This window comes from Brevundimonas diminuta (assembly GCF_050310045.1).
GTDB lineage: Bacteria > Pseudomonadota > Alphaproteobacteria > Caulobacterales > Caulobacteraceae > Brevundimonas > Brevundimonas diminuta_F.
Genome location: NZ_CP190005.1, coordinates 1 through 57,368, shown reverse-complemented (window position 1 = coordinate 57,368; position 57,368 = coordinate 1). Strand labels below are relative to the sequence as shown.

50 protein-coding genes (1 of these 50 running past the window's edge) are annotated in these 57,368 nt (G+C 67.9%); 34 read left to right on the top strand and 16 right to left on the bottom strand.

The annotated features are described in order from the left end of the window. The 3 genes in view from polA to ACORJG_RS00240 are tightly spaced (at most 39 nt apart) and all read left to right on the top strand, a layout consistent with a single transcriptional unit that may run on beyond the window. A protein-coding gene (gene polA, locus ACORJG_RS00250) for a DNA polymerase I (protein ID WP_427790591.1) crosses the window boundary here: on the top strand, window positions 1–2,100 show its 3' portion. Its footprint begins 801 nt before the window's first position; the window shows 2,100 of its 2,901 coding nt (coding positions 802–2,901); its start codon lies beyond the left edge, outside the window; the stop codon is at window positions 2,098–2,100. A 20-nt stretch (window positions 2,101–2,120) separates the two neighbouring features. After that, window positions 2,121–2,429, top strand: coding sequence for a GNAT family N-acetyltransferase (locus ACORJG_RS00245; protein WP_427790589.1), 309 nt, complete (start codon window positions 2,121–2,123; stop codon window positions 2,427–2,429). 39 nt (window positions 2,430–2,468) lie between these two features. Further along, a complete protein-coding gene (locus tag ACORJG_RS00240; protein ID WP_427790587.1) occupies window positions 2,469–3,692 on the top strand; it encodes an NAD(P)/FAD-dependent oxidoreductase in 1,224 nt (407 codons plus the stop codon). A 13-nt stretch (window positions 3,693–3,705) separates the two neighbouring features. On the opposite strand, the gene ACORJG_RS00235 is transcribed toward ACORJG_RS00240, so the two are convergent. After that, window positions 3,706–5,451 carry a hypothetical protein gene (locus tag ACORJG_RS00235; protein WP_427790585.1) on the bottom strand — a complete coding sequence of 582 codons (1,746 nt, stop codon included), beginning with the start codon at window positions 5,449–5,451 and terminating at the stop codon, window positions 3,706–3,708. A 198-nt stretch (window positions 5,452–5,649) separates the two neighbouring features. Between ACORJG_RS00235 and ACORJG_RS00230 the strand changes: the two genes are divergently transcribed. The 5 genes from ACORJG_RS00230 (at window position 5,650) to ACORJG_RS00210 (ending at window position 9,169) form a co-directional block, all read left to right on the top strand. Further along, window positions 5,650–6,357 carry a response regulator transcription factor gene (locus tag ACORJG_RS00230; RefSeq protein WP_087139151.1) on the top strand — a complete coding sequence of 236 codons (708 nt, stop codon included), beginning with the start codon at window positions 5,650–5,652 and terminating at the stop codon, window positions 6,355–6,357. Continuing rightward, complete coding sequence (locus ACORJG_RS00225; protein ID WP_427790582.1) at window positions 6,326–7,936, top strand: ATP-binding protein; 1,611 nt, start codon at window positions 6,326–6,328, stop codon at window positions 7,934–7,936. The genes ACORJG_RS00230 and ACORJG_RS00225 overlap by 32 nt, the downstream gene beginning before the upstream one ends. Further along, complete coding sequence (locus tag ACORJG_RS00220; RefSeq protein WP_427790580.1) at window positions 7,933–8,403, top strand: HPr kinase/phosphorylase; 471 nt, start codon at window positions 7,933–7,935, stop codon at window positions 8,401–8,403. The genes ACORJG_RS00225 and ACORJG_RS00220 overlap by 4 nt, the downstream gene beginning before the upstream one ends. A 77-nt stretch (window positions 8,404–8,480) precedes the next feature. Beyond that, window positions 8,481–8,885 (top strand): PTS sugar transporter subunit IIA, encoded by a 405-nt coding sequence (locus tag ACORJG_RS00215; RefSeq protein ID WP_346530326.1) that lies wholly within the window; start codon window positions 8,481–8,483, stop codon window positions 8,883–8,885. Next, complete coding sequence (locus ACORJG_RS00210; protein ID WP_427790578.1) at window positions 8,882–9,169, top strand: HPr family phosphocarrier protein; 288 nt, start codon at window positions 8,882–8,884, stop codon at window positions 9,167–9,169. Before ACORJG_RS00215 ends, ACORJG_RS00210 begins: the two co-directional genes overlap by 4 nt. A 5-nt stretch (window positions 9,170–9,174) precedes the next feature. Here ACORJG_RS00210 and mnhG read toward each other — a convergent pair whose 3' ends face one another. Genes mnhG through ACORJG_RS00180 form a run of 6 tightly spaced genes read right to left on the bottom strand, consistent with a single transcriptional unit; the run spans window position 9,175 to window position 15,211 of the window. Then, on the bottom strand, window positions 9,175–9,552 hold the full coding sequence (gene mnhG / locus ACORJG_RS00205; RefSeq protein WP_427790576.1) for a monovalent cation/H(+) antiporter subunit G: 378 nt from the start codon (window positions 9,550–9,552) through the stop codon (window positions 9,175–9,177). Continuing rightward, the gene (locus ACORJG_RS00200) at window positions 9,549–9,830 is read right to left on the bottom strand and encodes a K+/H+ antiporter subunit F (protein ID WP_427790574.1); all 282 of its coding nucleotides are present in this window, start codon (window positions 9,828–9,830) and stop codon (window positions 9,549–9,551) included. Before ACORJG_RS00200 ends, mnhG begins: the two co-directional genes overlap by 4 nt. After that, window positions 9,827–10,327 (bottom strand): Na+/H+ antiporter subunit E, encoded by a 501-nt coding sequence (locus ACORJG_RS00195; protein ID WP_427790572.1) that lies wholly within the window; start codon window positions 10,325–10,327, stop codon window positions 9,827–9,829. The genes ACORJG_RS00200 and ACORJG_RS00195 overlap by 4 nt, the downstream gene beginning before the upstream one ends. Next, a complete protein-coding gene (locus tag ACORJG_RS00190) occupies window positions 10,324–11,916 on the bottom strand; it encodes a monovalent cation/H+ antiporter subunit D (protein WP_427790570.1) in 1,593 nt (530 codons plus the stop codon). Before ACORJG_RS00190 ends, ACORJG_RS00195 begins: the two co-directional genes overlap by 4 nt. Continuing rightward, a complete protein-coding gene (locus tag ACORJG_RS00185) occupies window positions 11,913–12,257 on the bottom strand; it encodes a Na+/H+ antiporter subunit C (RefSeq protein ID WP_427790569.1) in 345 nt (114 codons plus the stop codon). The genes ACORJG_RS00190 and ACORJG_RS00185 overlap by 4 nt, the downstream gene beginning before the upstream one ends. Continuing rightward, window positions 12,254–15,211 (bottom strand): monovalent cation/H+ antiporter subunit A, encoded by a 2,958-nt coding sequence (locus tag ACORJG_RS00180; protein ID WP_427790567.1) that lies wholly within the window; start codon window positions 15,209–15,211, stop codon window positions 12,254–12,256. Before ACORJG_RS00180 ends, ACORJG_RS00185 begins: the two co-directional genes overlap by 4 nt. A 230-nt stretch (window positions 15,212–15,441) precedes the next feature. Between ACORJG_RS00180 and ACORJG_RS00175 the strand changes: the two genes are divergently transcribed. Then, entirely contained in the window at window positions 15,442–17,733 is a 2,292-nt protein-coding gene (locus ACORJG_RS00175; protein WP_427790565.1) for a TonB-dependent hemoglobin/transferrin/lactoferrin family receptor, read from the top strand. Next, complete coding sequence (locus ACORJG_RS00170) at window positions 17,730–18,746, top strand: DUF6607 family protein (protein ID WP_427790563.1); 1,017 nt, start codon at window positions 17,730–17,732, stop codon at window positions 18,744–18,746. Before ACORJG_RS00175 ends, ACORJG_RS00170 begins: the two co-directional genes overlap by 4 nt. A 60-nt stretch (window positions 18,747–18,806) precedes the next feature. Here ACORJG_RS00170 and ACORJG_RS00165 read toward each other — a convergent pair whose 3' ends face one another. From ACORJG_RS00165 to ACORJG_RS00155, 3 genes are all read right to left on the bottom strand, one after another. Beyond that, window positions 18,807–19,151 carry a catalase gene (locus ACORJG_RS00165; RefSeq protein WP_427790561.1) on the bottom strand — a complete coding sequence of 115 codons (345 nt, stop codon included), beginning with the start codon at window positions 19,149–19,151 and terminating at the stop codon, window positions 18,807–18,809. A gap of 229 nt (window positions 19,152–19,380) precedes the next feature. Further along, a complete protein-coding gene (locus tag ACORJG_RS00160; protein WP_427790559.1) occupies window positions 19,381–20,691 on the bottom strand; it encodes a sensor histidine kinase in 1,311 nt (436 codons plus the stop codon). Next, window positions 20,688–21,341 (bottom strand): response regulator transcription factor, encoded by a 654-nt coding sequence (locus tag ACORJG_RS00155; protein WP_427790557.1) that lies wholly within the window; start codon window positions 21,339–21,341, stop codon window positions 20,688–20,690. Before ACORJG_RS00155 ends, ACORJG_RS00160 begins: the two co-directional genes overlap by 4 nt. Window positions 21,342–21,451: 110 nt before the next feature. On the opposite strand from ACORJG_RS00155, the gene ACORJG_RS00150 reads away from it, so the two are divergent. The 17 genes from ACORJG_RS00150 (at window position 21,452) to pcaD (ending at window position 43,667) form a co-directional block, all read left to right on the top strand. Then, a complete protein-coding gene (locus tag ACORJG_RS00150) occupies window positions 21,452–22,513 on the top strand; it encodes an efflux RND transporter periplasmic adaptor subunit (RefSeq protein ID WP_427790556.1) in 1,062 nt (353 codons plus the stop codon). A gap of 1 nt (window position 22,514) precedes the next feature. Further along, entirely contained in the window at window positions 22,515–25,586 is a 3,072-nt protein-coding gene (locus tag ACORJG_RS00145; protein ID WP_427790554.1) for an efflux RND transporter permease subunit, read from the top strand. Beyond that, complete coding sequence (locus ACORJG_RS00140) at window positions 25,583–25,882, top strand: DUF3240 family protein (RefSeq protein ID WP_427790552.1); 300 nt, start codon at window positions 25,583–25,585, stop codon at window positions 25,880–25,882. Before ACORJG_RS00145 ends, ACORJG_RS00140 begins: the two co-directional genes overlap by 4 nt. Then, window positions 25,879–27,159 (top strand): TolC family protein, encoded by a 1,281-nt coding sequence (locus ACORJG_RS00135; protein WP_427790550.1) that lies wholly within the window; start codon window positions 25,879–25,881, stop codon window positions 27,157–27,159. Before ACORJG_RS00140 ends, ACORJG_RS00135 begins: the two co-directional genes overlap by 4 nt. A gap of 155 nt (window positions 27,160–27,314) precedes the next feature. Continuing rightward, entirely contained in the window at window positions 27,315–29,951 is a 2,637-nt protein-coding gene (locus ACORJG_RS00130; protein ID WP_427790548.1) for a TonB-dependent receptor, read from the top strand. A gap of 26 nt (window positions 29,952–29,977) precedes the next feature. Continuing rightward, window positions 29,978–32,587: a M14 family zinc carboxypeptidase gene (locus ACORJG_RS00125; protein ID WP_427790546.1), complete on the top strand. Its 2,610-nt coding sequence runs from the start codon at window positions 29,978–29,980 to the stop codon at window positions 32,585–32,587. A gap of 147 nt (window positions 32,588–32,734) precedes the next feature. Next, the gene (ubiM, locus tag ACORJG_RS00120; RefSeq protein WP_427790545.1) at window positions 32,735–33,964 is read left to right on the top strand and encodes a 5-demethoxyubiquinol-8 5-hydroxylase UbiM; all 1,230 of its coding nucleotides are present in this window, start codon (window positions 32,735–32,737) and stop codon (window positions 33,962–33,964) included. 139 nt (window positions 33,965–34,103) lie between these two features. Continuing rightward, window positions 34,104–35,147, top strand: a complete 1,044-nt coding sequence (locus ACORJG_RS00115) for a YncE family protein (protein ID WP_427790543.1) — start codon at window positions 34,104–34,106, stop codon at window positions 35,145–35,147. A gap of 98 nt (window positions 35,148–35,245) precedes the next feature. Beyond that, the gene (locus ACORJG_RS00110) at window positions 35,246–35,986 is read left to right on the top strand and encodes a LemA family protein (RefSeq protein WP_427790541.1); all 741 of its coding nucleotides are present in this window, start codon (window positions 35,246–35,248) and stop codon (window positions 35,984–35,986) included. Further along, on the top strand, window positions 35,881–37,737 hold the full coding sequence (locus tag ACORJG_RS00105) for an MAG1210 family protein (RefSeq protein WP_427793084.1): 1,857 nt from the start codon (window positions 35,881–35,883) through the stop codon (window positions 37,735–37,737). Before ACORJG_RS00110 ends, ACORJG_RS00105 begins: the two co-directional genes overlap by 106 nt. 114 nt (window positions 37,738–37,851) lie before the next feature. Then, on the top strand, window positions 37,852–39,018 hold the full coding sequence (locus ACORJG_RS00100) for a muconate/chloromuconate family cycloisomerase (RefSeq protein ID WP_427790539.1): 1,167 nt from the start codon (window positions 37,852–37,854) through the stop codon (window positions 39,016–39,018). 4 nt (window positions 39,019–39,022) lie between these two features. Next, window positions 39,023–39,313 (top strand): muconolactone Delta-isomerase, encoded by a 291-nt coding sequence (gene catC / locus ACORJG_RS00095; RefSeq protein WP_427790537.1) that lies wholly within the window; start codon window positions 39,023–39,025, stop codon window positions 39,311–39,313. A 38-nt stretch (window positions 39,314–39,351) separates the two neighbouring features. Continuing rightward, the gene (locus tag ACORJG_RS00090; RefSeq protein WP_427790535.1) at window positions 39,352–40,245 is read left to right on the top strand and encodes a dioxygenase; all 894 of its coding nucleotides are present in this window, start codon (window positions 39,352–39,354) and stop codon (window positions 40,243–40,245) included. A 9-nt stretch (window positions 40,246–40,254) separates the two neighbouring features. Continuing rightward, the gene (locus ACORJG_RS00085) at window positions 40,255–40,977 is read left to right on the top strand and encodes a CoA transferase subunit A (RefSeq protein WP_427793083.1); all 723 of its coding nucleotides are present in this window, start codon (window positions 40,255–40,257) and stop codon (window positions 40,975–40,977) included. Next, window positions 40,974–41,624, top strand: coding sequence for a 3-oxoacid CoA-transferase subunit B (locus tag ACORJG_RS00080; protein ID WP_427790533.1), 651 nt, complete (start codon window positions 40,974–40,976; stop codon window positions 41,622–41,624). Before ACORJG_RS00085 ends, ACORJG_RS00080 begins: the two co-directional genes overlap by 4 nt. Window positions 41,625–41,673: 49 nt before the next feature. Then, on the top strand, window positions 41,674–42,876 hold the full coding sequence (gene pcaF, locus ACORJG_RS00075; protein WP_427790531.1) for a 3-oxoadipyl-CoA thiolase: 1,203 nt from the start codon (window positions 41,674–41,676) through the stop codon (window positions 42,874–42,876). Continuing rightward, window positions 42,873–43,667 (top strand): 3-oxoadipate enol-lactonase, encoded by a 795-nt coding sequence (pcaD, locus tag ACORJG_RS00070; protein WP_427790529.1) that lies wholly within the window; start codon window positions 42,873–42,875, stop codon window positions 43,665–43,667. Before pcaF ends, pcaD begins: the two co-directional genes overlap by 4 nt. Here the strand turns inward: pcaD and ACORJG_RS00065 are convergent. Next, a complete protein-coding gene (locus ACORJG_RS00065) occupies window positions 43,648–44,604 on the bottom strand; it encodes a LysR family transcriptional regulator (RefSeq protein WP_427790528.1) in 957 nt (318 codons plus the stop codon). The genes pcaD and ACORJG_RS00065 overlap by 20 nt on opposite strands. 157 nt (window positions 44,605–44,761) lie before the next feature. On the opposite strand from ACORJG_RS00065, the gene ACORJG_RS00060 reads away from it, so the two are divergent. The 7 genes from ACORJG_RS00060 to ACORJG_RS00030 all read left to right on the top strand — a co-directional run bounded on the left by ACORJG_RS00060 (window position 44,762) and on the right by ACORJG_RS00030 (window position 50,316). Then, window positions 44,762–45,049 (top strand): phenol hydroxylase subunit, encoded by a 288-nt coding sequence (locus ACORJG_RS00060; RefSeq protein ID WP_427790526.1) that lies wholly within the window; start codon window positions 44,762–44,764, stop codon window positions 45,047–45,049. Further along, complete coding sequence (locus ACORJG_RS00055; protein ID WP_427790524.1) at window positions 45,046–46,062, top strand: phenol hydroxylase; 1,017 nt, start codon at window positions 45,046–45,048, stop codon at window positions 46,060–46,062. Before ACORJG_RS00060 ends, ACORJG_RS00055 begins: the two co-directional genes overlap by 4 nt. After that, on the top strand, window positions 46,059–46,328 hold the full coding sequence (locus ACORJG_RS00050; RefSeq protein WP_427790522.1) for an MmoB/DmpM family protein: 270 nt from the start codon (window positions 46,059–46,061) through the stop codon (window positions 46,326–46,328). The genes ACORJG_RS00055 and ACORJG_RS00050 overlap by 4 nt, the downstream gene beginning before the upstream one ends. Before the next feature lie 2 nt (window positions 46,329–46,330). After that, window positions 46,331–47,860 carry an aromatic/alkene/methane monooxygenase hydroxylase/oxygenase subunit alpha gene (locus ACORJG_RS00045; RefSeq protein WP_427790521.1) on the top strand — a complete coding sequence of 510 codons (1,530 nt, stop codon included), beginning with the start codon at window positions 46,331–46,333 and terminating at the stop codon, window positions 47,858–47,860. A 12-nt stretch (window positions 47,861–47,872) separates the two neighbouring features. Then, entirely contained in the window at window positions 47,873–48,220 is a 348-nt protein-coding gene (locus ACORJG_RS00040; RefSeq protein WP_427790519.1) for a phenol hydroxylase subunit P4, read from the top strand. A gap of 10 nt (window positions 48,221–48,230) precedes the next feature. Beyond that, entirely contained in the window at window positions 48,231–49,289 is a 1,059-nt protein-coding gene (locus ACORJG_RS00035; protein ID WP_427790517.1) for an NADH:ubiquinone reductase (Na(+)-transporting) subunit F, read from the top strand. A gap of 115 nt (window positions 49,290–49,404) precedes the next feature. Then, window positions 49,405–50,316, top strand: coding sequence for a SphA family protein (locus ACORJG_RS00030; protein ID WP_427790515.1), 912 nt, complete (start codon window positions 49,405–49,407; stop codon window positions 50,314–50,316). Window positions 50,317–50,398: 82 nt separating this feature from the next. On the opposite strand, the gene gyrB is transcribed toward ACORJG_RS00030, so the two are convergent. The 5 genes from gyrB to dnaA all read right to left on the bottom strand — a co-directional run bounded on the left by gyrB (window position 50,399) and on the right by dnaA (window position 57,332). Further along, window positions 50,399–52,828: a DNA topoisomerase (ATP-hydrolyzing) subunit B gene (gene gyrB / locus ACORJG_RS00025; RefSeq protein WP_427790514.1), complete on the bottom strand. Its 2,430-nt coding sequence runs from the start codon at window positions 52,826–52,828 to the stop codon at window positions 50,399–50,401. Window positions 52,829–52,963: 135 nt separating this feature from the next. Then, complete coding sequence (recF, locus tag ACORJG_RS00020) at window positions 52,964–54,094, bottom strand: DNA replication/repair protein RecF (RefSeq protein ID WP_427790512.1); 1,131 nt, start codon at window positions 54,092–54,094, stop codon at window positions 52,964–52,966. Between the two features lie 134 nt (window positions 54,095–54,228). Continuing rightward, window positions 54,229–54,369, bottom strand: a complete 141-nt coding sequence (locus ACORJG_RS00015; RefSeq protein WP_427793081.1) for a hypothetical protein — start codon at window positions 54,367–54,369, stop codon at window positions 54,229–54,231. A 143-nt stretch (window positions 54,370–54,512) separates the two neighbouring features. After that, on the bottom strand, window positions 54,513–55,631 hold the full coding sequence (gene dnaN / locus ACORJG_RS00010; protein ID WP_427790510.1) for a DNA polymerase III subunit beta: 1,119 nt from the start codon (window positions 55,629–55,631) through the stop codon (window positions 54,513–54,515). A 285-nt stretch (window positions 55,632–55,916) separates the two neighbouring features. Then, on the bottom strand, window positions 55,917–57,332 hold the full coding sequence (dnaA, locus tag ACORJG_RS00005) for a chromosomal replication initiator protein DnaA (protein ID WP_427790508.1): 1,416 nt from the start codon (window positions 57,330–57,332) through the stop codon (window positions 55,917–55,919). Window positions 57,333–57,368 lie beyond the last annotated feature (36 nt).

Sequence of the window (57,368 nt, the reverse complement as noted above, 5' to 3'; positions counted from 1 at the left end):
TGCCACGCGCCGATTCCCGAGCCGATCGCCGACTTCATCATCCGCGACCCGGACCCGGCGACCCTGTCGGACTTCCTTGAGACGATGGAGTTCCGCTCGCTGGCCCGCCGGGTCGGCGACGGCAAGGCGCCGCAGAAGGAAGGCTCGGCCTTCGCCCGCCCGCTCAGCGCGCCGGTGGCTGCGCCGCGCTATGGCCAGACCGAGGCCGCCGCCCCGGCCGAGACCCACGCCGTCGACCACGATCGCTATGCGTGCGTGCAGACGTTGGAAGACCTCGACCGCTGGATCGCGCGGGCCAAGGCGGCGGGCGTGATCGGTTTCGACACCGAGACGGACGCCCTGTCCTCGACCCACGCCGGGCTGTGCGGCCTGTCGCTGGCGGTCGGGCCGAACGAGGCCTGCTACATCCCCCTGACGCATGAGCACGAACCGACCAGCGACGGCGGTCTGGACTTCGGCGACGGCGGCGACGCCCGCCCGCCGCTGGTGCAGATCGACAAGGCCACGGCTCTGGCCCGGCTGAAGCCGCTGCTGGAAGATCCGTCGGTTCTGAAGGTCGGCCAGAACATCAAATACGACCTGACCGTCATGGCGCGACGCGGCGTGCGCGTCGCCCCGATCGACGACACCATGCTGATTTCCTATGTGCTGGAAGGCGGGATGCACGGCCACGGCATGGACGAGCTGTCGCGCCTGCACCTCGGCCACGAGCCGATGACCTTCAAGAGCGTGGCGGGGACCGGCAAGAGCCAGAAGAGTTTCAAGCACGTCGATCTGCCGGTCGCGACCCGCTACGCCGCCGAGGATGCGGACGTGACTCTTCGCCTGCATCGCCTGCTGAAACCGCGTCTGGCGGCCGAGGGACTGTCCACCGTCTATGAAACGCTGGAGCGCGGCATGCCCGCCGTTCTGGCCGACATGGAGCAGGCAGGCATTCGCGTCGATCCGGACCGGCTGCGTTCGCTGTCCTCGACCTTCGGCCAGCGCATGGCCGAGCTGGAGGAAGAGGCGCACAAGCTGGCCGGCCGCCCCTTCAACGTCGGCAGCCCGCGCCAGATCGGCGAGATCCTGTTCGGCGAGATGAACCTGCCCGGCGGCAAGAAGACCGCCAGCGGCCAGTGGGGCACCGACGCCAGCGTGCTGGAAGACCTGGCCCAGACCCACGCCCTGCCGCGCACCATTCTGGACTGGCGCCAGCTGTCCAAGCTGAAGGGCACCTATACCGACGCCCTGGTGGCGGCGATGGACCCGCAGACGAACCGGATCCACACCTCCTATCAGCTGGCGGCGGCGACGACGGGGCGTCTGGCCTCAAGCGATCCCAACCTGCAGAACATCCCGATTCGCACCGAGACCGGCCGCCAGATCCGTCAGGCCTTCATCGCCTCGCCGGGTCATGTGCTGATCAGCGCCGACTATAGCCAGATCGAGCTGCGCCTGCTGGCCCACATCGGCGACATCCCCGAGCTGAAGCGCGCCTTCAAGGCCGGGCTCGACATCCACGCCGCCACCGCCAGCGAGATGTTCGGCGTGCCGGTCGAGGGGATGCCCGCCGAGACCCGCCGCCGGGCCAAGGCCATCAACTTCGGCATCATCTACGGCATCAGCGCCTTCGGCCTGGCCGCCCAGCTGGGCATCGATCAGGGCGAGGCCGGGGCCTATATCAAGACCTATTTCGAGCGCTTCCCCGGCATCCGCGCCTATATGGACAGGACCAAGGCGCTGGTGAAGGAGCAGGGCTTCGTCACCACCGTCTTCGGGCGGCGCATCCACATTCCGGCCATCCACTCCAAGTCGGGCGCCGAGCGTCAGTTCGGCGAGCGCGCGGCCATCAACGCCCCGATCCAGGGCGCCGCCGCCGACATCATCCGCCGCGCCATGATCCGTATGCCCGGCGCCCTGCTTGAGGCCGGTCTTCAGACCCGGATGCTGCTGCAGGTCCACGACGAACTGGTGTTCGAGGCGCCCGAGGCCGAGGCCGAACGCGCCGTCGCCGTCATCCGCCGCGTGATGGAGACCGCCGCCGAACCGGCCGTGGCCCTGAGCGTTCCGCTGGATGTCGAAGCCAAGGCCGCCGGCAACTGGGATGACGCGCACTAACGCCAACCAAGGATGACGACATGAGTCTGGATCCCGAAATCCGCGACAACGAAGACGCCAAACGCTACGAGCTGGACGTCGACGGCGAGACCGCCGTGGTCATCTACAACCCCGTCGCGGGCGGGCGGCTGATCACCGAGACCATCGTGCCGGTCCCGTTGGAAGGGCGCGGCATCGCCAGCCGCATGGCCAAGCACGTCCTCGCCGATCTGAAGTCGAAGGACCTGCTGATCCTGCCGACCTGCCCCTTCTTCTCCAGCTATCTGAAGAAGCACCCAGAATACGCCGATCAGGTGCATCCGACCTATCGGGCAATGCTGGGCCTTTAGGCCATCGCTTCAAGCCCCGCCTCCTGCTAGGGCGGGGCGATGAAGTCTTCAGACATCGACGTCCTGATCGTCGGCGCCGGCGCGGCCGGCATGATGTGCGCCATCGAGGCGGGCAAGCGCGGTCGCCGCGTGCGCGTGATCGATCACGCCCGCGCGCCCGGCGAAAAGATCCGCATCTCGGGCGGCGGCCGCTGCAATTTCACCAATCTGGGGACGAGCGGCGCCAACTTCCTGGGCGAAAACCCGCGCTTCGCCCTGTCGGCCCTGCGACGCTTCACCCAGCACGACTTCATCAAGATGGTCGATCGCCATGGCGTCGCCTGGCACGAGAAAACCCTCGGCCAGCTGTTCTGCGACGACAGCGCCAAGCAGATCATCCGTATGCTGACAGATGAGATGAAGGCGGCGGGCGTCACCCTGTCGCTGGGCCTCGGCGTCAAGGCGGTGGAGCGCGCGGGCGATCGTTTTCAGGTCGATCTGGATGATGGAGCACGCGTGACGGCGGCCTCGCTGGTTGTGGCGAGCGGCGGCAAGTCCATTCCCAAGATGGGCGCCACCGGCTGGGGCTATGAGGTCGCGCGGCGCTTCGGCCTGCGCGTCACCGACACCCGACCCGCGCTGGTTCCCCTGACGTTCGAGCCGGGGCTGCTGGAGCAGTTGAAGCCGCTGGCGGGCGTATCGGTCGACGCCGTGGTGCGGCACAAGGCGCCCAAGGACGCGGGCGCAGGCCGTCCGACCAGGGAAACCGTCTTCCGCGAAGGCCTGTTGTTCACCCATCGCGGTCTGTCGGGGCCGTCGATCCTTCAGATCAGCTCCTACTGGCGCGAGGGCGAAGCGATCACCGTCGATCTGGCCCCTGACCGCAATGCCGCCGCTGAAATTCTGGCCGCCAAGACCGATAACGGCAAGCAGGCCGTTCACACGGCCGTCGGCCACGTCGTGCCGCGCCGTCTGGCCGAGGCCCTGTGCGCGCGCGAAAACCTGTCGGGCAAGCTGGCCGAGGTCGGCGACAGGAAGCTGCGCGCCCTGGCCGAGGCGGTCAACGCCTGGACGGTCAAGCCGGTCGGCTCGGAAGGCTATCGCACCGCCGAGGTCACGCTGGGCGGGGTCGACACCGCCGCCCTGGATCAACAGACGATGGAGGCCAGGACCGTCCCCGGCCTGTTCTTCATCGGCGAGGTCGCGGACGTGACCGGCTGGCTGGGCGGCTACAACTTCCAGTGGGCCTGGTCGTCGGGCTGGGCGGCGGGCCAGCACTGCTGACAATAGGCGCCCTTCAGGCCGCCAGCCCGGCCGCCTGCATCAGGGGTTTCAACGTCTGCACCGCCTGCGGCTCGGCGCTGAGGGCGGCGCGGGCGTCCGGGCCGCGGATCAGCCGCACAGCCTCGTCGCGGGCGCGCGTCGCCGCCGGGCCGGTCGGTCCGGTTTCACCCGCCGCCAGACGCAACAGGACCGCCAGCTTCTGCGGGATCGGGGCGGCGGAGCGGGTGATCTGTGCAACCAGCCGCGCGTCCGCCTCGATCGCCCCGCCGACCTGACCGAGGGCGTCGATGACGGCCTGCGCCTCCTTCTGCGGCAGGTCCGCGTAGCCGACGGCGCGTTGCAGATCGGCCAGCGACATAAGCCTCTGTCCAGGCAGAGGCGCGCTCGTCGCCGTTCGGCCCCGCATTTCATTCTCGAACCGAAGAGAGCCGACACAGGCGTTCAGCCAGCGCGCCGCCGCCCGCTTGTTGGCTGCGCCGGTGACGTTTTCGCACAGCCACGTCAGCCGCTCCGCTTCAGCCAGCACCGTGGTGCAATCGGCGACGCAGGCGGCGACGAAATCGGCGGCGACCAGACTGCGCGAACGTTCGGTGAAGGCGGTCTGCACCTCTTCCAGGGTCAGCAGCCGGCCCGCCGTGGCCGTCAGCGCCGTCGCCAGAACGCGCAGCGTGTCGATCTCGCCGGCCGCATCGCCGGGCCGCAGGCGCCGCCGCCCCATCAACTCACGCTGCACCACACGCGCCAGGGCGGACGCCAGCAGGGGAAACTCTCCCGCCGCCAGCCGCGCGCCCAGACGGGCGGGCGGGCCGTCGACCGACGGCGCCAGCAGGGACAGGCGCGGATCATCGGCGATGAGGGCGCCGACCTCCACCGGGGCGGCCATGCGCACCGCCGCCGCCAGGATCACGCCCGGATCCAGCCCCGGCCCCAGCACCTGCGCCAGCCCCGCCCCCGAGCCGAGAAGTTCACACAGGATCTGCTCCACCGGCACGAAGACCAGCGCCCGCGGCGGCCCCGCAGGCGGCGCCTGATCGCACAGGTCCATCAGCCGCTCCAGCCGCGACCGCGCGCCATCCAGACCGCGCAATGAAGCCGCCACAGCCCCGCCCATCCGAAAAGCCCGCTCGGATGAGCCGGTCAGGCGCACCGCCACCTCGGCGACGGGCAGCGTCCGCAGGTCCGCAAAGGCCCCGTTGCGGCCCGCCTTCAACAGCCGCTCCACCGCCTGTTCGGTCAGGCGCTGATAATGGCGAATCCGTTCATGCACCGACTGTCCCGGCATTGAGCGGGCCTCGGGAGCAGCCACCTTCTGTATGGCGTGCTGCAACTCCACGCCCGAAGCTTCCAGCCGTTCTGCCAGATCGGGCCGGTGCAGCAGTTCAAAGGCCGTGGCCTCGTGCCGGGTCAGCCAGGCCTCCAGCACCCGCCCGATCGTCTCTCGCGCATGGGGGGCATAGAGGTCGCGCGCGCTGCGACAGGCCGGGCCGGGCGGCGCGGACGGCTCGACACGGCGTCGTTTCAGCATCGGCGCGCCGCGGGTCAGGATGACGGCGCTGGCGAACGCCATCGTTTCCGGGTCCAGCGTCTCACGCGTGATGCGCACCGCCACGGCCTGACGCTCGCGCATCAGCTCATCGGCGGCGTCCAGGGCGCGGCGCCGGTCCTCCGTCGCATGGGACAGGGACCAGTCGTCCGGCGCAGCCCGCCGGATATGAATCTCATAGTGAACCGGACCGGCCATGGCGCCTTGCGTCGACAAAGGAGCGGCATCCTGGCGTTGCAGGCTTTAAGGCAAGGTTTCGTCTTTTCTGTGCGCGGGTTGAAAGCATCGCCGGGTCAGACCATTTTGCATTGGCCGTAATGTCACCGCGAAAGCATAGAACGGTTACGCTTGCCGTGCGTTATCGGACAAGGCGGCCGATCAGGCGATCGCCCCGCCCGCACTAAGGAGAAGCCCTTGGCTAACATCACCCTGGTCGACGACGACGAGAACATCGTGGCCTCCGTCTCATTGGCGCTGGAAAGCCACGGCCACACGGTGACCGCCTATCACGACGGCGCCTCGGGCCTGGAAGCGCTGGAGGCCACGCCGCCCGACCTGGCGATCCTGGACGTCAAGATGCCCCGCATGGACGGCATGGAAGTGCTGCGCCGCCTGCGCCAGACCTCCAGCATCCCGGTTATCATGCTGACGTCCAAGGACGAGGAAATCGACGAAATCCTCGGCTTCAACCTCGGCGCCGACGACTACATCCACAAGCCCTTCAGCCAGCGCCTGCTGATTGAACGGGTCAAGGCCCTGCTGCGCCGCGCAGGCGTGGAAGGTCTGGACCCCATCGACCCCGCCGCCGTCGAAGCCGGCAAGGCGATCAAGCGCGGCAAGCTGTCGATGGACCCGGCCCGCCACGAATCGACCTGGGACGGGCGTCCGGTGAAGCTGACCGTCACCGAGTTCCTGCTGCTGCAGGCTCTGGCCCAGCGCCCCGGTTTCGTGAAGAGCCGCGACAACCTGATGGACGCTGCCTATGACGATCAGGTCTATGTCGATGATCGCACCATCGACAGCCATGTGAAACGGATGCGAAAGAAGTTCCGCATGGTCGATCCTGAATTCGACGCTATCGAGACTCTGTATGGCGTCGGATACCGCTACCGCGAGAGCTGAAACCGAAGACGTCCGGGCGCGGCGCCGATTCCGCTTCGGCGGATCGCGCCTTGGCGGCTTCATTCTCGCCCTCAATCTCCTCAGCCTGCTGATCCTGTTCGGCGGCGCGCTGCTGCTGAACGAGTGGAAGCGCGGCCTGATCGAGGCGCGTCAGGAATCCCTCAGCGTCCAGGCTGAACTTCTGGCCAACGTCCTGGGCGAACTGGGCATCACCCAGGGCGACCCCTATCCCATGTTGGATGACCGCGCGGCCGCCCTGTGGCTGCGCGACAACTTCATTCCGGCAGGCCAGCGCGCCCGCCTGTTCGACATGGACGGGATCGAAGTGTCCGACTCCTATCGGGTCAGCGACACCATTCCGGGCGCCCCCCTGCCCCCCGCCCATCCGGCCGGGACGGCCCTGGCCCCCATCGAGCCGTCACAGCGCGAGACGGCGCGTCTGGAACGCGCCGACGCCGAACTGTCCGCCGAGGTCGAGCGCGCCCTGCAGGGCGTCCCCCAGGCCGGTCTGCGCCGCAGCGAGGAAGGCGAGCGCGTCGTCTCCGTCTCCCTGCCCGTGCGCCATGTGCAACAGGTTCTGGGCGTGCTGACGCTGGAGGCCGGGGACGTCAACGCCACCCTGGCGGCCCAACGGCGGGCGCTGACGCCCTTCGCTCTGGTGGCGCTGGCGGTCAATCTTCTGGCCTCGCTGGTGCTGCACCTGTTCGTGGCGCGGCCCGTGATGCGGCTGTCGGCGGCGGCGGATCAGGTCCGCCTGCAGCGCGCCCGCGCCATCTCCCTGCCCGACCTTCAGGATCGTCGCGACGAGATCGGCGACCTGGCCCGGGCGCTGGAATCCATGACCGACACCCTGTCGACGCGGATGGACGCCATCGAGCGTTTCGCCGCCGATGTCAGCCATGAAATCAAGAATCCCCTGACCTCGATCCGTTCGGCGCTGGAGACCCTGCCCCTGGTCAAGACCGAGGAACAGCGCGAGCGCCTGACCAATCTGCTGCAACAGGATGTGCGGCGTCTGGACCGCCTGATCACCGACATCTCCAACGCCTCGCGGCTGGACGCCGAACTGTCGCGCGACCGGCCCCGCGCCATCGACCTGAAGGAGCTGCTGGGCGACATCATCGGCGTCTATGAGGCCGGCCAGAAGCCGGGCGAGGTTCCGGTGCATTTCGTCGCCGCCGCCGACAACGCCAAGGTCGTGGGCCGCGACATTCCGCTGGGTCAGGTGTTCCGCAACCTGATCGACAACGCCCGTTCCTTCAGCCCGCCCGACGGCGAAGTGCGCGTCAGTCTTGAGCGCGACGAAAGCCAGCCCGACCTGCCGCTGGTGATCCGCGTCGACGACGACGGCCCCGGAATCCCCTCGGAAAACCTGGAGACGGTGTTCCAGCGCTTCTACACCTCACGGCCCAAGGGGGCGGCCTTCGGCGCCAATTCGGGGCTGGGCCTGTCGATCGTGCGCCAGATCATCGACGCCCACGGCGGTCGCGTCCACGCCGAGAACCGCACCGACGCGGACGGCAGGACGACCGGCGCCCGGTTCGAGGTGCGCCTGGCCGCATCCGGCCGTCGCGCGTGATCGCTCCGGCGCGCCAGCCCCTTCACGCCACCGCCGTCGCCCTGCGTCTGAACGAGGGGTGGCGCGGCGTGCTGATTCAGGGACCGTCCGGCGTCGGCAAGAGCGATCTGGCCCTGCGGCTGATGCATCACGGCTGGCGACTGGTCGGCGACGACAGGGTCGAGGTCTTCGCCTGCGACAGCGCCCTTTACGCCGCCCCGCCTGCCGCCATCGCCGGGCGGATGGAGGTGCGCGGCCTGGGGATCATCGCCCCCGCCTTCCTGCCTATGTCACGGGTCGTCCTGTCGCTGCATCTGGTTCATGAGACGCTGGAGCGAATGCCCGAACCGGCACAAGACGAGCTCGAGGGAATTACGCTTCCGCGCCTGTTTCTGGACCCCCGCCCAGCGTCTGCGCCGCAGGTCCTGACAGCGGCGATGCGCCGCCTGACGACGCCATCGCAAGGGCGCGACGACGGCGCCCTTTGATCCACGTCGCGATTGGCCTATGAAACAAGGCTTGGCGCTCGCTCAGGCGGGCTGGGGATGTCTTTGGTGAAGCCTATATGATCGGGCTGGTGATCGTCACCCACGGGGGCCTGGCCTCCGAATTCCTGTCGGCGATGGAGCATGTGGTGGGGCCGCAGCGCGGCGTCGCCGCCATCTGCATAGGCCCTGACGACGACATGGAGCGGCGCCGCCGCGACATCGTCGACGCCGCCGCCGCTGTCGATGAAGGCGAAGGCGTCATCCTGCTGACCGACATGTTCGGCGGCACGCCGTCCAACCTGGCCATCTCGGTGATGGAGCAGACCGGCGCCGAGGTCATCGCCGGCCTGAACCTGCCCATGCTGATCAAGCTGGCCAGCGTGCGCGGCCGCGAGAGTCTTGAGGCCTGCGTGGCCCATGCCCAGGACGCAGGTCGTAAATACATCTCGGTCGCATCGTGGGTGCTGGCGGGCGAAAAATGAGCGACCTCGCTCCTTCCGCCCAGGCGGTGCTGAACATCTGCAACCAGCGCGGCCTGCATGCGCGGGCCTCGGCCAAGTTCGTCAAACTGGCCTCGGAGTTCGAATCAGAAATCCAGGTGACGCGCGACGGGGTGACGGTGGACGCCCGCTCGATCATGGGCCTGCTGATGCTGGGCGCCGGGATCGGCTGCGACGTGCAGGTTGCCGCCGAAGGGCCGGACGCCGCCGAGGCCGTCGCCGCTCTCAGCGATCTGGTCGCCCGACGCTTCGACGAAGACCAGTAGCCGCTTCAGGCCGTTTCTTCGGGATTATCGCAGGCGTCTTCGGGCGGAACCTGATTGCCGTCCCCCGCCCGATCCGTGCGGTCGCGGAACAGGGCGGCGCGGGCCAGAATGATCAACGTCACCGGCGTGGTGATGGTGAAGAAGACCCCGATCAGCAACTCGCGCGGCATGAACCGCTGCTCCAGCGCAGTGAAAAAGACGAACGACCCGGCCAGCAGCAGGGCCATGCCCAGCGTCGCGCCCAGCGTCGGCGCATGGACCCGCTCATAGAAGGTGCGCAGCCGGATCAGGCCCAGCGCCCCGATCAGCGTCACCGCCGCCCCCGCCAGCGACAGCAGGGTGGTCAACGCCAGCACCCAGCCGGGAAGCTCTGTCGCCGTCATTCGATCACCTCGCCGCGCATCAGGAATTTGGCCATGGCGACGGTCGAGGCGAAGCCCAGCATGCCGATGATCAGGGCCGCGTAGAAATAGAGGTCGCTGCCGGTCCTCACCCCGAAGGCGATGATCTGCAGCATTCCCGCCTGATACAGGGTGTCCATGCCCAGAATGCGGTCCTGCGCCCGCGGTCCGGTGATGACACGCCAGACTGCGATGCCCATGGCCCCGGCCAGCATCAGCTGGGTCAGCACCATCCCCCAATAGAAGACGGCGGCCATCATTCGAAGATCTCCATCAGGCGACGCTCATACCGACCCTTGATCACACCCGCCCAGTCGTCCTCGGACTTCAGATCGAGGATGTGCAGCAGAAGACTGCCGCTGGCCTCTTCATACTCGACCCAGATAGTGCCGGGCGTGCTGGTGATGATGATGGCCAGTATGCCAAGCGCGTAGCGGTTGCGCAGGGCCAACGGGATGTGAACAAAGCCCGCAACACGCACCGGTCGGCCCCGCCGGTCGCCGCGCATGACCAGACGCGCCACCTCCCAGTTCGAGCGCACCACATCGCCCGCCACGACCGCCATCAGGCCCAGGATGACCAGCGGACGACGCACCCGCACCGGCTCGACGTCCAGCGCCCGCATCACATGAGGCGCGGCCACAGCAGCCAGCAGGGCCAGCGCCAGAGACGGCGGCGCCACCGAGGCGCTCATCAACAGAGAAGCCCCGAACAGGGCCAGCGACAGTATGGGGTGCGGAAGAACGGCCCGGATCATGCGCCGCCTCCCAGCACCGCGCGGACATAGGCGTCCGGCCGTCCCAACCAGTCGGCCGTATGGGCGGCATAGGCGAAGGCCGACTCGCCGAATACCGCCAGTAGGACGCAGGCGCTCAACAGGCCGGTGATGGCGACCATCTCGGTCGCGCCGATGACCACCGGCGCCTCTTCTTCGTCACGCGACCACAGGGCCGCCATGCCCAGACGCGTCAGCCCGATCAGCGCCCCGAGGCTGGACAGGGACAGGGCGATGATGACCAGGATCGCCGCCACGCCGCCCGCCTTGGCCAGGGCGTCGATCATCGCCAGCTTGCCGATGAAGGCCGACAGCGGCGGCAGCCCGGCCAGCATCAGGGTGCACAGCAGGAACAGTCCGCCCAGCGCCGCGACGGCCGCCGGAATGACCAGACCCGGCTCATTGCGCTCTTCATCGTCGAAGGGATCGCTGAACTCATCCTCGAACACGGCCCGGCCCGAGCGGGCGCCGGGGTCCTGCCCCCGGTTCAGCACCTCGCCCAGCATGAACAGGGCGCCGCAGGCCAGGGTCGAGCCGACCAGATAGAAGACCGCGCCGCCAAGCGCATCCAGATCCCCGGTCCCCGCCACGGCCAGCACCGTGCCCGACGACACCATGACCGCATAGGCCGCCGCACGCACCAGATCGCGAGCCGCGATCATGCCCGCCACGCCGAACGCCATGGTGGCCAGACCACCGGCCAGCAGCCAGACCTCGCCGAATCCGGCCGATCCGGCAGCGCCCGCGCCGAACAGCAGCAGGCTGAGGCGGATGACGACATAGGCGCCGACCTTGGACAGGATGGCGAACACCGCCGCCGCCGGGGCGCTGGCCGCCGAATAGGTGGTGGTCAGCCAGAAGCCCAGCGGCCACATGGCGCATTTGGTCAGGAAGGCCACACCCAGCACGGCGGCGCCGACGTGGAACAGGCCGCGATCCTGCGCCGCGATGCCGGGAATCTTCTGGGCCAGATCGGCCATGTTCAGCGTACCCGTCACCCCATAGATCAAGCTGACCCCGATCAGGAACAGCATGGAGGCCGTCAGGTTGACGGCGATATAGGCCAGTCCCGCGCGGATACGCGCCTCACCCGAGCCGTGCAGCGCCAGCCCATAGGAGGCGGCCAGCATGATCTCGAAGAAGACGAACAGATTGAACAGATCGCCCGTCAGGAAGGCGCCGTTGACCCCCATGACCAGCAACAGGAACAGGGCGTGGAAACGCGGCCCCGCCCGGTCCCACCGCGCCAGGGCGAAGATCAGCGAACAGGCGCCCAGCACGCTGGTCAGGGCCACCATCAGGGTCGACAGACGGTCGGCCACCAGCACGATGCCGAACGGCGCGGGCCACTCGCCCAGCCTATAGACGCGCGCCGTATCCCCCCCGCCCACGGCGCCGGTGGCGCTTTCATGCAGCAGGGCCAGCGCCATGACCAGAATGGCCGCCATGGCGAACAGGCTGAGCCCGCCCTTCAACAGGCGGCGCCGCTCGTCGAACAGCAGCATGGCGGCGGCGATGACCATCGGCAGGACGATGGGGCCGATGATCAGGTGTTCCTGCCAGTGGGTCATTCCGCCGGCTCCTGTCCGTCGACGTGGTCGCTGCCGGTCTCCCCGCGCGAGGCCAGCAGCACCACCAGGAAGAGGGCCGTCAGCGCAAAGCTGATGACGATGGCCGTCAGCACCAGGGCCTGCGGCGTCGGGTCGGCGTAGAGGGCGGGGTCTTCGGCGCCCTTGACCGTCACCGGCGCGGCGGCCGTGCGCAGCCGCCCCATCGAGAAGATGAACAGGTTCACCGCATAGGATGCCAGAGACAGGCCGATGATGACCTGAAAGGTGCGCGGCCGCAGCAGCAGCCACACGCCCGATGCGGTCAGCACCCCGATGGCGAGGGCCAGGACGAGCTGCATCATGACGGCTCTCCTGCGGCTGTTTCAGGCAGGCCTTCGACCGCTGCGGCTTCGGCGGCGGCTTCTTCGACCCGCGCCCGGCGCAGCGACTGGTGCGCCAGGGCGACCAGGATCAGCACCGTGGCGCCGACCACCAGAACGACCACGCCCAGATCGAACAGAACCGCGCTGGCCAACGGCACGCGTCCCAACAGCGGCAGATCCGCATACTGGAAGCCCATGGTCAGGAAGGGTCGCCCCATCACCCAGGCGGCGGCTCCGCTGGCGGCGGCCAGCAACAGGCCCGCGCCGATCCACAGAATGGGCCGGATCGTCAGCCGCTCTTCCACCCAGGCGGCGCCCGAGGCCATGTATTGCAGGATGAAGGCGATCGACAGCGCCACCCCGGCAGCAAAGCCCCCGCCCGGTTGGTCGTGCCCGCGCAGGAACAGATGCACCGCCAACAGGATGATGAAGGGGAACATCAGCCGCATGACCACGGCCGGGATCATCATGGTGTCCTTAAGGGTATCGCCCTCGGACCGTCCTTCGCGCAGGCGGTCGGACTCGTCCTGAACCTGTTTCTGCATCGGGCGTGACAGGCTGTCCGTGGCCGGCCGGAACCGGCGCAGCAGGGCCAGCACCGTCAGCCCCACCACGCCCAGCACGGTGATCTCGCCAAAGGTGTCGAAGGCGCGGAAGTCGACCAGGATGACGTTGACGATGTTGCGTCCGCCCGCCTCTTCATAGGCGCGTTCGACGAAGAAGCGCGAAATGCCCTCGACCGGCGGGCGGACCATGACAGTCCAGGCCACGATCGCCACCCCGGCGCCCGCCGCCACGGCGATCAGCCAGTCCAGACGACGGCGCCAGCGGGCACGGCGCTGCTCGCCCGGCGGGACGTTGATCTCCTCCAGCCGCTTGGGCAGCCAGCGCAGGCCCAGCAGCAGCAGCACCGTCGTCACCACCTCGACCACCAGCTGCGTCAGCGCCAGATCCGGCGCCGACAGCCACACGAAGGTCAGACAGCTGGCCAGCCCCGCCCCGCCCATCAGGGCGACGGCGGCCAGGCGGTGATATTTGGCCTGCCAGGCGGCCGCCACGGCGCAGGCGCCGCCGACCAGCCACAGCCCGGCGAAGGCCAGATTGTGCGGCTGCGGCGTGCGGAACTCGGGCCAGACGATGACGAAGCCCGCCGTCGCCGCCGCCCCTCCGGCCAGCAGGGCCGTCAGCACGATCAGGCGCAGCTGCGGTTGAAGCCGCCGCGTGCCCAGACGCGCCTCGACCGTTTCCGACAACCGCGTCAGCAGGGTCATCGACCGCTCGAACAGATAGCCGCCATTCAGTCGCTTCATCCCCCACGGGCCGCCGCGCGGATTGGCGTTCAGCGCCTTGCCGAAGACGACATAGAGGGCGATGCCGCTCGCCATGGCCACGACGCTCAACAGCAGCGGCAGGTTGAAGCCGTGCCACAGCGACAGGCTGTAATAGGGCAGATCGAAGCCCAGAATGGACACCGCCGCGCTGCGCAGGAACGGCCCCACCGTCAGCGCAGGAACGACGCCGACCAGCAGGCACAGCGCCGCCAGCACCTCGACCGGGCGACGCATCCAGCCCGGCGGCTCATGCGGGACGCGGTCCAGCTTGGTCGGAGGCGGGCCGAAGAAGGTGTTGTGTATGAAGCGCAGCGAATAAAGAACGCTGAAGGCGCTGGCCAAGGTCGCCAGCACGGGCAGGGCCTGATTCAGGCTCTTGTTCTGGGCGCTCGCCAGCGCCTCGGCCAGGAACATCTCCTTGGACAGGAAGCCGTTCAGCAGCGGCACGCCCGCCATCGCCATGGCCGCCACCATCGCCAGCGTGGCGGTGATGGGCATGTAGCGGATCAGACCGCTCAGCTTGCGCATGTCGCGCGACCCGGCCTCGTGGTCGATGATGCCCGCCGCCATGAAGAGCGAAGCCTTGAAGGTGGCGTGGTTGATGGTGTGGAAGATGGCGGCGATCGCCCCCAGGTCCGACCCCAGCCCCAGCAGCAGGCAGATCAGGCCCAGATGGCTGATGGTCGAATAGGCCAACAGACCCTTCAGGTCGTGCTGGAAGATGGCGCACCAGGCGCCCAGCAACAGGGTCGTCAGCCCGGCCCCGCCGACGATGAAATACCACATCTCCGTCTCGCCGAAGACGGGCCAGAACCGCATCAGCAGGAAGACGCCCGCCTTCACCATGGTGGCCGAGTGCAGATAGGCGCTGACCGGCGTCGGCGCCGCCATGGCGCGCGGCAGCCAGATATGGAACGGGAACTGTGCGCTCTTGGTCAGCGCCGCCAGCAGGATCAGACCCAGCGCGACCGGATAGAGGGGGTCGGCCAGAATGACGTCGCGCGCCGCCACCACGGCATCCAGATCATAGCTGCCGACGATCCGTCCGATCAGGATCATCCCGACCAGCAGGCCCACCCCGCCGGTGGCCGTGATCGTCAGGGCCATGCGGGCGCCGTCGCGCGCCGCCGCATTCTGGTGCCAGTAGCCGATCAGCAGGAAGGAGAAGAGGCTGGTCAGTTCCCAGAAGACCACCATCTGGATCAGATTGCCCGACAGCACCACCCCCTGCATCGCGCCCATGAAGGCCAGCAGGAAGGAGAAGAAACGCGGCACCGGATCCTTCGGCGACATGTAATAACGCGCATACAGCACCACCAGCGCGCCGATGCCCAGGATCAGGGCGCTGAACAGCCAGGACAGGCCGTCCAGCCGGATGATCAGATTGACGCCCAGAGACGGCAGCCAGTCGATCTGCTGCTTCAGAACCTCTCCGTCCTGGAACCGGGGCCACAGGATCGCCAGACAGATCACGCTGATCAGGGCGATGATCCACGACAGAATGGCCGCCGCCGTGCGCGCGTGGCGCGGCAGGCCCGCAGCGATCATGGCCCCGATGAAGGGCAGAACAAGGATGACGATCAGGAGAAGGCTGGCTGGCACGGGCGTTTCGATCTTCTCCGGGGTTGTGTTGGACTGGCTTCAGCGGGAGCGCCTCTGCGCCTCACCGTTCTGCCAGAGTTTTTCTTAAGGGAAATGACGCACTTCCGTCAAAGCGACCTGTTGGCGCATTTGTGACCGGCACAGTCGCCATTGGGAAGACTACGAGTTAAGATTGATTCTGCGACTTACTCGCACTACACACCCGGGCAGTTTCAACCGGGGCTCGTAAAATGCGTTCGCTTCTCATGCTTTCCGTCGGTTTTTCCGCTCTGCTCGTCGCACTTCCTGCGCCGGGCGTCGCGCATGCGGACGAAGGCTCCCCGGACCTGAACGAGCCCGTCCGCGTGGCGCCGGTCACCGTCGTCGGCACCCGCACCGAGCGCCGCGTCGATGAGGTGCCCGCCAGCATCAGCGTCATCACCGCCAAGGGCATCGAGACCAACCTCGTCACCGACATCAAGGACCTGATCCGGTTCGAGCCGGGCGTCAGCGTTCCGACCAGCCCCGCCCGCTTCTCGGCCGCCCTGTCCGGCGCCGGACGCGACGGCAATTCGGGCTTCACCATCCGCGGCATGGGCGGCAACCGCGTGCTGATCGTTCAGGACGGCGTGCGCGTGCCCGACGGCTTCACCTTCGGCGCTCAGGCGGTGGGGCGCGGCGGCTATAATGATCTGGATCTGGTCAAGTCGGTCGAGATCCTGCGCGGCCCGGCCTCGGCTCTCTATGGTTCGGACGGGGTGGCGGGCGCGGTCAGCTTCACCTCCAAGGACCCAGCGGACTTCATCGAGGCGGGTCGCAACTTCGGCGCCCGCGCCCGCGTCGGCTACAACTCGGCCGACGACGGCTGGACCGAGGGTCTGGCGCTGGCCGGTCGCAGCGGCGCCTTGTCGGGTCTGCTGGCCTACACCCGCCGCGACGCCAATGAGACCGAGAACATGGCCGAAAAGGGCGGCATGGGCGCCGCCCGCACCAAGCCGAACCCGCAGGATTTCGCCTCCAACGCCGTGCTGGCCAAACTGGTGTGGGAGGCCGCGCCCAACCACACCGTGCGCCTGACCTACGACCACTTCGATCAGGACATGAGCGGCGACGCCCTGAGCACACGCGGGACCAGTTCCCTGACGATGGGCGACCGCACCACCATCACCACCGTCAATCAGGTTCTGGCCGAGGACGAGACGCAGCGCGACCGCATCAGCCTCGACTGGCGCTTCAACGACTTCCTGAAGCTGGACAACGGCTCGGTCACCGGCTTCTGGCAGGAGGCGACCACCCGCCAGTACACCTTTGAAGACCGCGACATCACGACCAAGGTCGGCGCCGCCCCCGCGACCACCGTCTCGGGCGACCGCAGCCGCGACGTCACCTTCGACAACGCCGTCTGGGGCCTGGCCGCGCAGGGCTCGAAGTCCTTCGGCGGCGACGGCCTTCGTCACCGCGTCACCTTCGGCGCCGACTGGTCGCGCACGACACAGGAAGGCGTCCGCGACGGTGCCGTCCCCCCGGCGGGCGAAACCTTCCCGACACGGCCCTTCCCCAAGACCACCTTCGATCTGGCTGGCCTGTTCATTCAGGACGAGATCGACCTGATGGGCGGTCGCCTCAGCATCATCCCGGCCCTGCGCTACGACTGGTATGAGCTGACGCCCAAGAAGGACGCCCTGTTCCCGGCCGCTGCTGAAAAGCAGAGCGACGGCCATCTGTCGCCCAAGATCGGCGCCATCTACTGGGCCGACGACCACTTCGGCGTCTTCGCCAACTACGCCCAGGGCTTCAAGGCGCCCTCGCCGATGCAGGTGAACAACTTCTTCGCCAACCCGCTGTACGGCTATGAGTCCATTCCGAACCCGGACCTGAAACCCGAAACCAGCGAAAGCATCGAAGGCGGCTTCCGCTTCCGCAACCTTGACCTGTTCGGCGGGAATCTGTCGCTGCAGACCACCGCCTTCCGCACCGAATACGACGACTTCATCGATCAGGTGGTGGTGCGCGGAACCGGCGTGCCGGGCGTCGATCCGCTGATCTATCAATACGTCAACCGGACCACGGTGAAGATCTGGGGTCTGGAAGCGCGCGGCGACATCCACTGGGACAACGGCTTCTCGACCATCGTCGCCGCCTCCTTCGCCGATGGCGAGCAGGAGACGGACGGCAAGCGCGGCGCCCTGACCAGCGTCGATCCGATCAAACTGGTCGGCGGGCTGAACTACGCCGCGCCGTCGGGCGTCTGGGGCGGCAGCGCCACCGTCACCTGGTCGGACCGCAAGTCGAACCATGAGTGCGGCGGCGGCCTGTGCTGGCCGGGCGAGCGCTTCACCCTGCTGGACGTCACCGCCTTCTGGAACGTGACCCAGCGGGCCACGGTGCGCGCGGGCGTCTTCAACGTCTTCGACGAGAAATACGCCTGGTGGAGCGATGTGCGCGGCCTGAACCGTCCCGCCGTCGGCGCCAGCCCCGGAACGCTGGACGCCTTCACCCAGCCGGGCCGCAACATCGGCGTCTCCCTGAGCGTGCGCCTGTGACCCTCAAGACCCTGCCTATCGCCAAGGAGCCTTCCATGCGCGCCATCCTGATCGCCGCCGCCCTGTTGACCGGGGCGGCGCCCGCCGCCCTCGCCACGGCGGCTTCCGCCCAGAGCGCGCAGGCCGCGGCGCCTGCCCGCAGCCCCCAGTTCGAGCGTGACCGCCAGTCCATCCTGGCCCAGGCGGGCGCGTTCCGCGTCCACTTCGACATGCGTGAAAACGTCAGCTTCGTCGCGAACTACGACCCGCTGGAGGAACAGCTGTCCAGCGGCACGGAGATCGTCCGCGTCGTCTATGACCACGGCGACCGCATCAGCCTGCAGCACATCCTGGTCATGGAGCACGGCGGCAAGAGCATCGTCGTCAAACACTGGCGCCAGGACTGGGCCTATGAGCCGCAAAGCGTCCTGACCTATGTCGGCGACAACACCTGGCGCACCTCGCCTGTATCCGCCGCCGACCGCGAGAGCGCCTGGTCCCAGACCGTGTGGCAGACGGACGATTCCCCGCGCTATGGCGGTGTCGGCCGCTGGTCCTATGAGAATGGACTGCGCGCCTGGACCTCCAACCCGACGTGGCGGCCGCTGGCCCGTCGTGATGCGACGCGCAACCCGATCTACGACCGCTACCTGGGCACCAACCGCCACATCCTGAAGCATGACGGCTGGGTCCACATTCAGGACAATCTGAAGCTGTCGGGCCAGGGCGGCGGCGAGCCGGTCGCCGTGGTGCAGGAAGACGTCATCAACAGCTATGACGCCTCTACCGCCTTCTCGCCCAAGGCAGGCGACGACTACTGGGCGGCGACCAAGACCTATTGGGCCGCCGTGCGAGACGCCTGGGACGCGGTCATCGCCCGCGATGGCGGCGTCCATGTCGCCGAGGAAGCCGAAACCGGCGCCATCACCGCCCCGCCCCTGATGACCCTGGCGGACAAGATCAACGCCGGAGAACTGACCACCGAGGCCGCTGTCGTCCAGGCCCGCGCCCTGATCGAAGCGAACGCCCGCTGATGCAGGAACGCCCCCGCTCCGAGCACGGAACGGGGGCGTTTTCAATTCAGGTCCTGAGCGTCAGACCTCAGCGCTCGCCCATGCCTTCAGCCAGTTTGGGCGCAGCGTCTGACGCGCCGTCTCGGGGTTGTTGGTCAGAAGTCCCACTGCATGTGATTGTCGCGCAGGCCTGAGTCCGACAGGCCGCTTCCGGCTATGGATGAAGTGCGGGAACGTCATCGGCTCACGCACGAACAAGACCGGGGTATTGTCGCCCGCCAGATCGTAGTTGGCCCCGTCCGTATAGAACTTCAGCGAGAAGACGGCGCGGGGCCTGCGGCCCTCAGGCCCGCGCGGCGCGGTTGAAAGAAGGTATCGCCGGAGCCGTCTGCGGAACAGGCGTCGAGCCTTGATCCCGAGCCTCAACCGGTTCCGGAAAAATGCTGATCAGGGCCGCCGCCGCCAGGGCTGTGGCCCCTATGATCAGCGGCGCAATGGCGCGTGGCGCAATAACGAGCCTCATTCCGTTTCATCCCTGCCTGCGATCAAACCGTGTCTAGGACGTGTTGGCAAAGGTCAGCGCACGTTTTGATGACGATACCGCCAGGATCAGGCGACGCGGGTTCAGCACATCATCGTCACGCGGAGAATATTTTCACGGCGCCTGAAACACGACCCTCGCTCTCAGGCCGCCTTCTGGCGCGTCGCCCAGTTCCAGTCGTGCATCATATAGATGCAACAGGTCCCGCACCGCCGTCAGGCCCAGCCCCGCGCCCGGCCGGGACGGGTCCAGCCTCATGCCGACGTTGAAGACGGCGCTGCGCTGATGCTCAGGAATGCCCGGCCCGTCGTCGCGGACCTCCAGCCCGTCCTCCACGCCCGCGACCACCACGGTCGTCGTCGCCCATTTGCAGGCGTTGTCGACCAGATTGGAGACGATCTCGGCCAGATCGCCGCTGTCGCAGGGCAGGACGCAGTCGGGCGGCGTCTCGGACCGGATCGTCAGCGCCTTTTCCGCGTGCAGGCGGCGCAGGGCCACCAGTATTTCCTCGACCAGAGGCGCAGCGTGGGTGACGGCGCTGCTGTCGCGCGTCCCGGCGGCGGCGGCGCGCGCCAGATGATAGTCCATGTGCCGCCGCATGGCCTCGCACTGTTCCAGCAGGAAGTCGGCCGACCCCGCATCCCCTGACCGTCTCAGCTGCTCGGCCTCGTCCGCGATCAGGGCCAGCGGCGTGCGCAGGTGGTGGGCCAGGGCGCCGGACTCGGCGCGGGCGCGCGCCACGACCTGGGCCTGACCGTCCAGCACGGCGTTCAGCCGCTGGACCACCGGCACGAACTCGGTCGGCGCCTCGAGCGGCAGCCGGGCAATCCGCCCACGCCGCAGCCGCTCGACATCATCGCCAAGCCGCAGAACCGGCGCCAGGCCGAACCGCACCAACACCACCGCGCCCATCAGCAGCAGCACCCCGATCACGACGATGGAGACGGTCAGGTCCTGATGAAAGGCGGCGATCTGTTCTTCCAGCAGCGCATGGCTGGAAGCGATGGTCACCAGCGTCGGCGCGCCCGGTCCCAGCGGCGTCCAGACGCTGCGTTGCAGCAGAACGTCGTCCCCGCGCCGCGCATCGCCCCAGACGGCGCTGGACGGATCGGCCTGCAGAGGCGTCCCCTCCAGAGACGGCGACATCAGCGGCGCCCCGACCGGCGGCTCGATCTGCCAGTAGAGGCCCGAGCCCGGCACATTGAACAGCGGATCCGACAGAGGCTGCTGGTTCTGCGCCGCCGTCAGTCCGTCGCGCCGGATCAGGATGACCAGCTCGTCGTGGTGGTGATCCAGTTCGCTACGGAACCGCTCGGTCGTGTGAACGCGATAGAGGTTGGCCATGAACAGCCCGGCCAGCACCATGGCCAATACGACAGCCACGGCCGACGCCAGGATCAGACGCAGGCGCAGACTGCGAATCATGCCGTCAGCCTGTAGCCGAAACCCCGGACCGTCTCGATATGATCGCGGCCGATCTTGCGCCGCAGACGGCCCACCAGAACCTCGACCGTATTGGCGTCCCGGTCGGCGTCCAGACGATACAGGCCGTCCATGATGGCCTGCCGCGACAGGGTCCGCCCCGGATTGTAGAGCAGCAGTTGCAGCAGGCGGAACTCATTGCCCGTCAGGGTCAGCGGCTCGCCGTCGCGCCAGGCCTGACCATCGGCGGGGTCGAGCGCCAGCGGACCCACGCTCAGCCGCGTCGCGCTGTGTCCGGCCGCGCGCCGCGCCAGCGCATGAAGCCGGGCGATCAGCTCTTCGATGCGGACCGGCTTGACGATGAAGTCGTCGGCGCCCGCGTTCAGACCGTCGACCTTTTCACGCCAGCTGCCGCGCGCCGTCAGGATCAGCACCGGCGTCGCCACGCCCGAGCGGCGGATGCTGCGCACGAACTCCAGCCCCGACATTCCCGGCAGGCCGATGTCCACCACCAGAACCTGAAAGCCGTCGGCGACGAAGCCCAGGGCGTCCTCGGCCTGAGGCACCCATTCGCAGATGACGCCATGCCGGGCGAGGTTGGCGACCGTCCGTTCGGCCAGCCGCACCTCGTCCTCGATAAGAAGAATTCGCATACGGCGCCCATTGGCAGCATTTTGACAGCTTAGGCCAATAGTTATCGCTCCGGTTCATTACCGGGGGCGTGAAAATGATACATCGGGCGACCTGCGCGTCGGCGTTTGCCTTGGTCTGGCTGCTGGGCGCCTGCAGCGGCGACAAGGCTCAGGTCCCCGAAGACCCGGCTCCCGCCGCCGCTGCGGCCAAGGGCGTCATTCCCCTCAACGTCGAACAGATCACCGGTCTGGGCATCGGGTTTGAAACGGCGCAGGCCGCGACCGAGGCCCCCCTCGGCTCCATCCCGGCCACGGTGGCGCCGCCGCCGAACGCCCGCGTCGCCGTCGCCGCCATCATGCCCGGCGTCGTCACCCGCACCCTGGTGGTCGAGGGCGATCAGGTGCGCGCCGGACAGGCGCTGGCCGTCATCGCCGCGCGTGAGCTGTTCACCCTGGGCGCCGCGCGCGAACAGGCCTCCGCCCGCGTCGAGATGGCCCGCGCCAACAACCGCCGCCTGCAACAGCTGGCCGCCGAGGGCGTCATCGCCGGCGCCCGCGCCGATGAGGCCCGCGCCGCCCTGCGCGAGGCCGAGGCCGAACTGGCCGAACAGCGCCGCGTGCTGCAGCTGGTCAACGGCTCGCCCTCACAGGGGACCTATACGCTGAAGGCGCCGATCGCAGGTCGCGTCGCCACGGCTTCGATCGAGACGGGCAGCCCCGTCGACGGCGCCACGGCCGCCTATGTCATCGACGCCGCCAACCTGTATGAGCTGACCGCCCAACTGCCCGAGCGCATGGTCGCTCAGGTGCGGCCGGGCATGGCTGTGGTCCTGCCCGACGGCGTGCGCGGCCGGATCACCAGCGTCGGCGCGTCGCTGGACCCCGAAACCCGCTCGACCCTGTTGCGGGCCAAGATTCCGGCGGCCGAGGGCGTGCTGTCCGGCCGCGCGACCTCTGTCGTGGTGATGGGCCCGACCGAGGGGAACGCTGTGACCGTGCCGACCCCGGCCGTGGCCCTGCTGGACGGGCAGTCGTCCGTCTTCGTTCGCACCGCCGGGGGCGTCGTCGTGCGCCAGGTGGAGACGGCGACCGGCGCCGACGGTCTGACCGTCATCCGATCCGGCGTCGCGGCGGGCGAAGCCGTCGCCGTGCGCGGCGTCAGCGAACTGAAGTCCATCGCGGGGCAGAACTGAGATGCTGCGCGCCCTGGTCGCCTGGTCGCTGTCCTATCGGCTGCTGATCCTGGCCCTGACGGCGATGCTGGCCGCCGCGGGGGCCTGGGCCTATTCGCGCCTGCCGGTGGACGCCTATCCCGACATCTCCCAGACCCAGGTCAAGATCATCCTGAAGGCGCCCGGCATGACGCCGGAAGAGGTCGAGACCCGCGTCATCGCCCCCATCGAGATGGAAATGCTGGGCCTGCCGAACCAGTCGGTCCTGCGCTCCATGGCCAAATACGCCATCGCCGATATCACCATCGACTTCAAAGACGGCACGGACATCTATTGGGCGCGGCAACAGGTGGGCGAACGTCTGGCCGGCGTGATGGGCGAACTGCCATCGGGGGTCGAGGGCGGCATGGCGCCGATCGCCACCCCCCTGTCCGACATGCTGATGTTCACCATCGAGGGGCCGCTGTCCCTGTCCGAAAAGCGCGAGCTGCTGGACTGGACCATCCGCCCGGCCCTGCGCACCGTGCCGGGCGTGGCCGATGTGAACGCTCTGGGCGGCCATGTGCGGACCTTTGAGGTGCGGCCTGACCCGGTGGCTCTGGCCGCCGCTCGCCTGAGCGTCGACGACCTGCGCGACGCGATCGAGCGCGGCAACCGCAACGACGGCGCCGGGCGACTGGCCATGGGCGAGGAGACGCTGATCGTGCGCGCGGTCGGGGCCGTGCGCGACGCCGCCGATCTGGAGCAGGTCGTGGTTACGGCGCGCGAGGGACGCATCGTCCGTCTGGCCGATGTGGCCAGCGTCGGCGTCGGCTCGATCACCCGCTACGGCGGCGTCACCGCCCACGGCGACGGCGAGGCGGTTCAGGGTCTGGTCATCGCCCTGCGCGGCGCCGACGCCCGCCAGGTGGTCGAGGGCGCCCGCGAACGCCTGACCGAACTTGAGGCCAGCCTGCCCAAGGGCACGCGACTGGATATCTTCTATGACCGTTCCGACCTGATCAATCGCGCCGTCAGCACGGTGCAGAAGGCCCTGCTGGAAGCCACCGTTCTGGTGGTCATCCTGCTGATCCTGTTTCTGGGCGACTGGCGGGCGGCGGCCATTGTGGCGGCGACCCTGCCGATGGCGGCGCTGTCCACCTTCCTGTTCATGGGCTCGGCCGGCCTGTCGGCCAATCTGATGAGTCTGGGCGGGCTGGCCATCGCCATCGGCATACTGGTCGACGGCGCCGTGGTGGTGGTCGAGAACATCGTCGAGCGCCTGAACCACGCCAAATCGAACGACACGCCGCGCCTGAACATCGTCTTCCGCGCCACGGCCGAGGTGATCGTGCCGGTGTCGGCGGGCATCGCCATCATCGCCCTGGTCTTCCTGCCGCTGCTGTCGCTGGAAGGACTGGAGGGCAAGCTGTTCGCTCCCGTCGCCCTGACCATCACCTTCGCCCTGGCCGGGTCGCTGCTGCTGGCGCTGACGCTGGTGCCGGTGCTGGCTTCCATGGGGCTGAAGGGCGGCGCCCACGGCGAGCCGTGGATCATGCGTCGGCTGAACCCGCTCTACGCCCGCCTGCTGAACGGCGCCTTCGCGCGCAAGAAGCTGGTCTATGGCGTCGCAGGCCTGGGGCTGGCGCTGGCGGCCCTGGCCTATACGGCGGTGGGCAAGGCCTTCATGCCGACGATGGACGAAGGCGCCGTGGTCATTCAGGCGGCCAAGCTGCCGACCATCGGCCTTGACCGATCCCTCGCCCTGACCAACCGCATCGAAGCCGAACTGATGCGTCAGGTGCCCGAGGTCAGCGGCGTCATCTCGCGCACCGGCACCGACGAACTGGGTCTGGACCCGATGGGTCTGAACGAATCCGACCTGTTCGTCACGCTGAAACCCGCCAGGACCTGGCGCGGCGACCGTGAGTTCGTCGTCGGCGAAATGCGGCGCGCGCTGGAGGCCATGCCCGGCCTCGACGTCACCTTCACCCAGCCGATCGAGATGCGCGTAGCCGAGATGCTGACCGGCGCGCGCGGCGATCTGGTGGTCAAGATCTTCGGCCCAGATCTGGCCGTGCTGTCGGATCTGGCGGGCCGCGTGCAAACCGCCCTGCACGACACCCCCGGCGCCGCCGAGGTGACCACCGTGGCCAATGACACGGTCGACTATCTGCAACTGGACATCGACCGCGCCGCCGCCGGACGCGCAGGTATGCCGGTCGAGACGCTGCAGGACACGCTGCGCGCCCAGCTGGAGGGCCTGTCCGCAGGCGTGGTGGCCGAGGGGCAGAAACGCATCCCCGTCGTCATCCGCGGCGACGAGACCATCCGTCAGGACGCCGGCCGTTTCTCCGACATGCAGCTGATGACCCCGACCGGACAACTGGCCCGCGTCAGCGATCTGGCGAATATCAACCGCACCGAAGGCCCGATCCGCATCGACCATGAAGACGGCTCGCGCTACGCGCTGGTGCAAGCCTTCGTCTCGGGCCGCGATCTGGTCGGCTATGTCGACGACGCCCGCGCCCGCGTGGCCGAAAAGGTCGACGTTCCGGCCGGCTACCGTCTGGTCTGGGGCGGTCAGTTCGAGAACCAGCAGCGCGCCTCGGCCCGGCTGATGATGGTGATCCCAGCGGCCCTGCTGCTGATCTTCTTCGTCCTGTACGCCACGCTGAAGTCGCTGCGCGCCTCGGCGCTGATCCTGGCCAACATCCCGTTCGCAGCGGTGGGGGGGATGATCTCCCTGTGGGCGACGGGGCAGTATCTGTCGGTCCCGGCCTCGGTCGGCTTCATCGCCCTGCTGGGCATCGCCGTGCTGAACGGTCTGGTGCTGGTGGTCTACTTCCGCCAGCTGCGCGAGGAAGGCACGCCTCTGGCCGAGGCTGTGCGCATCGGCGCGGCGCGGCGCTTCCGCCCCGTCATCATGACCGCCAGCATCGCCGCCTGCGGTCTGGTGCCACTGTTGTTCGCCACCGGGCCGGGGTCCGAGATCCAGAAGCCGCTGGCCATCGTCGTCATCGGCGGCCTGATCACCTCGACCCTGCTGACGCTGGTGCTGCTGCCCATCCTTTACGAGCGGTTCGGCGAAAGCCGTGAGGAGGCGCAGGCATGAGTCGCATCGTTCTGACCTGTTTCTGCGCGCCCGGCGACGCCGACATCGTGGGCCAGCTGCTGCGCGACGCAGCCGCCGCCCCTGTCCATATGCGGCGCGAAGAGGTGCTGGGCCGCGACTTCGGCGACGCCCGTAACGGTGAGCGCGTGTCCGGCAGCCTCAGCCGCATGGCCCTTGAGGTCGAGATGGAACAGGGCGCCCTCGACGCCCTGATCGAGGCCCTGAGCGCCCTCAGAAGACGCCAGCCGCTGCGCTGGCGCGTCACCCCCGTTCTGGCCGGAGGCCGTCTGGCATGAGTTTCGCCGTTCTGATCGCCGCCCAAGTCGCCGCCATGACCGCTCCCTTGGCCACAGCGGCGCCGCTGCAACCCGCCTCTGCGCCGATTGAGGCGGCCTCCGTCGCCTCGCCCGCGTCCGACCTGCCGCCCGAGACCATGGCCCGTCAGGCGCTGGCCGACCATCCGGGCGTCGCCGCATCCCGTGCCCGCGTCGGCATGGCCCGCGCCGAGGCCGAGGCCCTGCGTCGCGGCCCCCATGAAATCACGCTGGAGGGCGCCGCCGGTCGTCGCGACATCCACGGCGAGGGCGGCTTCAACGAGTTCGAAACCGGCCTGTCGCGCAGCTTCCGTCTGCCGGGCAAGGCGGCGCTGGACCGTCAGGCGGGCGATCTGGGGCTTGAGGCGGCAGGCGACCGGCTGGCGCTGGCGCGTCGCGACGCCGCCCTGTCGCTGGCCGCGCTCTGGTATGACTGGCTGCGCGCCGCCGAGGTGCAGCGCAACGCCGCCGAACTGGTCCAGACCCAGACCGCCGTGGCCCAGGCCACGCGCCGCCGCGTCGAACTGCGCGACGCCGCAGAGCTTGAGCTGGAACAGGCAGGCGTCGCCCTGGCCTTGGCCGAGGCGCAGATGCAGGACGCTCAGGCCGAGCACGACCGCGCCCGCCTGCTGCTGGCCGGTCGCTTCCCTGAAATGCCGCTGCCGGACGAGGCTCCTTCCCTGTCCCATCCGGCGATGAATCCCGACGACATCCGCACCCTGCAGACCCTGATGATCGACCACAGTCTGGAGACGGTCGCCGCCGCGCGGGAGGCCGAGCGCGAAGAGGTCCTGGCCCGGCGCGCCCGCGCCGACCGGTATGCCGACCCCAGCGTGGGCCTGCGCCTATTCAGCGAGCGCGGCGGCGATGAACAGGGGGCGGGCGTGACCGTCTCCATCCCGCTGGGCGGAGGCCACCGCCGCGCCCTGGCCGATCAGGCGACCGCCTCGGCCTCGGCCGCCCTGTCCGAGCGCCTGCTGACCGAGCGTGAGGTCATCGCCGCCGCCAACGCCGATGTCGCCGAACTGCGCGCCCGCCTCGCCAGCTGGCGCGCCGGGCATGAGGCCGTCAGCCGCGCCGAACGCAGCGCCGCCCTGTCGGCGCGTGGTCAGGCCCTGGGCGCCATCGACCTGACCGACCGTCTCTATGCCGAGCGTCAGGCCAATGAGGCCCGCCGTCTGGAGATCGACGCCCGCGCCGCCGCCCGCGCCCTCAGCGCCGCCCTGCAGATCCGCGCCGGGCTTTTGTGGCCCCAGTGAGCCGTCGCCGCTGATCCGTTTACGGACGGCGCCTGCGCCCTGACGCAAGCGTCACTGTTTCTGACCATGAGTGGAGAAATTCTACATTAGAGACGCCGCCGCACCGTGCCTTATTGCGCGCCCATTTGTGACTTTTATTGCGGTGCAGCGTCATCATGTTACGGCCCTCCCTGACCGTTCTCGCCTTTCTTTCCGCGGCCGGGGCGTGCGGCGCCGCGCAGGCTCAGGTTCAAACCTCAGCCTCTGAAAATCTGACGGCCCACGCGGTGTCCGACGTGGTGGTGACCGGCTCCAACATCCGCAAGGCCAATACCGAGGGCTTCAACCCCGTTCAGGTGATCGGGCGCGAAGAACTGGCCAGCTCGGGCAAGTCGACCACGGCGGACCTGCTGCGCTCGATCTCGGCCAACACCGGAAACGGCTCGAACGAAACGCAGAACAGCGGCTGGTCCTCGGGCGCAGCGGGCATGGGCCTGCGCGGCCTGTCGCAGAAGAACACCCTGGTGCTGCTGAACGGACGGCGCGTGGCCAACTACGGCTTCCCCGGCGGCGGCCTGTCGGACACCTTCGTTAACCTGAACGCCCTGCCGATGGTGGCGACCCAGCGGCTGGAGGTGCTGAAGGACGGCGCCTCGGCGGTTTATGGCTCGGACGCGGTGGCGGGCGTCACCAACATCATCACCCGCCAGAACTTCCAGGGTCTGGAGTTCGGCGCCAGCTATGGCGTCGCCGGACAGGGCGGGCTGGAGACATCAACCGCCAAACTGGTCGCAGGCCATGGTGACCTGGAGGCGGACGGCTACAACATCCTGCTGTCGCTGGAGGCCTATAGCCGCAACCGGCTGGATCAGGATCAGCGCGACCTGACCAGGTCCGGCATCTACACCGACCTGCCCGGCGGCCGCTGGAACGGCTGGTCGGCCAAGGGGGCGCGCTTCCTGGTCGACGGCAAGTCCGTGCCCTTCCTCAACGCCCAGGGCCAGTGCCCCGAGGGCATGGTGCTGACCGCCAGCGCTCCGATCGACGGTCTGTCCGGCGACACCTGCGCCATCAATCTGGCGCCGCATACGACGCTGATCCCCTCGACCGACCGCTATCAGGCCTATCTGTTCGGCACGAAGCGCCTGACGCCGCAGATCGAGGCCTTCGGCGAGGTGCTCTACTCCTATGTCGAGGGGGCGTCCCTGTTCGGCTCCAGCCCCTTCTTCACGCTGGAGGGCGGGCGGTTCGCGCTGAACGCCCAGACCGGGCTGGCCGAGCCGGTGTCGAACCTGCTGCCCGCCAATAATCCCTACAATCCCTACGGCGTCGCCACGCCGATCGAATACACCTTTTTCGATCTGGGCCGGACGCTGAAGACCAATGAGTCGAAGTCCTATCGTGCGCTGGGCGGCGTGCGCGGGCGCCATGACCGCTTCGACTGGGAAGCCGCCGTCTTCGCCTCGGGCAGCGACGAGCGCGAGACGGTGTCGGGCGGTTTCGCTCATCGCTGGAACCTGGCCGACGCCCTGGCTGATGGCGCGCTCAACCTGCACGATCCGGGCGCCACGCCGCAGGCCGTGCTGGACGGCATCCGCCTGTCGACCCTGCGTCCGGCGGAGTCGCGTCTCTATGGGGCCGACTTCAAGATCTCGGGCGAGCTGTTCAACCTGCCCGCCGGTCAGGTCGGCTATGCCGCCGGGGTCGAGTTCCGCCACGAAAGCCTCGTCTCGACCAATCCGTGGCAGATCGACGCCGGACTGCAGATCCGCCCCGCCATCGCCGCCGTCGACGGCAAGCGCGACGTCTGGGCCGCCTATGCCGAGTTCAACATTCCGGTCCTGAGCAACCTCGACGTTCAGGTCGCGGCGCGGGCCGACGAATACAGCGATTTCGGCAGCGCCTTCTCGCCCAAGGCGGGCGTGCGGTGGAAGCCGCTGGACTGGCTGGCGCTGCGCGCCTCGGCCTCGCGCGGGTTCCGGGCGCCGTCGCTGTCGGAGAACTCGGCCTCGACCATGATCTCCTACGGCTCGGTCATCGACCCCTATGATCCCGACCTGCCGAACTCACGCCAGAGCCCGACCTTCTTCACCGTCGGCAACACCAATCTGGAGCCGGAAAAGACCCGCTCCTACAATCTGGGCGTCGTCTTCACCCCGACGCGTGACACGGCGCTGAGCATCGACTGGTATCAGATCAAGCTCGACAATCTGATCGGGACGGGAAACACCACCGCCATCATCCAGCAGAACGATCCCGCCGACGTCATCCGCGACGAGCGCGGCAAGCTGCAGGCCGTCTACAACCGCTATCGCAACCTGACGGCGCTGGAGACTTCTGGCTTCGACATCGACTTCAGCCAGCGCTGGCGTACCGAGGAATGGGGGACCTTCACCGCCTCCAGCGCCTATACGCACCTGCTGAACTACAAGCGGCCGAATGCGGCGGGCGGGCCGTTGCTGGACTATGCCGGATCGAACCGCGGCTCGACCCTGCCGGCGCACAAGGCGACGACGCGGCTGGCGTGGAACCGCGATGTCTTCGACGCCAATCTGACCTGGTATTACACCTCGGGCTACGATCAGGTCCCCGAAGTCGCCGGACAGAAACGCGTCGACGCCTATCACCAGTTCGACCTCTATGCGGCGTGGTCCGGGCTGGAGCGGGTGACCCTCTACGCCAAGATCGAGAACCTGCTGGACGAGGCGCCGCCGCACGACGCCTCCTTCCCCGGCGTGCGCGCGCCATACGACTTCGGCCAGTACGATCTGCGCGGGCGCTATTTCCGCGTCGGCTTCGACGTCCGCTTCTGATCCCTTTTGCATCGAGACCTGACATCATGAGCGTTCGACACGCCCGTTCATCCCTCCGTCGCATCCTGACCGGCGGCGCGGCGGCGGCGATCCTGCTGGGCGGCGTAGCCCTGACGGCGCCCGCTCCGGCCCTGGCCCAGAGCGGCTATTTCTTCCCACAGGCGACCGCAGGGGATTTCGACCCCGCCATTCCGACGCCGGAAGCCTTCCTCGGCTATCCGATCGGCACGCACTACACGCGCCACGACCGCATCGTGGACTATCTGCGCGAACTGGCCCGCCTGTCGGACCGGGTGACGGTCGAGGAGATCGGCCGCAGCTATGAACAGCGGCCCCTGCTGTCCGTGGTCATCACTTCGGGCGCCAATCAGGGCCGGATCGACCAGATCCAGCGCGCCCATATCGCGGCGGGCGATCCCGGCGGCCCGGCGGCGGGCGCCGACGCCCCGGTCGTCGTCGGCCTGTTCTACAGCGTCCACGGCAATGAAACGTCCAGCGGCGAGGCCGCCCTGCTGACCGCCTACTACCTCGCCGCCGGGCGCTCGCCCGAGGTGCTGGACTGGCTGGACAAGGCCGTGATCGTCATCGACCCGTCCCAGAACCCCGACGGCCGCGACCGCGCCGCCAACTGGCACAATGCCTGGAAGAACCAGCCCGCGGTCGCCGACCCACTGGACAAGGAACACGTCGAGGCCTGGCCCGCCGGGCGCACCAACCACTATTTCACCGACCTGAACCGCGACTGGCTGGCGGTGACGCAGAAAGAGACGCGCGCCAAGCTGGAGGCCTTCCACCGCTGGCGGCCCAACATCCAGATCGACTTCCACGAAATGGGCGCAGGCAGCACCTATTACTTCGAGCCCTCGCCCGCCAGCATGGAAAGCCCGCTGCTGCCGCGCGCCAGCTATGAATGGAACGTGACGCTGGCCCGCTATCACGCCCAGGCGCTCGATAGCCTCGGCTCGCTCTATTACACGCGCGAAGTCTTCGACAACTTCTCGCCGGTCTACGGCTCGACCTATCCCGACTTCCACGGCGGGGTCGGGGTGACGGTCGAACAGGCCAGTTCGCGCGGCCTGGTGCAGGACACGGCCAACGGCCCGCTGACCTTCCCCTTCACCATCCGCAACCAGACCAACGTCGGCCTCGCCACCATCCGCGGCGCCGTCGCCGAGCGCGCCGGGCTGCAGGCCTTCCAGCGCGACTTCTTCCGCTCGGCCGTCGAACAGGGGCGGCGCCATTCCAGCCAGGCCTTCGTCTTCGGCGACGCGGCCGATCCGGGGCTGACGCGCCAGACGCTGGACCTGCTTCTGGCCCACCACATCCAGGTCCACCCGCTGACCGAGCGGGTGACGCAGAACGGCCGAGCCTATGAGCCGGGCAGCGCCTATGTCGTGCCCTCTGCCCAGCCGCAGTTTCGACTGGTGCATTCCATCTTCGACCGGACGCCGCCGACCAGGGGCAGCGTCTACGGCAGCACCTCCTATTCCATCGCCCTGGCCTATGGGTTGAAGAGCGACGGCCTGCGCCGCGTCCCCGCCCACGGGTCCGCCGTGACCAAGGCCCCCGTCGCCAGCGGCGGCGTCATCGGGCCGGAGGACGCCTACGCCTATGTCGTCGACTGGCGCGACCTGAACGCCCCGCGACTGCTGGCGGCCCTGCTGCGTCAGGACGTGCGCGTCCGTGCGGCGTTCGAGCCGCTGACTGCAAGGACGGCGGCGGGCGAAAGCGCCTTCGGACGCGGCTCCCTTGTCGTCACCACAGCGGGACAATCGCTGGACGCCGCCGCCCTGCGCGCCGCCGTCGACGGGGCCGCGCGCGAGGCGGGCGTGGTCGCCTACGCGGTCTCGACCGGCCAGAGCGTCGCGGGCGTCGATCTGGGCAGCGACAATGTGAAGGTCGTGCGTGCGCCGCGCATCGCCCTGGTCATGGGCGAGGGCGTCAACGCCACCGAGATCGGCGCGACCTGGTTCGCCCTCAGCGAGCGGCTGAACTATCCGGCGACGCGGCTGGACCCGTCGCAACTGGGCCGCGTTCCGCTGGGCGACTATGACAGCATCGTCCTGTCCAGCGGGCGCTATGACAACCTGGGCCAGCCGACGGTCGAGGCGCTGAAGGCGTGGGTGCGGGCGGGCGGTTCTCTGGTCGTGTTCGGCAGCGCCGCGCGCTGGGCGGCGGACAACGGGCTGGCCCCCAAGGCGTCATCCGAGCGCGAGGAGAAGACGCAGATCGAACGCCGCGACTATGCCGATCGCGGCGCCGTTCAGGGCGAGCAGCGCACGGCGGGCAACGCCCTGTCGGCCGACGCCGACATCAGCCACCCGCTCGCCTTCGGCCTGTCGCGCCGCGACCTGTTCGTGAACAAGGAGACGGACGTGGTGCTGACGCCCGTGGCCGATCCCTTCGCCAACGTCGTGCGGATCGACGAGCAGCCGCAGGTCAACGGCTACCTGCCAGAGGCCCTGCGCGCCCGTTCGGCCGGTTCGGTCTGGGCACAGGTGAACCCGGTGGGGGCGGGTAATGTCGTCCTGTTCGCCGACGATCCGGCGCACCGCAAATACTGGCTGGGGACCGAGCGGCTGCTGATCAACGCCCTGTTCCTGTCCAACCATCTGGGCGGCGGCGGTCGACGCTGAGGCGAAGGAGCGCAGACGGCGACGCTTGCGACTGGCTATCATTCGCGTAAGTGAACCTCTAATGTGCCTGTCTCCGGCGACAGCCGGAGGCGGGCGCATCGGCCAGGCGCCCGTCGACCGCGCAGGTGCGGTCCGGAGGCGCTGAACATGACCGATACCGCCCATCACCATGACGTCGTCATCGCCGGCGCCGGACCGACCGGCTTGGCCTTCGCCCGATCGCTGAAGGACGCCGGTCTCAGCATACGGATCGTCGATCCCCAGTCCGAAGAGGCCCTGTCGCAACCCGCCTTTGACGGACGCGAGATCGCCCTGACGCACCGTTCGATGGCGATCCTGAAAGACCTCGGCGTCCGCGACCGGCTGGATGCGGCCGACATCTCCGACCTGCGGCAGGCGCAGGTGACGAACGGCGCCAGCCCGGAGGCCCTGCGGTTCGCGCCGCCGCAGGGCGAGCGTCTGGGCGTGCTGATCCCCAACCACCGCATCCGCGAGGCGCTGTTTCATCTGACCGCCGGGCAGGCGGGCGTCGCTGTGCAGACGGGGCGCCGTATCGTTCACGCACGCCCTCAGCCGGGAACCTCGCGCCATCCCGGCCGCGTCGACCTGAGGCTGGATGACGGGACGGCGCTGACGGCGCGCCTGCTGGTCGCGGCGGATTCGCGCTTCTCCAGCGTGCGGACGCAACTCGGCGTCGGCGCGGACATCCACCCTCTGGGGCGCTCCATGATCGTCTGCCGCGTTCGCCACAGTCGCGACCACGGCCATGTCGCCGCCGAATGTTTCGACCACGGCCAGACGCTGGCCTTCCTGCCGCTGAACGCCGACGCGGACGGGTTTCGCTCTTCCATCGTGCTGACCCTGCCGAGCGCCGCCGCAGAAGATCTGGTCCAGGCTTCTAACGCCGTGTTCGAGGCCGAACTGAACCGTCGCGCCCAGGGTCGCCTCGGCCCGGTCAGCGTCATCAGCCCGCGCCATCTCTATCCCCTGACCGTGAGCTGGAGCCGCCGTTTCGCGGGCGGGGGTTTCGCCCTGATCGGCGACGCCGCCGTGGGCATGAACCCCGTGACGGCCCACGGCTTCAATCTGGGCCTGAAGGGGCAGGAGCGGCTGGCCCGACAGGTGTTGAAAGCCCATGCGCGCGGCCGCTGGATCGGGTGCGCCGAGACCTTGAGCGCCTATGAAGCCGGGCATCGCCGCGACACCCTGCCCCTCTACGCCGGAACCAACGCCATCGCCCGGCTGTTCGGCGATGAACGCGCGCCCGCGCGGGTGCTGCGTTCGGTCGTGCTGGGCGCGGGCCGGAACCTGCCGCCCTTCCGCCACGCCGTCAGCGCCATGCTGACCGACGGCGGCGGCCGCGCTCCGGCTTTCTGACACCCGGCCGACGCCGGACCGCCCGATCCCTGCGAGAGAAAACAGTCCCTCTTGTGTTTGCAATTGATACTCTTTCTCAATAAATCGAGACAGATCGTCATCTGCATTCCACAGTCGTTTTTCCTCGCAAGGTCGCCGCATGTCCACACAGAACCGGCCCGCTTCCCGCCCCGCCCTGCCGCCCGAGCCCGCCGTCAGCGCCGCCGTTCTGGACCACGGCGTCCTCTATCGAGAACTGTCGCACGGCGTCTATGAGGTGCGCTGCAACCCGCGCGACGGCGCCGTCTATGTCGCCTCGGCCCTGGCCATCAGCGGCGTGAAGGGCGGGGTGATCTATCGGCTGGACCCCGAGACGCTGGAGCCGGTCGGCGCCATCCACACCGACCGGGGCAATTTCGGCCTGATGCTGAATGCGGCGGGCGATCGCCTGTATTCGACCAATCCACGCGACCAGAGCCTGACCGGCTTCAATCTGGAGGACGACACCGTCATCGGTCGTCTGGACTTTCAGGACGTCGGCGCCGACGGTCGTCGCTTCGGCCCGCGCGAGGTGATCCACGACGCCGAACGCGACCTGCTCTATGTCGGCGGCATCGGCGATCCGGCCGTCATCTGGGCCGTCGACGCCGGGACCCTGCAACTGAGCCACACCATCCGCAATGTGGGCAAATGGGTGACGGGCCTGATGCTGCACCCACGCACCGGCGACCTCTACGCCCTGAACGGCGACAGCGAGGTGCTGGTCATCGACCCGGCCTCGGGCGAAGTGCGCCAGCGCTTCCGTCCGGCCGGAGACGCCCCGGCCCTGTGGCTGAATCTGGCGCTGGATGTCGAGCGGAACCGCCTCTACATCACCGACCATTCGCGGCTGAAGACGGTGCTGATCGTCGATCCCGACACCGGCCGGAATCTGGGCGAACTGCCCGAGGCGGGCGAGTCCATGGGCATACTGCTCCACCCGGAGCGCCGAGAGCTCTACATCTCGCACCGCGAGCGCGGCGTGATCTCGGCATGGGACGCCGACACCCACGCCCTGAAGCGCACCGTCCGCGCCGGGCCCTTCCCCAACAGCCTGTGTCTGGGCGCCGACGGACGAACCCTCTACGCCACGGTGAAGACCCCCTTCACCGCCGACTACGCCGCCAGCAAGGTCGAAAGCGTGCTGCGCATTCCGCTGGACTGAAACCGCGCGCTCGAAACCGCGCGGTCGAAACGGCTGCGACACATTGACAAAATCCGCCGCAGGCCAGACATGACGGCGTCATTTCAAGGGGGCCTCTGATGGGCAACGAACTCGACGAAGTCACCGGCGCGGTCAATCAGACGGGCCGCGACATCAACGTCATCGAGAAGCAGATTCCGGTGACGGTCGGCGTCGGCTCCCTGATCTTCGAGATCGCCCTGTGGGTCGCCATTCCCGCCGTCGCCCTGGCCGCCACGGCCATGGGCCTGGTCCCGGCGCCCAAGGGGCTGGCGGCTGCGGCCGTGGGCGCCCTGCCCGGCCTGATCTTCCTGTTCATGAAGATCAACGCCCTGGCCTATCTGCGCAAGCTGCAGCAGAAGATTCAGGCCGACGCCTCACAGATCGACAACTATCTGGAACAGCGGGTCATCATCCTGAACAACGTCGTCGGCCTGCTGAACACGGCGGTCGATCTGGACAAGGACGTGATGAAGAGCGTCACCGCCCTGCGCAGCGGCGCCAACGCCACGGACGCCCAGCGCAACGCCGCCTCGGCCCAGATGGACAGCGTCCTGTCGCGCATCAACGTCGCGTTTGAAGCCTATCCCGACCTGAAGGCCCACGCCGCCATCGCCGACGCCATGCAGCAGAACAGCTATCTGCAAAAAGAAATCACCGCCGCGCGCGCCCTGTACAATGACACGGTGGCGATCTGGAACCAGGACATCTTCGCCTGGCCGACCAAGCAGATCGTGGCCGCACGCAACCGTTACACCACCCGCATCCCCTTCACGGCCAGCGCCGAGACCAAGGCCGCCGCGCGGGAGACCTTCTTCTGACTGAAGACGTCCACGAACCGCTCGACCACTATCAGGCCAGGCTGAAGGACGCTCACCAGAAGCACACGGCCGACTTCTTCGAGGATCTGGTCCGCACCTCGCGCGTCGATGAGGCGGCGAACGCCAAAACGGTTCAGGAAATCCGCGACCTGGAACAGCGCGGCAAGGCCTCGGGCGCCAGCACCCGCTGGTGGAAGCTGCTGCGCGTTGTGGTCTTCATCGCCGTAGCGGCGACGCTGTTCATGGCCTATCGCCAGCATCTGGCCTGGCTGGCCGGGTCGGGCGCCCTGCTGGTCGCCGTCTTCGCCAAACTGAACCCCATCATCAAGGCGGGGAACAACCGCACCCAGGCCCTGGCCGAAGCCCGCGCCGAAAAAGAGGCTCTGGCCTGGGGTCAGATGGCGGGGCTGAACAGTCTCTTCGACTGGGACATCTTCTCGCGACTGGTCAGCAAGACCTTTCCCCGCGTCGAACTGGACCCCTATTTCAGCCACGCCCGCCTGAACAGCCTGCGCCAGTCCTATGGCTGGAACGACGCCTTCAACAACAGCCGCTCGGTGATGTTCGCTCACACCGGCGTGGTCAGCGGCAATCCCTTCATCCTGGCCCAGACCCTGAACCACTGGATCGGGTCCAAGACCTATAGCGGTAGTCTGACGATCCACTGGACCGAACAGGTGCGCGATTCCAACGGCCGCTGGAGCACAGTGTCGCGCTCGCAGACCCTGCGGGCCTCGGTCAACAAGCCCTTCCCCGACTATGACACCGAGTCGATCCTGATCTACGGCAACCACGCAGCGCCGGACCTCAGCTTCAGCCGCCAGCCCTCGTCCCTGTCGGGGCTGGACGACGGCATGCTCAACAAATGGCGCAAGAACCAGGCGATCAAAAAGCTGGAGGCCAAGGCGCGCAAACTGGCTTCCGGCTCGGGCTTCACGCCGATGGCCAACCGCGAGTTCGACGCCCTGTTCGCGGCGGGCGACCGCGATCACGAAGTCCAGTTCCGCATGCTGTTCACCCCTCTGGCCCAGCAGGAAATGGTGAAGATCCTCAAGGACAAGGCCGTCGGCTTCGGCGACAACTTCATCTTCACCAAGCTGCAGAAGATCAACGCCGTCGAGCCGAAACACCTGACCGGCATGGACATCAGCGCCGCACCGGAAGGCTTCCGCTTCTATGACCTGGCGGCGTCTCGGGCGCACTTCAACGCCTATCACAACGCCCTGTTCAAAGCCTTCTACTTCAGCTTCGCCCCCATCCTGGCCATCCCCCTGTATCAGCAGCACCGCCCGGCCGAAGACATCTATGCGGGCGTCATCCAGGGTTCGTGCTTCTGGGAGCATGAAGCCATCGCCAACTACATGGGCGAAGGGCGTTTCAGCCACCCCGACAGCGTCACCCGCAACGTACTGAAGACCGTCAGCCACGGCGACGAAGACGGCGCCCAGAAGGTTCAGGTCACGGCCCACGGCTTCCGGGGCGTCAACCGCGTCGACCACATCCCGGTGCGCGGCGACGACGGCTACACCCACCAGGTGCCCGTCCACTGGGTCGAGTATATTGCGGTGGACCGGACCTCCGACATGCTGGTCTGCGAAGACGCCCCGCCCGCCCCATCGGAACCGGCCACGGATGAAGCTGCGCCGGAACAGACGGCGCCGCCGCGCTGGCGCAGCCACTTCGCCCGACACGGCCTGTCGCCCGAAAACGCCATCGCCCGCCGCTCGATCTTCGCCGCCCTGCTGAACTGACGGTGTAAGCCTTGCCGATGCCTTTTTGGCATTAAGGCCGAACAAAACGGCATTTTAGATCATGAGATGCGGCGCCTAAGGTCTGTTTCAACGAAAACAGGCGGAGGCGTCGGGGTGCAGGGATCAGCGATTGAACGGGTGGAGACGATCGTCCTCGACGTGCCGACCATCCGGCCGCACGTCCTGTCGGTCGCCACCATGCAGTCGCAGACGGTCGTCCTGGTGCGGATTTATTGCGCCGATGGCGTCGAAGGCGTCGGTGAAGGCACCACGATCGGCGGCCTGAACTATGGCGGCGAAAGCCCCGAGGGCATCAAGCTGGCGATCGACGCCTATTTCGCTCCCCTTCTGATCGGCGCCGACACCACCCGCCCGGCCGTCATCATGGAGCGCCTGCGTCGCGCGATCATCGACAACCGCTTCGCCAAGAACGCCGTCGAGACGACCCTGCTGGACATTCAGGGCAAGCGGCTGGGCGTGCCGGTCAGCGAGCTTCTGGGCGGACGGGTCCGTAATCGCCTGCCGGTGCTGTGGACCCTGGCCAGCGGCGACACCGCCCGCGACATCGCCGAGGCCGAGGTCATGCTCGCGTCCGGCCGCCACGCCGCCTTCAAGCTGAAGATCGGCAAGCGTTCGGTGAAGGAGGACGTGGCCCACGTCGCAGCGATCAAGCTGGCCCTGGGCGACCGCGCCAGCATCCGCGTCGACGTCAATCAGGCCTGGAGCGAGGCCGCCGCCAAACGCGCCCTGCCACTGCTGGCCGAGGCGGGCGTCGATCTGGTCGAACAGCCGATCCGCGCCCATGCGACGGCGGGTCTGGCGCGGCTGACGGCCATGGGCCTGATCCCCATCATGGCCGATGAAGCCCTGCATGGTCCCGAGAGCGGCTATGCCCTGGCGTGCAGCCAGTCGGCCGATGTCTTCGCCCTGAAGATCGCCCAGGCGGGCGGACTGACCGAATGCCAACGGCTCGCGGGCGTCGCCCGGTCGGCGGGCGTGGCCCTTTACGGCGGCACCATGCTGGAAGGGCCGGTCGGCACCATCGCCTCGGCCCAGCTGTTCGCCACCCTGCCCGAGATCGAGTTCGGCACCGAACTGTTCGGTCCCCTGCTGCTGACCGAGGAACTGCTGGCCCAGCCGCTGCACTATGCCGACGGCTGCCTGACGGTGCCGGACGGGCCGGGACTGGGCCTGCAACTGAATGAGGACGCCATTGCGGCGCTCCGACGCGATCGGAGCACGCGCGTCCCGGCCGCAACACCCAAACTGGTAGCGGGGTAAGCCGATGCTGTTTCATGTGACCATGGATGTGCGCATCCCCCACGACGCCGACCCGGCCAGAATCGACAAGCTGAAAGCCGAGGAAAAGGCCCGCGCCCAGGACCTGCAGCGTCAGGGAATCTGGCGGCATCTGTGGCGCGTCGCCGGGCGTTACAGCAACGTCAGCGTCTTCGACGTCGCCGACGCCCAGACCCTGCATGACCTTCTCAGCACCCTGCCGCTGTTTCCCTACATGGACGTCCAGGTCACCGCCCTGTGTCGCCATCCGTCATCGATCCACGAGGACGATCGTTAAAGAGCCCATCAGGGCCGAACATACTGGAGAGGAAGACCATGACCGAAGATTTCGTCGCCACGCCCGAGATTCAACAGCTTCTTGACCGCGCCAGCGGCATGACCGTCGAGGGCGGCGATCCCCGCCTGAAGGCCATCATGCGCGACGTCGTTGAGGCTCTGATGCGCACCATCGTCAAGCACGACATCAGCGAGAACGAGTTCTGGGGCGCGATCAAATTCTTCCAGGACGGCGCCCAGGAGTTCGGCCTGATCGTGCCGGGTTCGGGTCTTGAGCACTTCATGGACCTGTTCCTTGACGCCAAGGACGCCGAGGCAGGTCGCACCGGCGGCACCCCGCGCACCATCGAAGGCCCCCTCTATGTCGAAGGCGCGCCGCTGGTCGAGGGCGACAGCATCAACCTGACCGACGACGCCGACGACACTGACACCCTGTATATGACCGGCAACATCACCGGCCCCGACGGCGAGGCGCCCGCCGACGCCATCCTTCACGTCTGGCACGCCAATTCGAAGGGCTTCTATTCCCACTTCGACCCGACCGGCGAACAGACGCCGTTCAACAACCGTCGCCGCATCAAGATCGGCGCGGACGGCCGCTACTATTTCAGCTCCAAGATCCCCAGCGGCTATTCGGTGCCGCCGGACGGTCCGACCGACCGGATGCTGAAGGCCATCGGCCGCCACGGCAACCGCCCGGCCCACGTCCACTTCTTCGTCGAGGCGCCCGGCTATCGTTCGCTGACGACCCAGATCAATTTCGGCGACGATCCCTTCGCGGCCGACGACTTCGCCTTCGCCACCCGCGACGGCCTGCTGCCGGTGCCGCAGCGTCAGGGCGACAGCGCCTATGTCGCCTTCGACTTCACCCTGCAGCGCGCCGCTGAAAAGACCGACGAAAGCCTGTCCGGCCGCGCCCGCGCGGCGGCCTGATCGAAGGGCCTGCGGTTCGTGTCCAAGATTTTCGCTTCTCCCCGCGCCGCGCTCGAGGGCCTGTTGTTCGACGGCATGACCATCATGTCCGGCGGCTTCGGGCTCTCGGGCAACCCCGAGAGCCTGATCCCCGAGATCCGGGCTTCCGGGGTCCGCGGGCTGACCGTCATCTCCAACAATGCAGGCGCCGACGGCTTCGGCCTGTGGATGCTGCTGGAGAGCCGTCAGGTGAAGAAGATGATCTCCAGCTATGTCGGCGAGAACAAGCTGTTCGAGCAGCAGTATCTGTCCGGCGAGCTGGAGCTTGAACTGAACCCGCAGGGCACCCTGGCCGAACGCATCCGGGCGGGGGGCGCAGGCATCCCCGCCTTCTACACCAGGACCGGCGTCGGCACCGTCGTCGCCGAGGGCAAGCCCGTCGAGACCTTCGAGGGCGATGACTATGTGCGCGAGACCTGGCTGCGCGCCGACCTGTCGATCATCAAGGCCTGGCGGGCCGATCCGGCCGGGAACCTGATGTTCCGCAAGACAGCGCGCAACTTCAATCCGAACATGGCGACGGCCGGAAAGACCACCGTGGTCGAGGTTGAGGAGATCGTCCCCGAAGGCGCCCTCGATCCCGACGCCATCCACACGCCGGGCATCTATGTCGACCGCATCGTCCTCTCGACCATCAACGAAAAGCGCATCGAGAAGCTGACCACCCGTCCGCGCGAGGAGGCGTCGGCATGAGCTGGACCCGTGACGAGATGGCGGCCCGCGCCGGGCAGGAACTGCGCGACGGCTATTATGTGAATCTGGGCATCGGCATACCGACGCTGGTCGCCAACCATGTGCCCGCAGGTGTCCGCGTCACGCTGCAAAGCGAGAACGGCCTGCTCGGCATCGGTCCCTTCCCGTTCGAGGGCGAGGCGGACCCCGACCTGATCAACGCCGGCAAGCAGACGGTGACGGTGCTGCCGACCTCCAGCTTTTTCTCATCCGCCGACAGCTTCGCCATGATCCGTGGCGGCCATATCGACATGGCCGTGCTGGGGGCGATGGAGGTCGCCGCCAACGGCGATCTGGCCAACTGGACCATCCCCGGCAAGATGGTGAAGGGCATGGGCGGCGCCATGGATCTGGTCGCCGGGGTCAAGCGCATCGTGGTGGTGATGGATCACGTCGCCAAGGACGGCTCGCCCAAGATTCTGGAGCAATGCGCCCTGCCCCTGACCGGGCAGAAGGTCGTGGACCTGATCATCACCGATCTGGGCGTCATCGCCGTGGACCGCAAACAGGGCGGCCTGACGCTGATCGAAACCGCGCCCGGCGTCACGGTCGAGGAGATCACAGCCAAGACCGGCGCGCCGCTGGCCATCGCGGCGGCGGCGGCATGACCGCCCTCAAGAAGAGAGCCGCCGCGCGGCGCGCGATAGGGCAAGCCTGATGACACAAGCCTTCATCTGCGACGCGATCCGCACGCCGGTCGGACGGCTGAACGGCGGGCTGTCGGCGGTGCGCGCCGACGATCTGGCGGCGATCCCTCTGCGGGCGCTGGCCGAGCGCAACGCCGCGCTGGACTGGGGCGCCGTCGAGGACGTCATCCTGGGCTGCGCCAATCAGTCGGGCGAGGACAACCGCAACGTCGCGCGCATGGCTGTGCTGCTGGCGGGCCTGCCCGAGACCGTGCCCGGATCGACGATCAACCGCCTGTGCGGATCGGGCCTCAACGCTGTGGGGCTGGCCGCGCAGGCCATCCGCGCGGGCGAGGCCGAGTTGATGGTCGCGGGCGGCGCCGAAAGCATGACCCGCGCGCCCTATGTCATGGGCAAGGCCGCGACCGCCTTCGACCGCGCCCAGACGATCGAAGACACGACAATGGGCTGGCGCTTCATCAACCCGGCCCTGCGCACCGCCTATGGCGTCGATACGATGCCGCAGACGGCCGAGAACGTGGCCGAACAGTGGGCGATCACCCGCGAGGCGCAGGACGCCTTCGCCCTCGATAGCCAGACCAAGGCCGCCAACGCCCTGGCCTCCGGCCGTTTCGACGCCGAGATCGTTCAGGTGACTGTGCCGCAACGGCGCGGCGACCCCGTCGTCTTCGCCGTGGACGAACATCCGCGCGCCACCTCGCTGGACGCGCTTGCCAAACTGAAGCCAGTTGTGCGGCCGGACGGCACGGTGACGGCGGGCAACGCCTCGGGCCTCAATGACGGCGCGGCGGCGATGATCGTCGCCTCCGAGGCCGCCGCCCGCGCCCATGGCCTGACCCCGCGCGCCCGCGTCGTCGCCATGGCGGCCTCGGGCGTGGCGCCGCGCATCATGGGCGTCGGCCCGGTCGAGACGGCGCGCAAGCTGTTCGCCCGCACCGGCCTGAGCATGGCCGACATGGACGTCATCGAGCTGAACGAGGCCTTCGCCGCGCAGGCGCTGGCCGTGTTGCAGGAACTTGAGGTCGATCCGCGCGATCCGCGCCTGAACCCCAACGGCGGCGCCATCGCCCTGGGCCATCCCTTGGGCATGTCGGGCGCCCGCATCGTCATGACGGCGGTGGAGCAGCTTCACCGCACTGGCGGACGCTACGCCCTGTGCACCATGTGCATCGGCGTCGGTCAGGGCATCGGCATGATCGTGGAGCGGGTATGAGCGGACAGGTGAAACACATCACCACCGGCGACGGCTGCCGTCTGGCCTATCGGTTCGACGGGCCTGCAGACGCGCCGGTGCTTCTGCTGTCCAACTCTCTAGGCACGCGGATGGAGATGTGGGACGCCCAGATGGCCGCCTTCACCGCCCGCTTCCGAGTGCTGCGCTATGACAGCCGGGGACACGGCGCCTCGGACGCGCCTGCGGGCGCCTACGGCCTCGACCGGCTGGGCCGCGACGTGGTGGAGTTGCTGGACGCGCTTGCGCTTGAGCGCGTCGCCTTCTGCGGCCTGTCGCTGGGCGGCATGGTCGGTCAGTGGATGGGGGTGCGTGCGCCCGAACGGCTGGAGCGGCTGGTGCTGGCCAACACCTCGGCCTTCATGGGGCCGCCCTCGGCATGGGACGCCCGCATAGCCAGCGCCCTGTCGCAGGGCATGGCGCCGCTGGCGGCGGCCTCGGTCGCGCGCTGGTTCACGCCGGACTTCGCCGCTCGCGCGCCCGATCCGGTCGCCGTCATCGAGGCCGGGCTGCTGGCGACCTTGCCACAGGGTTACGCCGGGTGCTGCGCCGCCATCCGCGACATGGATCTGAGACGGCTGGGCGGACTGATTACGACGCCGACGCTGGTCATCTCGGGCGACGCTGATCCGGCCACCCCGCCCGACCATGCCGCCGCACTCGTGAAGGCCATTCCCGAGGCGCAACTGAAGGTGCTGGACGGCGCCCACCTGTCGAACGTCGAACAGCCCGACGCTTTCGCAGGCGCGGTACTCAGCTTCCTCTCGGCCTGATCTGGCTACGGGTGCGTTCGCGCACCAGGGCGCAGAATCCGCCCAGCACCGAGGACCGGTTGTCGCGCAGATAGGCCAGGCTCAACTGCGTCTCCCGCTCCTGCCCCAGCAGGGGCCGGTAGGCGATGCCGTGCAGCTGCGCCTCCGAGGTCGATTCCGGCACGAGCGACACCCCCGCCCCCACCGACACCAGCGACAGGGCGGTCTGGATCTCCAGCGTCTCCTGGGCGATCTCGGGGGTGAAGCCCTCGGCCCGGCACAGGTCCAGCACATGGTCGGCGAAGCTGGGTCGGGGCTGGCGCGGGTATAGAATGAAAGGCCGCACCGCCAGATCGGACAGGGCGATGTGGCTCTGTTCGGCCAGGACGTCGGTGTCCGGCAGGGCCACGATCAGCGGCTCGCGCTGGACCACCTCGCTGACGATGTCGGGATCCTGAATGCCCGGCCGGGCGAAGGCCACGTCGATGGAGCGGTCGCGCAGCGCCACCCGCAGCTCGGCCGTATTCATGGCGTGCAGCACCAGTTCGACCTCGGGATACTGTTCGCGATAGGCGTTGAAGACGCCCGGCAGGATCGAAAAGGTCGCCGAGCCGACGAAGCCCACCTGGATCACCCCGACCAGCCCCTCGGCCGCACGGCGCGCCACCCGCACGGCGTCAGCCACCCGCGCCTGAATGTCGCGGGCGCGCGGCAGCAGGGCCTCGCCCGCCGGGGTCAGCTGGATGACGCTGCGGCTGCGGTCGAACAACTGGGCGCCGATGGCGTTCTCAAGGCTGGCGATCTGACGGCTGAGGGCGGGCTGGGCGATGTAGAGCCGCTCTGCCGCCCGGCCGAAGTGCAGTTCTTCGGCCACAGCAAGAAAATAGCGCAAACGCCGCACATCGACGCCCGAAAGGACGGCGCGCGGCAGGTGTTCGGGCTTTGGCGATCGTTTCATTCCAACACCAGAGCCTGACGCCCGTCCGCAAGGCAATGCCTGAAAGGCATCAGACCCTGCCCTTTTTGTATTGGCCCATTATCAGACCCTCCGACAGTCTTCGTTTCAGGGATCAAGCAACGAGCCGCGAAAAAGCGGTCCAACCCAGGAAACGACCATGACAGCGGCGCCCAGCCCGATCACGCGACCCTGCCCGGTTCCGGGCAGCCGACCCAAGCTCCAGACCGTCGTCCGCAATGTGACGGACACCGGCATCGTGGAGTTCGACTTCATCTACGGCGACCCCGACCTCAGTGTCGAACTGGTCCTGCCGCGCGCCGCCTTCAAGGAGTTCTGCCTTGAGAACGGCTGCCTGGTGACCTCCGCCGATCCCGCCGCCAGCCACGCCGTGCTGCGCCTCGTCAAGGACGGCGCCGCCCTCGAACCTGTTGGAGCGTCCCAATGAACATCGACCTGAAAGCCGAGGCGATCACGCCGCGGCGTCACACCTTCTCGCACATCGCGCGGCGTTTCGGCGTCGACAAGCCCGCCTCGCGCTATGAAGAGGCGACCTATGACGTGCAGCCGATGGTCAACTTCCACTATCGGCCGACCTATTCGCCGCAGTTCGAGCTGTACGACCCGCGCCGCACCCGCATCGTGATGAACGACTGGTACGTCTTTCGCGACCCGCGCCAGTTCTACTACGCCTCCTACAACATCAGCCGCGCGGCCATGCAGCAGTCATTCGATGACGCCGTGAACTTCGTCGAGAAGCGCGACCTGATCGCCAGCGTCGCCCCCGAAGGACGCGAGCTGTTCGCCGCCTGGCTGCTGCCGCTGCGCCATGTGGAATGGGCGGCGAACATGAACTGCCAGCTGATCGCCGACTGGGGCTATGGCACGCAGATCACCTCGGCGGCGGCCTTCTGCGGCGCTGACCGTCTGGGAATCGCTCAGGTCATTTCGCGCATCGGCCTGCTGCTGGGTCAGGGCACGGAAAGCGCCCTGAAGGACGCCAAGACCCAGTGGCTGAAAGCCGACGTCTGGCAGCCTCTGCGTCGTCTCGCCGAGGACCAGATGGTCGTCCATGACTGGTTCGAACTCTATGTCGCCCAGCTGATCGTGCTGGACGGCTACCTCTATCCGCTGGCGACCGGCGCCTTCGATCGCGCAGGCGCCGCGCACAACGGCGCCCCCCTGTCGATGATGACCGGCTTCCTGGGCGACTGGTACGCCGACAACAGCCGGTGGACCGACGCCGTCATCAAGGCCGCCGCCGCAGAGTCCGAGGCCAACCGCATTGTTCTGGGCGAGTGGTTCGAGCGCTGGTCCGCCCGCGCCGAAGAGGCCGTCCGCCCCATCGCCGCCATGGTGCTGGGCGCCGAGGGCGACGCCGCCGTCGACGCCGTTGGCGCCCGTCTGCGCGAACGGATGGTCAGCCTGAACGCCCTCGAAGCCCGGGAGATGGCGGCATGACCAAACCTGTTTCGATCAGCATTCAGAACACCCAGGACGGCTTCGCCATCGTCGAGGCCATCCTGGCCGACAACCCCGAAGCGACCAGCAACCCCTTCCCCGCCATGACCAAGATCGACTGCCCCGGTCGTCTGGAGATCCGCGCCGAGAGCGTCTCCGAGCGTCTGGGCCGCGACTGGGATCCGCAGGAAATCCATCTCAGCGTCATCTCCCTGTCTGGTTCGGTGGACGAGGACGACGGCGTTTTCGCCATTTTCTGGAGGTAGGCATGACACCCCCCCGCAAACTGAGCCTGAAGCAGAAATACGGCGCCTATACGCGCGGTCTCGACTGGGATCCGACCTATCAGAAGGCCGACGACATCTTCCCCTTCGCCAAATACGAAGGGATCAAGATCCACGACTGGGACGCCTGGGAAGACCCCTTCAAGCTGACCATGGACGCCTATTGGAAGTTCCAGGCGGAGAAGGAGCGCAAGCTCTACGCCGTCATCGACTCCATGGCCCAGAACAACGGCCAGCTGGGCATCACCGACGCCCGCTATCTGAACGCGGTCAAGCTGTTCATCCAGGGCGTGACGCCGCTGGAGTATCAGGCGCACCGCCACTTCGCTCACCTGGCGCGGCACCTGCCGGGCGCGGGCCTGCGCGTGGCGGCGCAGATGCAGTCGATCGACGAACTGCGTCACTGCCAGACGCAGATCCACACCATCAGCCACTACAACAAGTATTTCGACGGCATCCACGACTTCACCCACATGCATGACCGCCTGTGGTATCTGTCGGTGCCCAAGTCCTTCTTCGACGACGCGACCAGCGCCGGGCCGTTCGAGTTCATGACGGCGATCAGCTTCGCCTTCGAATACGTCCTGACCAATCTGCTGTTCGTGCCCTTCATGTCGGGCGCGGCCTATAATGGCGACATGGCGACGGTGACGTTCGGCTTCTCGGCCCAGTCGGACGAGAGCCGCCACATGACGCTGGGCCTCGAGGCCGTCCGCTTCCTGCTGGAACAGGACGAGGCCAATGTGCCGATCGTCCAGGGCTGGATCGACAAGTGGTTCTGGCGCGGATACCGCCTGCTGTCCCTGGTCGGCATGATGATGGACTACATGCTGCCCAAGAAGGTCATGTCCTGGGGCGAGGCGTGGGAGACCTATTATGAGCAGGCGGGCGGCGCCCTGTTCGCCGACCTGGCCCGCTATGGCATCCGCGAGCCGAAATACGCCGACGTCGCCAACGCCGAAAAGGGCCATATGACGCACCAGGCGTGGGGCATCTTCTACAACTACACCCACGCCGCCGGCATGCACACCTGGGACATCGACGAGGCCCACATGGCCTGGCTGCGCGAGAAGTATCCCGACACCTTCGCCCAACACTATGAGCCGCGCTATCGCAAGTGGCGCGAACAGGCCGAGGAAGGCAAACGCTTCTACAACGACGGCCTGCCCCAGCTGTGTCAGGTCTGCCAGATCCCGATGGCCTTCACCGAGGTCGGCGACCCGAACACCATCAGCTTCCGCGTCTCGGAACACGGCGGCGACAAGTTCCACACCTGTTCGGACGGCTGCAAGGACATCTTCGACCACGAGCCGGAGAAGTACGCCCAGGCCTGGTTGCCGGTGCACCAGATCTTCCAGGGCAACTGCGGCGGGGCGACCCTGCCCGAGGTGCTGGACTGGTATCACATCAACCAGGGGGCCGATAACATGGACTACGCCGGGTCCCCCGAAGAAGAGCAGTGGAACCGCTGGATGGAGGGGCGCCGCCCCGTCGTCCCGGCCGCGGCGGAATAAGGAGGACAGCTCATGGCCACCGCAAGCCTGCACCCCGGCTACACCGGCCCCGTCCGCGACCGGGTCGAGAACTTCAACGGCGCCCAGCTGGTCTATGTCCACTGGGAGGAGCATCTGAACTTCTGCTCGGCGATCACCCTGCCGCTGCCGCCACAAACGCCCTTCGCCGCCCTGACCGGCGAGATCCTGCCGTCCCTCTATGCGGTGGATCCGGAATGGGCCGATGTCGACCTGTCCAAGGCCCGCTGGATGCTGGACGGCGCCGACTGGACGCCCGATCCGGCCCGATCGCTGGCCGATCAGGGCGTCGGCCACAAGTCGCTGATCCGCTTCTGGACCGGCTCATCCGCCACGGCCTGAGGATACGCCGATGCCGACCCTGACCATCGAACCGATCGGCGAGGCCATCGAGGTCGCGCCCGGTCAGACCATGCTGGACGCCTGCCTTCGTGCCGGCGTCTGGCTGCCCCACGCCTGCGGTCACGGCCTGTGCGGCACCTGTAAGGTCGAAGTGCTGGAAGGCGAAGTCGATCACGGCGGCGCCTCCCCCTTCGCCCTGATGGATTTCGAGCGCGACGACGGCAAGACCCTGGCCTGCAGCGCCATGCTGTTGGCCGACACGGTCATCGAGGCCGACGTCGATGAGGACGAAGACGCGCGTCGCATCACCGTCGACGACTATGTCGGACAGGTCGAGCATCGCGAGATGATCACCCCGGACATCATGGCCCTGTGGCTGCGTCTGGACGGGGCTGGTCTGGATTTTCAGGCGGGCCAGTACGTCAATCTGCACCTGCCGGGCATAGAGGGCGCCCGCGCCTTCTCCATCGCCAGCAGTCCGGCCGAACCGAACCTGATCGAACTGCACATCCGCCGCGTCCCCGGCGGCGCAGGCACCGCCTGGCTGCACGACGAACTGAAGGCCGGCGACCGGCTGGAGTTCACCGGGCCGATGGGCCGCTTCTACGTCCGCCGCTCGGCCGAGAAGCCACTGATCTTCCTGGCCGGAGGCTCAGGCCTGTCCAGTCCCAAGGGCATGATCCTGGACCTGCTGGAACAGGGATATTCCGAGCCGATCACCCTGTTGCACGGCGGGCGGCGCCCCTGCGACCTGCACTTCGGCGACCTGTTCCGTCGGCTGGAGGCCGAGCACGACAACTTCCGCTACGTCCCCGCCGTCTCCCAGCCCGAGGCCGACGACGTCTGGGACGGCGAGACGGGCTATGTCCATGAAGCGGCCGAACGCCTGTTCGAGGGCCGGTTCAGCGGCTGTCAGGCCTATCTGTGCGGGCCGCCGCCGATGATCGAAGCGGGCGTCATCGCCCTGATGAAGGGGCGCCTGTTCGAGCGGGACATCTTCATGGAGCGGTTCCTGACAGCGGGCGACGCCGAGGCCACAGCGCGCTCGCCCCTGTTCCGCAAGATCTGACGTCGAAACGCTGCGTCTGAGGGGGCGTGGCTCAACAAAAATCGGACAGGCTTCCGACCGGCGCACCCGCGCCGGACGGCCGCCTGCACCCGAAAATCAAGGGAGGGAAACGACAATGAAGATACTGAAGCTCACCACCGCCAATCTGGCCGCCAGTCTGGCCGCCAGTCTGGCCATCGGGATCGCGGGCGCCGCTCATGCCGGAGAAGGCCGTGGCGCGGCCTATGCCGACGGGGCGGAATCCATCGGCGTGGCGCAACTGCCGCCGCCGGGAACCTATCTGCTGACCTACACCAACTATTACACCGCCGACCGCCTGAACGACGGCAACGGCGACAGTATGGTCCCCGATTTCTCGCTCAACGCCTTCGCCAACATCGCCCGCGTGGTCCACGTCAGCGACAAGACCTTTCTGGGCGCCACGGTCGCCGCCCACGCCCTGATCCCGGTCGTCAATCTGGACGTCAAGGCAGGCGGTCAGAGCCAGAGCAATTTCGGCCTGGGCGACATCATCGGCAGCCCCCTGGTGCTGGGCTGGAAGAAGGGCGACTGGAACCTCGTCGCCACGGTCGACACCTTCATCCCCACCGGCGACTACAAGGCAGGCGACCTGGCCAACATCGGGCGCAACTACTGGACGTTCGAGCCGGTCTTCGCCGCCACCTACGCCCAGCCCGGCGGCGGATGGGAAGCCTCGGCCAAGGTGATGTACGACTTCAACACCACCAATGACGACACCGACTACAAGTCGGGACAGAGCCTGCACACCGACGCGGCCGTGGCCTACACCACCGGCAAGCTGACGCTGGGCCTGACCGGCTACTATTACCGCCAGACGACGGACGACAAGATCGCCGGCGCCCGCGTCGGCCCCGACGGCGTACGCGGCGAAGCCTTCGCGCTGGGCCCGCTGGTCCGCTACGTCGTCGGCAACGTCCCCATCACCGCCCAGTGGCAGCACGAGTTCCACGCCGAAAACCGCCCGCAAGGCGACAAGTTCTGGGTCAAGGCGGCGTTCCGGTTCTGACCAGCAGCAACCTGTCCAGCAAAAAGGCCGTCTCTCAGTCGAGAGACGGCCTTACGGTTTCCGTCTGCGTCGTCGACCGGACCTAGGCGTCGACGGCGGCGTCCAGGGCGTTGTCCTGGATGAATTCGCGGCGGGGCTCCACGACATCGCCCATCAGTTTGGCGAACAGGTCGTCGGCGTCGTCGCCGTGCTCGACCTTGACCTGGAGCAGGGTGCGGGCGTTGGCGTCCAGCGTGGTTTCCCACAGCTGTTCGGGGTTCATCTCGCCCAGGCCCTTATAGCGCTGGATGGCGATGCCCTTTTTGCCTGCGTCCAGCACGGCCGCCAGCAGATCCAGCGGGCCGCGGATGGTCGTGGTCTTGTCCTTGCGGCGATAGACGGCCGGAGCCGAGAACAGGCCGTCGAACGCGGCGGCGCGTTCGGCCAGACGGCGGGCGTCCAGCGACCGGCCCAGCACCTCGTCCAGCACGATCGTCTCGCTGACGGCGCGGCGCACGCGGTTGAAGGCCACCCCGCCCTGAGCGGCCAGTTCGCCGCTCCACGGACCGTCGCCCTCTTCGGCGTAGAGGTTCAGGCGCTCGGCCGCACGCGCGGCGCGGTCGGCCAGTTCACCGGCGTTGTCATCGAACAGACCCGCCAGCGCGCCCTGTTCGATGGCGAAGGCCGGGGCGCGGGTCGCCAGCCGGTCGACCAGAGCCTTGAAGCCCTTGGCCTCGCGCACCAGCTCCTGCAGGTCCATGCTGGCGCGCACCTCGCCCGAGGCCAGTTCGAGAACGGCGTCGGCGCTGCCTTCCTCGATCAGATAGGCGTCCATCTCCGCCTGGTCCTTGACGTAGCGGTGCTGCTTGCCCTTGGAGACCTTATAGAGCGGCGGCTGGGCGATATAGACGTGGCCGCGTTCGATCAGCTCCGGCATCTGACGATAGAAGAAGGTCAGCAGCAGGGTGCGGATGTGGGCGCCGTCGACGTCGGCGTCGGCCATGAGGATGATCTTGTGGTAGCGCAGCTTGTCGGCGTTGAAGTCATCGCGGCCGATGCCGGTGCCCAGCGCCAGGATCAGGGTGCCGATCAGGTCGGATGACAGCATCCGGTCGAAGCGGGCGCGCTCGACGTTCAGGATCTTGCCGCGCAGGGGCAGGACGGCCTGGTTTTCACGGTTGCGCGCCTGTTTGGCCGAGCCGCCGGCGCTATCGCCCTCGACGATGAAGAGTTCGGACTTGGCCGGGTCGCGTTCCTGACAGTCGGCCAGTTTGCCGGGCAGGGAGCTGATTTCCAGCGCCGATTTGCGGCGTGTCAGGTCGCGCGCCTTGCGGGCGGCTTCGCGAGCCGAGGCGGCCTCGATGATCTTGGAGACGACCAGTTTGGCCTCGACCGGGTGTTCCTCGAACCAGGTCGACAGGCCTTCGGAGCACAGGCTCTCAACAGCCGGGCGCACTTCGGACGAGACCAGCTTGTCCTTGGTCTGGCTGGAGAATTTCGGGTCCGGCACCTTGACCGACAGTACGCAGGTCAGGCCCTCGCGGGCGTCTTCGCCGGAGACGGAGACCTTCTCCTTCTTGGCCAGGCCCGAGCTTTCGATATAGGCGCCCATGACGCGCGTCAGGCTGGCCCGGAAGGCCGACAGGTGGGTGCCGCCGTCGCGTTGATTGATGTTGTTCGTGAAGCACAACATCGTCTCGTGGTAGCTGTCGTTCCACCACAGGGCCAGGTCCAGCTCAATGCCGTCCTTTTCGCCGCGAATGACGATGACGTCCTTCAGGATCGGGGTCTTGGATTTGTCGAGGTGGCGCACGAAGGCTTCGACCCCGCCCTCATAGTGCAGCAGAATCTCGACCGGCTCGGGCCCGCGATTGTCGCTCAGCTTGATGACCACGCCCGAGTTCAGGAAGGCCATCTCGCGCAGACGATGTTCCAGCGTCTTCAGGTCGAAGTCGATGTGGCTGAAGGTGTCGATCGACGGATAGAAGGTGACCTCGGTGCCCGTCAGCAGGCGGCCCTTGTCCTCGCGCATCGGCGCATCGCCGATGACCGCCAGCGAGCGCACGGTGTCGCCGCGCTCAAAACGGACGCTGTGCTTCTTGCCCTCGCGATAGATGACCAGTTCCAGCCAGTCCGACAGGGCGTTGACCACCGAGACGCCCACGCCGTGCAGACCGCCGGACACCTTGTAGGAGTTCTGGTCGAACTTACCGCCCGCGTGCAGCTGGGTCATGATGACCTCGGCCGCCGAGATGCCTTCCTCGGCGTGCGTCGCCACCGGAATGCCGCGCCCGTTGTCGGTCACGGTGACGGAACCGTCCTCGTTCAGGGTGACGGTCACCAGATCGGCGTGCCCGGCCAGAGCCTCGTCGATGGCGTTGTCCACCACCTCATAGACCATGTGGTGCAGGCCCGAGCCGTCGTCCGTGTCGCCGATATACATGCCGGGGCGCTTACGCACGGCGTCCAGGCCTTTGAGAACCTTGATGGAATCGGCGCCGTATTCGGGCGAGGGAGCAGTCTGTTCGGTCATGAAAACGTCGGCTCAGGGTCCGCGGACGGACAGGGAAAAGGCGACACGCAGGCCGCCCGTCTCGGAGCGCAAATCAGCACGCCCCGAAGTCTCAGATATATAGGAAATTTGACGGAAAAAGCGAGCCTTTAAGCCCTATGCGGACAGCCCGCCGCCCTCGACCGCCACGAATTGCGCGCGACCTTCCAGTGCGGTGAACAGCGGGCGTTCCGTTCCGGTCATGAAGGCCTGCAGCTTCAGCGCCTCGATCTCGTCGAACAGGGCGGCGCGGCGGGCTTCGTCCAGATGGGCGGGCGCCTCGTCCAGCAGCAAGACGGGCTGTGCAGGTTGATCCGCCAGACGCGCCACCTGGGCCAGGATCAGGTTCAGCACCAGCGCCTTCTGCTCGCCCGATGAACCCTCAGCGGCGGGCCGGTTCTTCTCGCGATGAAGGGCTGTCAGGTCCGAGCGGTGCGGGCCGAACAGGCTGCGTCCCGCCGCCGCGTCGCGGGCGCGGGCGCGCATCAGGCCTTCGCCCAGCGCCTCGACGATGTCGGCCTCGTCCGCGCCCGCCGCCGCCATCTCCTCGGCCGGACCGGCCAGACCCAGATCGGCCTGCGGGAAGGGGCGATCGGCGCGGGCGTCGATCCCGGCCTGAAGTTCTTTTAACGCCATCGCGCGGGCCACTGCGGCGCGGGCGCCGCTCTCGGCCAGCCGCGCCTCAAGGGCGTCCAGCCACAGGGGATCAGCCGGGCGGCTCTCATCCGTCAGCAGGCGCAACCGCTCGCGCAGGGCCTTTTCATAGGTCGAGACGACGGCCGCGTGATCGGGATGGGCGGCGAAGACCAGGCGGTCGAAGAACCGCAGCCGCTCCGCCCGCGCGTCCGAGAACAGCCGGTCCTGCTCCGGCGTGGCCCAGACCGGGCGGAGGTGGTCCAGCAGCCGCCCCGGCGGCACCGTCTCGCCATCGATGCGCACGATGCGTCGCGCCGAGGGGCCCATGGTCTGCACACCGGTGCCGAGGCGAACCTCGTCGCCGTCCAAGGCTTGCAGCGTCGCCGCCACGGCCCAGGGTCGCCCGACCGCCTCGCCCGGCTCGCGCCGTCCCATCTCGGCCGCCGTCGCCCCGCGCAGCCCCTTGCCGGGGGTCAGCAGGCTGATCGCCTCCAGAAAGTTGGTCTTACCCGCCCCGTTCGGCCCATGCAGCACCACCGTCCCGCCGGACACCGGCAGGGTCGCGCTCGCATAGGAGCGGAAGTCGGTGAGGGCGAGGGAGGTGAGGCTCAATCTATCCGCTCATCCCGGCGGACGCCGGGACCCAGTGCTTTGGCCGCAAGCGGCGCGGTTCAAAGGAGCGTCTCAAGCAGATCGGCCCATTCAGGGTTCATACGCTCGATCAGGTCCAGCTTCCACTCGCGTCGTCATTCCTTGATGCGTCGTTCGCGAACAAAGGCGGCCTCTCGAGAGTCGTGGACTTCATACCAGACCAAGCGGGAAACGGCGTATTTCGCTGTAAACCCGTCGCGCAGCTTTTCGCGATACTCGACGATCCGCTTCGGCAGGTCGTCGGTTGAACCGTTGTAGAGCGTGCCGTTGCGGCGGTTGGCCAGAATTTAGACGTAGAACATCCGGCCGACCGCTCCCGGTTCTCACTGGGTCCCGGCGTCCGCCGGGATGAGCGGAAGAGGGGGCTGCACCGGCTCGATCAAACCCGCAGCGGCATCAGCACGTACTGGACGCCCACATCGCCGGGGTCGAGGACCAGCGTCGGGCTGGCCGGGTCGGCGAATTTGAAGTGGGCGGTCTCGCCCGTGATCTGGCCAGCGACGTCCAGCAGGTAGCGGGCGTTGAAGCCGATTTCGAACGGTTCGTCGGAATAGCCGATCTCGACTTCTTCCTCGGCCTGACCGGCCTCCATGTTGCGGACCGTCAGCTTCACGCGGTCGTTGTCGAAGGCCAGCTTCACCGAGCGGCTCTTTTCCGCCGAGATGGTGGCGACGCGGTCGACGGCCTTGGCGAACAGGCTGTTGTCGATGTCGGCCTGCTTGTCGTTGCCCTTGGGAATGACGCGCAGATAGTCGGGGAAGGCGCCGTCGATGACCTTGGAGGTCAGGCTGGCCTCGCCGAACTCGAAGCGGATCTTCTGGGCCGAGACCTGAACCTCGACGGGGCCTGCGCCGTCGTCCAGCAGGCGGCGGACCTGATCCACCGTCTTGCGCGGCACGATGACGCCGGGGCCGCCCGCCGAGCCTTCCGGCGCCGGGGTCTCGGCCAGGGCCAGGCGGTGGCCGTCAGTGGCCACGGCGCGCAGCAGCGGAATGCCGCCGTCGGCCACGGCGTGCAGATAGAGGCCGTTCAGATAGTAGCGCGTCTCTTCGGTCGAGACGGCGAAGCGCGTCTTGTCGATCAGGCGCGCCAGATCTTCCTTGGGCAGGGTGTAGCGCGCGCCCGAAGCCTCGGTCGACATGACCGGGAAGTCGCCCGCCGGCAGCACCGGCAGGTTGAAGCGCGAGCGGCCCGCCGCCACCACCAGACGCGGATCGTCGCCCGAATAGGTCAGCGACACCTCGGCGCCGTCCGGCAGCTTGCGCACGATTTCATACAGGGTGTGGGCCGGGGCGGTGATCTGGCCCTCGACGTTCACCTGGGCCTCGGCCTCGTCGACCATCTCCATGTCCAGGTCGGTGGCGGCGAACGACAGGCGGTCGCGCCCGGCGCTCAGCAGCACATTGGACAGGATCGGAATGGTGTTGCGACGCTCGACCACGCTCTGGACGTGCCCCAGGGCCCGGAGAAGCGCGGATCGTTCGATGGTCAGCTGCATTTGGTCTCGCCCGGTCGCGGCCCTGCCGAAGCAGCGTCGCCGTAAATATGGGCGGGAACACTAGCGCATTGAGCGAAAGGGGCAACGGTCAGAGGCGCTTGCCCACCGTCTGCCCACGATTTCCACAGGCGATCGCCTGTTTTAACTTCACTCATCCGGTGCGAGGCCGGGCCGCAGGCAAGCGTTGTCGCTGGCGATGACGGACGCGCCGGAGCCCCAGGACAAAAACGACGCGTCTTACAACCCGGGTCCCGGCCTTCGCCGGGATGAGCGGTGGAAGGAGGCTTAGCCGCGCAGTTTGCGCGTCAGGGCCTCCACGTCGCGGGCGATCTGGTCGTCCTTGGGCATCAGCTCCTCGATCTTGCGGACCCCGTGCAGGACGGTGGTGTGGTCGCGCCCGCCGAAGCGGCGGCCGATGTCGGGATAGGAGCGCGTCGTGTGCTGTTTGCACAGATACATGGCGATCTGGCGCGGGCGGGCGATGGCGCGGGTGCGCCGCTCGCTCAGCAGGTCGGCCTGTTTCAGGTTGAAGTGCTCGGCCACCGTCTTCTGGATCTCGTCGACAGTGATGCGGCGCTCGGGGCCCGTGCGCAGGGCGGCGCCCAGCAGGGTCTGGACCTCATCCACCGTCAGGGCCGACAGGCGGCTGCCCGCGACGGCGGCCAGAGTGTTCACGGCGCCTTCCAGCTCACGCATCGAGCCGGGGGTGCGGTCCACCAGATGCTCCAGCACATCGGCGCGGGCCTCGCCCGAGACGACGCCCAGCTTGCCCAGGGCGTTCAGGCGCGACTGGGCGACGGCGACCTTCAGATCGCGGTCCGCCGCCTCGACCGGGCAGGTCAGGCCTGCGGCCAGATGGCTGCGCAGGCGCGGCTCGACATCGGTCAGGGCCACCGGCGCGCGGTCGGCCGACAGGACGATGCGCTTGCCATCCTCGATCAGGGCCGTGAGGGTGTTCAGCAGCTCTTCCTGGGTCGAGGTCTTGCCGCCCACGAACTGGACGTCGTCCAGCAGCAGCATGTCGGCGGAACGCAGGCTTTCCTTGAAGGCGGCGGTTGAGCGGTCCTGCATGGCGCGCACGAAGGTCGACAGGAAGCGCTCGGCGGTCAGGTAGACCACCTTGGCGTCCGGGCGCAGGCGCTGCGCCTCCCAGGCGATGGCGTTCAGCAGGTGGGTCTTGCCGTAGCCATAGGGGCCGCAGAAGAAGACAGGGTTGAAGTGGCCGTCGGCCCAGGTCGCGACCTGCTTGGCGATGGCCAGGGCGAAGGCGTTGCCGTGGCCCTCGACGAAGCTGTCGAAGGTCAGGCGCTCCTGCAGGCCCGCGGCGCGCACGGCGCGGGCGCCGTCGGTCGCGGCGGCGAAGGCGGGCGCGGCAGGCGCGGCGGCGGGGGCGGGGCTGATCGAGGCCAGTCGCGGGGCGTCGCGCAGGCCGGACGGCGGCGCCGAGCCCATCTCGGCGCGGCAGCGCACCTCAAGGCGGCGGGCCAGACCGTCCAAGCCCAGCCACAGCTCGTTCATGCGGCGCAGGGCATTCTTGCGCACCCAGTCGCGCGCATAGGCGGTCGGCGTCACCAGGATCAGATTGCCCTGAGAGTCCATGCGCACAGCCGAGGGCGCAATGTATGAGCTGAAGGGCCCATCGCCGATCTCGGCCTTCAGGCGATCGGACGCCTCGGTCCAGATACGGTTGGGATCCGTCATTCCCGCCATTGCTGCGCCCCCGATCATGAAGAACAC

What these genes read in the sequence shown, in the direction of transcription:
- pcaD (WP_427790529.1), top strand. Translation starts at nt 42,873, where the DNA reads ATGAGCGGACAGGTGAAACACATCACCACCGGCGACGGCTGCCGTCTG.
- ACORJG_RS00090 (WP_427790535.1), top strand. Translation starts at nt 39,352, where the DNA reads ATGACCGAAGATTTCGTCGCCACGCCCGAGATTCAACAGCTTCTTGAC.
- ACORJG_RS00245 (WP_427790589.1), top strand. Translation starts at nt 2,121, where the DNA reads ATGAGTCTGGATCCCGAAATCCGCGACAACGAAGACGCCAAACGCTAC.
- ACORJG_RS00160 (WP_427790559.1), bottom strand. Translation starts at nt 20,691, where the DNA reads ATGATTCGCAGTCTGCGCCTGCGTCTGATCCTGGCGTCGGCCGTGGCT.
- ACORJG_RS00040 (WP_427790519.1), top strand. Translation starts at nt 47,873, where the DNA reads ATGGCCACCGCAAGCCTGCACCCCGGCTACACCGGCCCCGTCCGCGAC.
- ACORJG_RS00135 (WP_427790550.1), top strand. Translation starts at nt 25,879, where the DNA reads ATGAGTTTCGCCGTTCTGATCGCCGCCCAAGTCGCCGCCATGACCGCT.
- ACORJG_RS00130 (WP_427790548.1), top strand. Translation starts at nt 27,315, where the DNA reads ATGTTACGGCCCTCCCTGACCGTTCTCGCCTTTCTTTCCGCGGCCGGG.
- ACORJG_RS00155 (WP_427790557.1), bottom strand. Translation starts at nt 21,341, where the DNA reads ATGCGAATTCTTCTTATCGAGGACGAGGTGCGGCTGGCCGAACGGACG.
- ACORJG_RS00125 (WP_427790546.1), top strand. Translation starts at nt 29,978, where the DNA reads ATGAGCGTTCGACACGCCCGTTCATCCCTCCGTCGCATCCTGACCGGC.
- catC (WP_427790537.1), top strand. Translation starts at nt 39,023, where the DNA reads ATGCTGTTTCATGTGACCATGGATGTGCGCATCCCCCACGACGCCGAC.
- pcaF (WP_427790531.1), top strand. Translation starts at nt 41,674, where the DNA reads ATGACACAAGCCTTCATCTGCGACGCGATCCGCACGCCGGTCGGACGG.
- dnaA (WP_427790508.1), bottom strand. Translation starts at nt 57,332, where the DNA reads ATGACGGATCCCAACCGTATCTGGACCGAGGCGTCCGATCGCCTGAAG.
- gyrB (WP_427790514.1), bottom strand. Translation starts at nt 52,828, where the DNA reads ATGACCGAACAGACTGCTCCCTCGCCCGAATACGGCGCCGATTCCATC.
- ubiM (WP_427790545.1), top strand. Translation starts at nt 32,735, where the DNA reads ATGACCGATACCGCCCATCACCATGACGTCGTCATCGCCGGCGCCGGA.
- ACORJG_RS00030 (WP_427790515.1), top strand. Translation starts at nt 49,405, where the DNA reads ATGAAGATACTGAAGCTCACCACCGCCAATCTGGCCGCCAGTCTGGCC.
- ACORJG_RS00045 (WP_427790521.1), top strand. Translation starts at nt 46,331, where the DNA reads ATGACACCCCCCCGCAAACTGAGCCTGAAGCAGAAATACGGCGCCTAT.
- ACORJG_RS00195 (WP_427790572.1), bottom strand. Translation starts at nt 10,327, where the DNA reads ATGATCCGGGCCGTTCTTCCGCACCCCATACTGTCGCTGGCCCTGTTC.
- ACORJG_RS00200 (WP_427790574.1), bottom strand. Translation starts at nt 9,830, where the DNA reads ATGATGGCCGCCGTCTTCTATTGGGGGATGGTGCTGACCCAGCTGATG.
- mnhG (WP_427790576.1), bottom strand. Translation starts at nt 9,552, where the DNA reads ATGACGGCGACAGAGCTTCCCGGCTGGGTGCTGGCGTTGACCACCCTG.
- ACORJG_RS00210 (WP_427790578.1), top strand. Translation starts at nt 8,882, where the DNA reads ATGAGCGACCTCGCTCCTTCCGCCCAGGCGGTGCTGAACATCTGCAAC.
- ACORJG_RS00240 (WP_427790587.1), top strand. Translation starts at nt 2,469, where the DNA reads ATGAAGTCTTCAGACATCGACGTCCTGATCGTCGGCGCCGGCGCGGCC.
- ACORJG_RS00080 (WP_427790533.1), top strand. Translation starts at nt 40,974, where the DNA reads ATGAGCTGGACCCGTGACGAGATGGCGGCCCGCGCCGGGCAGGAACTG.
- ACORJG_RS00190 (WP_427790570.1), bottom strand. Translation starts at nt 11,916, where the DNA reads ATGACCCACTGGCAGGAACACCTGATCATCGGCCCCATCGTCCTGCCG.
- ACORJG_RS00225 (WP_427790582.1), top strand. Translation starts at nt 6,326, where the DNA reads ATGGCGTCGGATACCGCTACCGCGAGAGCTGAAACCGAAGACGTCCGG.
- ACORJG_RS00140 (WP_427790552.1), top strand. Translation starts at nt 25,583, where the DNA reads ATGAGTCGCATCGTTCTGACCTGTTTCTGCGCGCCCGGCGACGCCGAC.
- ACORJG_RS00035 (WP_427790517.1), top strand. Translation starts at nt 48,231, where the DNA reads ATGCCGACCCTGACCATCGAACCGATCGGCGAGGCCATCGAGGTCGCG.
- dnaN (WP_427790510.1), bottom strand. Translation starts at nt 55,631, where the DNA reads ATGCAGCTGACCATCGAACGATCCGCGCTTCTCCGGGCCCTGGGGCAC.
- ACORJG_RS00060 (WP_427790526.1), top strand. Translation starts at nt 44,762, where the DNA reads ATGACAGCGGCGCCCAGCCCGATCACGCGACCCTGCCCGGTTCCGGGC.
- ACORJG_RS00050 (WP_427790522.1), top strand. Translation starts at nt 46,059, where the DNA reads ATGACCAAACCTGTTTCGATCAGCATTCAGAACACCCAGGACGGCTTC.
- ACORJG_RS00065 (WP_427790528.1), bottom strand. Translation starts at nt 44,604, where the DNA reads ATGAAACGATCGCCAAAGCCCGAACACCTGCCGCGCGCCGTCCTTTCG.
- ACORJG_RS00175 (WP_427790565.1), top strand. Translation starts at nt 15,442, where the DNA reads ATGCGTTCGCTTCTCATGCTTTCCGTCGGTTTTTCCGCTCTGCTCGTC.
- ACORJG_RS00215 (WP_346530326.1), top strand. Translation starts at nt 8,481, where the DNA reads ATGATCGGGCTGGTGATCGTCACCCACGGGGGCCTGGCCTCCGAATTC.
- ACORJG_RS00055 (WP_427790524.1), top strand. Translation starts at nt 45,046, where the DNA reads ATGAACATCGACCTGAAAGCCGAGGCGATCACGCCGCGGCGTCACACC.
- ACORJG_RS00145 (WP_427790554.1), top strand. Translation starts at nt 22,515, where the DNA reads ATGCTGCGCGCCCTGGTCGCCTGGTCGCTGTCCTATCGGCTGCTGATC.
- ACORJG_RS00185 (WP_427790569.1), bottom strand. Translation starts at nt 12,257, where the DNA reads ATGATGCAGCTCGTCCTGGCCCTCGCCATCGGGGTGCTGACCGCATCG.
- ACORJG_RS00115 (WP_427790543.1), top strand. Translation starts at nt 34,104, where the DNA reads ATGTCCACACAGAACCGGCCCGCTTCCCGCCCCGCCCTGCCGCCCGAG.
- ACORJG_RS00110 (WP_427790541.1), top strand. Translation starts at nt 35,246, where the DNA reads ATGGGCAACGAACTCGACGAAGTCACCGGCGCGGTCAATCAGACGGGC.